We start from the raw sequence: 55,984 nt of genomic DNA, 5'->3' as shown, positions 1-55,984 counted from the left end.
GGCTCCTAGGCACGCCTAAGAAACTACTCCCAAGACTGTGCTCGTCAACATCGGTCTGGCACTTGACAAAAACATAGGGACACCCCCCAACACCACCCCCGCCCTTCGCGCTCACCGACGCAGCCGCCCACCGCGGTTCCGCTCCCCTCAGTGAGCGGCAAGGGCGGGATTGCGCTTTTCGGCCTCACTCCGCTGGGCCGCGTCTCCTCTCGCTCCCTCACACGCGTCCCTCGCGCTCACGGGAAGATGCTGGGACGTCGGAAAGCGTGTGCCGGTGAGCGGCAAGGGCGAAACCTCCCCTCGCGCTCACTGGGGAGACGAAAAGAACCACCCCACGCGCTTCCGGTGAGCGCGAAGGGCGGTGGAGGTGGCTGTGGCCGGCTGGGAGCTAGACGGCGCGGAGGCGATCCAAGCGGGCGCGGGCGGTGACCGTGAGCGTCGGGGGCAGCGCGGCCATGCGCTCGGCGAGTTCGCCGGCGCTGATGTGGCGCGCGGACGGGCTCATGCCCACCTGAGCGGCGACGGAGGCCTTATCAAGCTCAATGGGGAACGAGATATCGACCGGGTCGGCCGCCTGCTCGAGGAAGCCCTCGGCCTGCTCATACATGCGCTCGACCTTGCCTTCTTCCACGCCGAGGATGCCGAGCGGCTCGCGCAGCTCATCCAGGTGTCCAGCGCCGGGCGTCAAGACGATGACCTGGCCGCCCGGGGCGAGCACGCGTTGGAATTCGGCGGGATTGCGCGGGGCGAAGACTACGGAGATTGCGTCGACGGACTCATCCCGGATGGGCAGGCGCTCCCATACATCGGCCACGACGGCGCCGACGCGCGGGTGGCACTTGGCCAAGTGTTTCGCGGCGTGCGGGGAAATGTCGAGGCCGACGCCGCGGGCCTCCGCGATGGAGTCCAGAGTATGAGCCAGGTAGTAGCCGGTGCCGGCGCCCACCTCGAGGAGGGAGGCGGGCTTGGACTCAGCCAAGGAGGCGGAATCCAGTGCGTCTTGGACGGCCCCGGTTACCGTCTCAACGAAGGGCGCGAAGTGGCCCATGGCCAGATAGGCCTCACGGGCGTTGACCATATCCATGTCATCGCCCTTGTGCTTGAGCCCGGCGCCGGCGGCAAGGGTGACATAGCCCTGCTTGGCCACATCAAAAGAGTGGCCGGATTCCGAGACGAGTCGAGAGAAATCATCGGCACCAGAAAGCGCGGTGCCATCGTTGGGATCGGCCAAGATGTCGACGATATGAGAAAGCATGTACTTAGACTAGCTAGAAACCTCGGTCAACAGAGAACCGAGCTCGGCGGCTTCGTCCTTGCTCAGCTCGATGACGATGCGTCCGCCACCATCCGAGGGGATGCGCATCACAATTTTGCGGGACTCCTCTACTGCTTCCATTTCTCCGCCCGTGGTGCGCGGCTTCATTGCTGCCATAGTGAGTCTCCTTTAGTTAACTTCTTTTCCTTCCAGCTTAGACCTTTTCTGCGCGGAAGATAGTTGTTCCTCCAGTTGCGCGAGAAGATCGTCCACCTGATCCTGGCGGTATCCACGGGGAACAACCTCAAATTTTACCTGGTCAAGGCGGCCTTCGCGGAGGGCAGCGCGGTTATTTTCCCGCACCTTCTGCGGCTCGTCGAGCGGGTACATGACCTCGCCGCGGCCAAAAATGGAGCCCCAAACCCAGGTGCCGATGACGGTCAGGGCGATCAGGACGAGGAGGAGCATAATCCAAGACAGCATGGCTTAAACCTTACCTTTTAGCGGCGGGCGTTGAGCAACGGGCGTGAGGACCCCGGCGCGGGCGAGCAGCGTGCGCGCGACTACCTCGGCCATCGGCGCCAGCTCGTGCAGCGGCCGGTTGCGGTGTACCCGCGTGCCTAGGTCCACCTGTGCTACTGTGCCCCGCTTGCCGACGTCCACCATTAGCCCCGCTTCCACCCCATACCCCTCCACGAAGGGCAGTTCTAGGGCGGTGGCGCGGCGCAGGGCGTATTCGCCTCCGAGGGGCTGATCGATGTGGGCGAGATCGGGAAAGAACTGCTTGATGAGCGGCTTGGCAGTCAGTTCAGTCACGCGGCCGCCGCCGGTGGGCTGGCCGTTGAGGCTGCGGCGGTAGCGGGCTTTGACCATCTCCACCGCGGGGTCGGCGAAGGGCGCGGCCAAGGCCGAGACCATGCCGGGCGCGGCGGATTCGAGGTCGGCGTCGACAAAGACGACGATATCTCCCTTCGCCGCGGCAACCCCGCGCCAGAGGGATTCGCCCTTACCGGGTCGCGGTTTCTCTGGGAGGATATCGCGCCAATTGCGCACCTCCGCTCCGGCAGCGGCAGCGCGGGAGGCGGTGGCGTCGGTGGAGTCGGCGTCGATGACGAGCACCTCGAGCGGTTCATCGGCCAGGCAGGCGCGCACGACGTCTGCGACGGTGCCCTCCTCGTTGAGCGCTGGAATGATTACGGAGACGCTCATGCAAGGCCTCGCGTGGTTGCTAGCGGGGCCGCCTCGCCTTGGATGGCGGCGGTCATGCGGATGACATCGGCGGTCTCGGCCACCTCGTGCACGCGAAAGGCGGCCACGCCGCGGGCGGCGGACCACGCGGTGGCGGCCAGGGTGCCGGCCACGCGCTCGCCTACCCCGCGGTCGAGCGTCTCGCCCACGAAGTCCTTATTGGATAGCGCCATGAGTACCGGCCAGCCGGTGGCCACGACCTCGTCGATACGCCGCAGGAGCTCGAGCCCGTGAAAGGTGTTCTTGCCAAAGTCATGCGTCGGATCGATGAAGGTCAGTTCCTCCGGGCAGCCGAGGGAGGCGGCGCGCTCGGCCAATTGGGTGGTTTCCGCGATGACATCGGCCACCACGTCGTCGAAGTGGACGCGATGCGGCCTGGTGCGCGGGGTGATGCCGCCGGTGTGCGAACACACGTAGCCCACACGGTGGTGGCCGGCGACCTCGATGAGCTCGGGATCCCAACCGGCCCAGTTATCATTGACCAGGCCGGCGCCGGCGGCGATGGCGGCCTCTGCCACCTCGCTGCGCCAGGTATCGACGGAGATGAGCACATCCGGGTGGCGCTCGTGCACCTTCTCGATGATCGGCACCACGCGGTCGATTTCCTCCGCCGCGTCCACGGCCTTGCCGGGGCCAGCCTTCACGCCACCAATATCGACGATTGACGCACCGGCCGCAATCACCTCATCGCAGCGGCGCAGCGCTGGGTCAAGGTCAAAGGTTGCGCCCTTGTCATAGAAGGAATCCGGGGTGCGATTGACAATCGCCATCACACGCGCGAGGCTCAACGCGGCTCCCTGATGCGCTTATCGCTCATGACTTGGTGGCGCTGGATGATGTGGGAGAGGGCCTCATCGGGGTCGTCGGTAAGCAGGAAAAGCTCCCGGTCACCCTCGTTGATATAGCCACTGGCCGCGAGCGTGTTGTCCATCCATTCCAGCAGGCCGGACCAGTACTCGGTACCCATGAGCACGATGGGGTAATTGGTCACCTTGCCGGTCTGCACCATGCACATGACCTCGAAGAACTCATCCATCGTGCCCATGCCACCAGGTAGGCAAATGAAGGCCTGCGAGTACTTCAAGAACATCGTCTTGCGAGCAAAGAAGTAGCGGAAATTCAGGCCCAGATCCACATACTCGTTAAGCCCCTGCTCGTGGGGAAGCTCGATGCCCAAGCCCACGGAGAGCCCGCCGGCCTCATGGGCGCCGCGGTTGGCCGCCTCCATGATGCCGGGGCCGCCGCCGGTGATGACGGCATAGGAGTGCTCGGCCAGCTTGCGGCCGACCTCGACGCCCAGCTGGTAGCTCGCATCCTCGGGCGTGGTGCGCGCGGAGCCGAAGACGGTGACGGCCTTCGGCAGCTTGGAAAGCGCATCGAAGCCGGCGACGAACTCGCCTTGGATGCGCAGGACGCGCCACGGATCAGCATGCTGCCACTCATGGTCCGCGCCGGACTCCAAGAGCCGCTGATCAAAGGTGGAGGCCTGCTCGCCTTCGGTACGCAGCAACATCGGGCCGCGCAGGGTACGCATCTGCTCAGGGGTCATGGTCTATCCCTTCAGGTAGTTCAGGAGGGCGGTGGATACTTCGGTGATCTGCGCGGTGGGGACCTGTTCGTCCTTCTTATGCGCAAACCCAGGGTCACCAGCGCCGAAGTTTACTGCCGGGGTGCCCATTTCGGAGAAGCGGGCGACGTCGGTCCAGCCGTACTTGGCGCGGACGTTGCCCCCGACGGCGTCGATAAGAGCCTTGGCCGCTGGCTGGCCCAAACCGGGCTGGGCGGCCGGTGCGATGTCGTCGATCTCGATGGTGACGTCTTCTTCCTCACCGATGATGGACTTCATATACTCCAGCGCCTCGTCGCTCGTGCGGTCCGGCGCGAAGCGGAAGTTTACAAACATCCACGCCTCATCCGGCAGCGTATTGGTGGCCACGCCGGACTCGAGGTGGACGATGTTGAGGCCCTCGCGGTAGGTGCAGCCATCGATGGTGACATCGCGGGACTCATAGCCGGCGATACGGCTCATGATGGGCGCGAGCTTGTGCGCTGCGTTGGAACCGAGCCAGGCGCGGGCCGAGTGTGCGCGGGTGCCGTGGGCGGTAACGCGCAGGCGGATGGAGCCCTGGCAACCGGCCTCCACCATGGCGCCGGAGGGCTCGCCCAGCAGCGCGAAATCGCCCTCGAGCCACTCCGGGTGGTCCTTTTGCAGGTGGCCCAGGCCATTAAATTCAGTGGCTACTTCTTCGCCCTCATAAGCGATGACGGTGAGGTCATGCTTTAGCTCATCCGCTTCGTGCAGCTGGGCAAAGGCATTGAGGTAGACGGCCATGCCAGACTTCATATCCACGGTGCCGCAGCCCCACATAATCTCTACCCCGTCTTCAGAGGTTTCCATGTGATGCGGTACATTTTCTGCCAACGGAACGGTATCAATGTGGCCGGCGAGTACTACGCGGGAATCGAGCCCGCGATTCGTCCGGGCGCACACGGTATTGCCGTAGCGGGCAACCTCGACGTCCAATCCGCGCAGCGCTTCTTCGATGGCGTCTGCGATGGCCTCCTCATGGTGGGAGGGGCTCGGAATATCCACGAGCGCCTTGGTTAGTTCGATGGGGTCTGCATATAGATCTAAAGTCACAAATTGCCATGCTAGCGCTCCGCGCAGCTCACCGCATTGTGTAAAGTTCACTTCACTGCAAATAATTCGTCCTCCCTAAGGTGATAACAATGGCCGAAGCCACTCAATTGAAATCCCGTCATCTCACGATGATGGGCCTTGGCTCCGCCGTGGGCGCAGGCCTCTTCCTCGGCGTGGGCCTCGGCATCCAGATTTCCGGCACCTCCGTCCTCATCTCCTATGCCGTAGCCGGCGCGCTCATCGCACTGGTGATGTGGATGCTGGGTGAAATGGCAGCCGCCCGCCCCTCTTTGGGGTCATTTTCCACCTACGCCGGCCAGGCCTTCGGTCACTGGGCGCGCTTTACCATGGGGTGGATTTACTGGTTCATGCTGATCATGGTCATGGGCGCCGAAATCACCGGCGCGGCCGCCATCATTTCCAACTGGTTCGATATTGCCCCGTGGATTCCAGCGCTTATTGCCGTGGCCTTCTTCGCGGTGGTCAACTTCGCGGCCGTGGGCGGTTTTGGTGAGTTCGAGTTCTGGTTCGCCATCATCAAGGTCGGAGTCATCGTCGCCTTCCTAGTCATCGGCGCACTCATGGCGCTGGGCATCCTGCCGGGCATGGATGTCTCCTTGGCCGGTACCAATTTCACCGATAATTTCCTGCCTAATGGCATGCCGGGCTTCGCCGCCGGATTGCTGGCCGTCGCCTTTGCCTTCGGCGGCATCGAGCTGGTGACCATCGCGGCCGCCGAGTCCGAGGATCCGGCGCATAACGTCGCCACCGCGGTGCGCGCCATCATCGTGCGCATCATGATTTTCTACATCGGCTCTATCGTGGTGATCACCATGGCGCTGCCGTTTAGCTCCATCCAGGACGCCGATGTCGCGGCCGATTCCCCCTTCACCCTAGTGCTCGCGGCCGCCAAGATTCCCTTCGCGGCAGGCTTCATGGAGGCCATTATCGCCCTCGCCCTGCTCTCCGCCTTCAACGCGCAGATTTACGCCACCTCCCGCCTGGTCTTTGATATGGCCAAGGACCACTGCGCCCCGGGGTTTTTCCTCAAACAAAATCGCGCCGGCTCCCCCATCAACGCAGTCATCTTGTCCATGGTCTTCGCCTTCGCTTCGGTGGGTCTACAGTTCTGGAACCCGCCGGGACTCCTGGCATTCCTCTTCAACGCCGTTGGCGGGTGCCTGCTGGTCATCTGGTCCTTCATCGTGGCTTCCTTTATTAAGCTGCACCCCGTGCTGCGCAAGAACGGCGAGCTGACGGAAATCCACGTGCCCGGCTTCCCCTGGCTGCCCTGGATCACGGCCGCCGCCCTGGGCGGGCTAACCCTGCTGATGCTCTTTGATCCGGCCGCGCGCAACCAGGTCATCTCGGTTCTCATCCTGGCTGCGGTGCTCGTCATCTTGTCCTTTGTGCTTCCCACCGGCCAGCGCGCGGGGGCGCAGAAATAGTTGCTAAGCTAGCGGGCATGACTTCTGCATCCGCACGCGGCCTAGCAACCATTACCCATGACGGCACCGTCTTGGACGTATGGTTCCCGGCCGTCTACACCGATAAGAACGTAGAGACCACCGAAACCAAGCGCTTGGAGGAGGTCCCCCAGCAGTTCTCCGCGCTGGCAGGCCCGGACGAGGAGCGCGGCGTGGCCCGCGTTGCCGTTGAGACCTCCATCAAGGATCTGGATGACGCCCCCGTCGATACCTACGATGCTTACCTGCGCCTGCACCTCCTGTCCCACCGCGCGGTCAAGCCACACGGCCTGAATATGGATGGTATCTTCGGCCACCTCAATAACGTGGTCTGGACCAACTACGGTCCGTGCGCCGTGTCCGATTTCCAGATGGTGCGCGGCCGCCTAGCTTCCCGTGGCCCGGTCGTTGTTTACTCCGTGGATAAGTTCCCGCGCATGGTGGACTACGTTGTTCCTTCCGGCGTCCGCATTGGTGACGCAGACCGCGTACGCCTAGGCGCCCACTTGGCTGAGGGCACCACCGTCATGCACGAGGGCTTCGTCAACTTCAACGCCGGCACTTTGGGCGCCTCCATGGTGGAGGGCCGCATCTCCGCAGGCGTCGTCGTGGGCGATGGCTCCGATATCGGCGGCGGCGCGTCCATCATGGGCACCCTATCCGGCGGCGGCAAGGAGATCATCTCCATCGGCGAGCGCTGCCTCCTCGGCGCCAACTCCGGCATCGGCATTTCGCTTGGCGACGACGCCGTGGTCGAAGCCGGCCTCTACGTCACCGCCGGCACCAAGGTAACCGTCTTTGGCAAGGTCGCGGAAGCACTCGGCGTCGGCAATGGCGAGAACGTCAAGGGCTCCCAGCTCTCCGGCGCCTCCGGCATGCTGCTGCGCCGCAACTCCGTCTCCGGTGCGGTTGAGGCCGTGGAGTGGAAGTCCGAGGCCGTCGCGCTTAACGACGAGCTGCACAAGAATTAATACCCCCGATTCCTATAGACCAATCGGGCAAAATAAGATGGAGGGGTGACTGATAACTCCTCCACCCTCGGTTCTGGTCTGAAGGTCCGCCACCTGACGATGATGGGGCTAGGCTCCACCATCGGTGCCGGACTTTTCTTGGGCACCGGCGTCGGCATTTCCGCCGCCGGCCCCGCCGTGCTCCTCGCCTACGTCATCGCTGGCTTTCTGGCCATTTTGGTGATGCAGATGCTGGGCGAGATGGGCACCGTTATCCCCGCCTCCGGCTCCTTTTCCGAATACGCCGAACACGGCATCGGCCGCTGGGCGGGCTTTACCCAGGGCTGGATTTATTGGCTAGCCACCGTCGCCGTCCTTGGCGCCGAAATCACCGGCGCGGCCGGCTTCATTGGCTCTTGGTTCAACGTCTCGCCGTGGATCCCCGCCGCCGTCTGCGTGGTCCTCTTCGGCATCATCAATCTGCTGCGCGTGCGCAGCTTCGGCGAATTCGAGTATTGGTTCGCCCTCATCAAGGTCATCGTAATCGTGGCCTTTCTCATTATCGGCGCGCTGCTCATCCTAGGCCTCCTGCCCGGCCATTCCTTCATCGGCACCTCCGTCTTTCTAGAGGACGGCTTCATGCCCAATGGCCTCGGCGGCGTCGCGGCCGGCCTGCTCGCAGTAGCCTTCGCCTTCGGCGGCATCGAGGTGGTCGCCATCGCTTCTGCCGAATCCGAGGACCCAGAGAAGTCCCTGGTCAATGCCGTGCGCTCGACCATCCTGCGCATTTCTGTGTTCTACTTGGGCTCCGTCCTCGTCATCACGTTCCTCCTGCCCTATTCCATCCTGGGCGGTGCCTCCACGGCCGCGGAATCGCCCTTCACCATGGTTCTCGAACGTGCCGGCATCCCGGGCGCGGCCGGTATCATGGAAGTCGTCATCGTGCTCGCGCTACTCTCCGCCTTCAACTCGCAGATCTACGCCTCCTCCCGCATGATGCACTCCCTAGCCTCCCGCGGCGAGGCCCCGCGCATCTTCACCACCACCAATAAGGACGGCGTTCCCACCACCGCCATCGGCCTGTCCGTCCTCCTCTCGGCCGTCATGGTCGTGCTCAACTACGCCGATACCGGTTGGCTTCTTACCTTCATGCTCAACGCCGCCGGCGCCTCCCTGCTCATCGTCTGGGTCTTCATCGCTGTCAGCCAGCTGCGCCTGCGCCGCCAGCTCGAGGCCCTCCACCCGCTGCCCATCCGCATGTGGGCCTTCCCCTACCTCACTTGGTTCGCCCTCGCCGTCTTTGCGGCCATCGCGGTGCTCATGCTTACCGACGCCACCGCCCGCACCCAACTCCTCTCCGCCGCGGCCATGTTCGCGGTGCTCGCTCTCGCCGGCGTCATCAATTCCAAGGTTCGCGGCATCAACCCGACCTCGACGCTGCCTCTCACCTAGCCCCCTACCCCAGGGGGCTCACCTCGCCCCTTCCCTCCACCCTCGGCCACGCCCCGCCCTTGCACACCCCCGCCTTTGGCCACTCCCCGCCCTTCGCGCTCACCGGCACGAGGCGGGGTCTCTCTTTTTCATCACCTGGTGAGCGCCAAGGGCGAGCTCTGCCCACGACCCTCCCGCCGCGCTCACGGGGACCACAAATCGGGACCGCCCGGGGCCGCCGGTGAGCGCGAAGGGCAGTTATCCACAGCCGTCCAGACCACGCAGCGGAAGATTGCCCCCGAGCCCCGGGTTATCCACAGGATGCCGCGACGCGCATAGCTTCAGCCCAACACGACCGCTTAGGTTAAGCCCCATGGGGGAATGGACTACCGCGGAACTACGCGGGCAAGGTTTGAGCAAGGATGCGATTCGTCGCAAGGTACGCGAGGGGAAACTCTTTCGCGTGCATCGGGGGATTTATACCGATGAATGGACGCCCTGGGCGGTGGCGCGAGCGCTGGCGCATGGGCTCAGCCGCATCCATTTCACGGGAAAGACGGCGCAGGAGATTTACCTCGGCCGGCAGCTGACTTTTCCTCTGGAAGCGGAGGGACCGCGCACCTTGAAGGGCAAGAATTTTCGCGTTTCACACTCGCGACTTCAAGCCAGGCACAAGGTCAACGGCCTTCCGGTGGTGCAACCCTTGTGGGCCGCGCGTAGGATTTCGCGTGCGTGCAGGCCTCTTTTGGAAGAACATTACCGGGGAAAGCACGGACCCGGCCGTCTAGAAACGGACCGTCGGCGAATGCGACGCGTCCCGAATTCTCTAAAGGAGACGATTCGGCACGCTGCGATTGGAGCGGATAGCCCGCCGGAGCGCACTTTAAGCAGAAAGCTGCGCACTGTAGGAATTTTCCCAGAACACAATGCTCTCATTGCTGGGTACCGCTTTGATCTCAGGATTGGAAGGCTCCTGGTGGAGGTCGATGGCTGGGAATACCACAAACACAGCGTGGCCTTTCAAGCTGACCGCTCCAAACAAAACGCGGCCGTCGCCCACGGGTATACGGTCTTACGCTTTACTGCCGACGACATCAACTACCACCTCAGCGAAGCCATCCTGCTTATCAAAGCCACTCTTGACGTGCTAAAAGGGCGCAACCCTGAGCTTCCGTACTCAGCAACTCAGCCCTACTGGACATGGCACCTATGCGTACAACCCTTGCCGAATTGACAATTATTCTTTACACTTGGACATGCAAGAATGACATACAGTAAAGGAGACCAGATGGCCGACCATCCCAACATGGTCCGCAAGTGGCGCCGCTGGCTCGAATTATCACAAGCCGAACTCGCTGAAAAAGCCGGCGTCTCCCGCCAGACCATTGCCAATATCGAACGGGGCAATTACTCCCCTTCCGTGCACCTCGCGCTGGACATTTGCCACGAACTAGGTAAATCCGTCGAAGAAATCTTTGGAGCCGAACAACATGATTAACGCCATCGCCAACTACACCCAAACTGAAATTGAACGCGCCACTCGCGATGAATTCGAACGCGAGACGCTCTACAAAGCCAGCGCAATTGCCATCACTCTCATCCCATTCCTCGAGCTCGTCGTCGCCGCAATCCTCGCCTGGGTCCTCCCCGGCCGAATGAGCATGCTGTGCTTCCTCGCGCTCGTACCGTCCATCCTGGGCAACACGATCGGCACCGCGTGGATGCGTCAACGCGTCGCCACCCCACCGGTGGGCCGAAATTGGACCGCAATGGCCGTCTACTTCATCCCGCTCATCGCCATGTTCGTCGGCATTGCCTATAACGCCTACGCGCCTGCCGACGGCCACAACCCCGCCTCTTACCTCCTCGGCACTGCCGTCGGCGCCATCGCCGTGCTTATCCTCACCCCCTTCATCCGTCGCCGCCAGCACCGCCGCGACCAGGCTCGCCTGGATGCCGAGCTCGAAGACTAACCTCTCGGCCCTCACCCCGCCCTTCGCGCTCACCGCAGAGGGCGGGATTACTCGTTTTGTCTTCCCGGTGAGCGTCAAGGGCTAAGTCTTTCCCTTCGCGCCCACCGGGAACCAGATTTCTGCCTCCACCGCTTCTTCCAGTGAGCGGGAAGGGCGCTTTGCTTGCCGACGCCTCCCTTGCCGCTCACCGACTGCCAAAAATATCCCCGCCGCCTCACGCGGGTGAGCGCGAAGGGCGGCGGGGCTCGGGCCATGGAGCGCCGCGACCGCGTAGGCAGCAGCGCTAGGCGGGCTCTGCGTGGTCGACAACCTGCGGGGGCTTAGGCTTGGAGCGGAAGGTCCACAACTTGTTAATAACGAAGTTGATAGGCATCGCCACGATGATAGAAATCGCATTTGCCCAGTAATACATAGTGCGCAGGCCGCTGGAATCATCCAGAATATCGGCCGGCAGATGCAGCGGAGAGGTGGGATTCATTAAAAAGTGCTGGATAGCAATGGAAACGAGGAATGCCCCGAGTCCGGTAAGTAGGAACGGGAAGAAGCCGCGCAGCCAGGAAACCTTAGTTACGGATTTGAAAGTCCACATGCGGTTGAGTTGGTAGTTCCACGTATTCGCGACCAAGAAAGCGATAGTGGAATACAGCATGAACCAGCGCAGGTGAAATTGGGTTCCGAAGAGGTTGACCAGCGGGTCATTGGGCATCGCTTCGAAGAACGCCCAGCCGCATTTTTTGGCGATGACTGAGGCAACCAAGTTCACTAGGGTTCCCGAACCGCCAACGATGCCGAATTTGAGAAACTGCCCAAAATTGGACACAAAGCGCGCGACGCTGAGGTCTGCCATGGGCCGCCTTTCTAGCCAGTGATTAAATAACTACTCGATTGTAGTTCTTAAGGCCTGGGAACTGAAAAATTGACTCTCGGAATGTGATAGAGGATCTATAAAAGTTATAGCCTCGTGGAGCAGGGCGAGCGGGGTTCGGAAGTCATAGAGGTCAAGCTCACGCGGGGTGGGATAGGTATCATCGCCGAGCAGCGGGTGGCCGAGGTAATTGAGCAGCACTCGCAGTTGGTGGGTATGGCCGGTCCGCGGCCACATGGTCACCTCCCGGCCGGCGGCGCGCACAAACGTGGAGGTGGGCGTGCCGTCAGGGACGACGAGCACTTGGCGCGAGCCGCGGGGCTTGCGCATACGCAGGGCAATTTCCCGGTCCACATAAAGCGGCCGCTTGACGACGCCCCGATACCTCTTCACCGCACTCCCCTCCAGGAAGATGCGCTGGTAGGCGGCGCGGGTTTCGGGATTGCGGGAGCAGATGACGAGGCCAGCGGTCAGGCGATCCAGGCGGTGCAGAGGTACGATGCCGTCTTCGCCAAAATCTACGCGCAGGCGGGTTTGCAGCGTTTCGCGCTGGAGGCGGCCGTTGGTGGTCGTGGGCAGGAAGTGCGGCTTATCGGCCACGATGAAGTCGCGGTCGGCGTGGACCACGGAGTAGTCGAAAGGAATCGGGCGCTCCGGCGGCACCGCAGGGTGGTACCAGGCGGGCACGGGGTGCGGGAGTGCGGCGCCGGGCGGCAGCGCGGTGCCGGGCGAAAAGGGAGAGTCGCCGGCACGGGCGGCGAAGTACTCCCCTTCCTCTGGCACGCGGCCGCGCAGAACCGTTTTGCGCGGGGAAATGCCCGCGCGGGCGGGAGGCCTCCCGGAATTAGGCACCGGCGAGGCGGTCCACGGCGGCATCGATGCGCTCATCGGTGCCATTGAGGCCGATGCGCACATGCTTCTCGCCGGCCGGACCGTAGAAGTCACCGGGGGCCGCGAGGATGCCACGCTCTGCAAGCCAGTCGATGGTCTCGCGGCAGTTCTCGCCCCGGGTGGCCCACAGGTACAGGCCGGCATCGGAGTGGTCGATGGTAAAGCCGGCGTCGACAAGCGCGTGCATGAGCACCGCACGGCGGGAAGCGTAGCGGTTGCGCTGGAGGGCTTCGGTGTCGTCGTCGTTTAGCGCGGCGACCATGGCGGCCTGGATGGGACCTGGAACAATGAGGCCGGCGTGCTTGCGCAGTTGGAGCAGCTCAGCAATGAGGTCATTATCACCCGCGAAGAAGCCGGCGCGGTAAGAGGCCATATTCGCGGTCTTGGACAGCGAATGCATGGCGATAAGCCCGGTGTTATCGCCATCGGTCACGCGCGGATCAAGGATGGATACCGGCGGGTTATCGTCATTCCATCCCAAGCTCATATAGCACTCATCGGAGGCGATGATGGCGCCGGTCTCGCGCGCCCACGCCACGATGCGGCGCAGCTCCTCCACGCCGAGCACACGGCCGGTGGGATTGGACGGCGAATTCAAAAAGACCAGGGAGGCGTCTTGGAAATCGGAATCCGCGCGCAGCGGCGTGGCGCCGGCGAGCAGGGCGCCCACCTCGTAGGTGGGATAGGCCACCGAGGGGAAGGCGACGGTCTCGCCGCGCATTCCCAGAAGCGTGGGCAGCCAGGCGATGGCCTCTTTGGTGCCGACCACCGGCAGTACGCGGTCCACCTGCATGTTATAGCGGCGAGTGAGCGCGGCGGCGATAGCCTCGCGCAGTTCCGGGGTGCCGGCGGTCTGCGGGTAACCAGGGTCCTGCGCGGCTGCGGTCAACGCAAGCTGCACGCCCGGGGATACAGGGTCAACGGGGTTGCCCACCGAGAGGTCAACGATTCCACCCGGGTGGGCCTGGGCCTTCTTCTTGGCGCCGGCCAGCGAATCCCAGGGGAAGTCTGGAAGCGTCTTTCCTAGCGGTGTGCGTGCCATGTCTTACTCCTGATTCTGTGGCGGAAGCGCGGCAATCATCGGGACGTCAAAGTCCTGTGGCCCAAGGGCCGCCGCGCCGCCCGGGGAGCCTAGGTCATCGAAGAAGGCCGCGTTGGCGTCGTTGTAGTCCAGCCACTCATCGGGAACGTCATCCTCGTAGAAGATGGCCTCAACCGGGCAAGCCGGCTCGCAGGCACCGCAGTCCACGCACTCATCTGGGTGGATGTAGAGCATGCGCTTGCCCTCGTAGATGCAGTCAACAGGGCATTCCTCAACGCAGCCGCGGTCCATTATGTCAACGCAAGGCTGTGCGATCGTATAAGTCATGGAGATTCCTTGAAACTTCCTGATGTCACGGATTTGGGATGTTTAACAGTATGTCACTTCTGCTTGAAAAATGGCCAAACGCCCCCGCCTATCCCGGCCAAAAGCAGGAACAGGCTGAGAATATTATTGGCCAAGAGCATGTCTCCTGTCATCGGTACGAGGAGCATGAAGGCAAAAAAGCCCAGGCACCAGACGATGAGCGGGATGGCGCCGACCATCGGTGCGGGGCTCCATAGCCGGGCGGTGCGGGTGAGCACGGAGTTAAACCACCACGCAAGCAGGATGGTGATGGGAAAAGCCACGCTCGCGCCGTTAGATAGCGGAATGCGCGCAGTAAGGTAGATGACCTCGAGGAAGACCGAGAGTAAGGCGCCGATGGCCAGCCACACTAGGCCGGTGACCTGCTCGCCGCGGCTATAATCCGTGCGCATTACAGGCCACCCAGCAGGTCATCGGCCGGCTCGCCCTGGCCCAGCTGGAAGTACTCGGCGCGCAGCAACGGCATGACCAGCAGGTTGGATAGACCATAGGCCCCGGGCACGTGCTCGGGTTCATGGAGCGCGGCCACGGCGGCCTCGGGGTTGGTGCGGGTGGTGGAGCCATCGGCCACCCAGATTTGGGAGGCGTGGGCGCGCATGGCGCTGCGCTTGGCGTCAAGGGCGGCGTCGGAAAGAGCGACGGTGACATCCGCGCCCTCGTTGGTGAAATTGTCTAGGTACTCCTGGCTGGGCTTGGTCCACCCTGCCGGCGCATCGAGGGTGTCTAGGCCGGCATAGTTAGCGGCGCGTTCAAAAATGCCGTACCAAATGCGCGTGCTTGGCGACGCCGCCTTCATCACCGCCTTATGCACCGCAATGTGGTCGGGGTGCCCGTAGCCGCCATCGGGTCCGTAGGTCAAGATGGCGTGGGGGTGAATCGCCTCGAGCTCGTCGCTCAGGAAATCGGCCGCCTCCTGGATGCGATTGACCAGTGCACACGGGTTTTCGTGCGAGGGAGAGCCCGCCATACCGGAGTCGCGGAAATGCCCGAAAGCGCCCAATTGAACTCCCTTGACGCCTAGGGCATCGAGGGCATTGGCCAATTCGCGGGCGCGGAAACCACCGAGCTGATCATGATCGGCCAGACCCTGGTAAGGCTCACCAATGACCTCGCCGTCCTCGCCCAAAGTGAGCGTGATGACGGTGACTTCGGCGCCGCGTGCGGCTAGAGTTGCCAGGGTGCCACCCATAAAGAGGGTTTCATCATCCGGGTGGGCGTGCACTGCCACCACGCGATAGCCGGTTAAGTCCTTAGTCTTCATCTATCCTCCAGCGGGGCGCGGTGATAAGACCCTCGTCCCAATCATCAATGCTTTGGCCGGGGCCTACAATACCCTCCCCGAGCGCGTGGATACGCGTCTCATCCACCAAAGGCACGTAGAGGGCCTCCTTAGAGTTCACGTCGCGAATGCGGCCGAGGGCTGCCTTCGGGCTCATGGCGCCGGACAAAATCTCCTCGCGAATCTCATCCGCGTTCTCCGGGCAGATTCCGGACAGATCGCCGGCGAGCGGCTGCTTGTCATCACAGCTGAAGATATTTGCTGCGGCCACCGAGTTCAGGGAGATATCCTCCCAAGTCACCACGGCATCCACCTCCCCTTCTGGCAAGAGCTTGGAGGTGATGGTGGTCAGGCGCTCGGAGACCACTTCGGCGTCGATACCGTGGGCTTCGAGGATGTCGTAGAGCGTAGTGGCTGCGGCCAAGGCCGTGGGGCTGGTGGGGTCTACCGCAAAGCGAATCGGCTCTTTACTAGCGCGGGTGCGCAGCGCAGTGAGATCCGCGTCCTTACTTATAGGGTTATTCCCCGGCTCAAGGTTGGAAGCGCGGCCGGTGGCCAAACGCGCGACCTGGTCCGTGTCAATCAGCGAGGCCAATCCGCGGCGTGCTGCCCTTTCTTCTAGTGCTCCATCCGCGGTGGACATGTGCAGGCGCAGTTGGCGCGGGCGGGTCAGGGCTTTATCGGAAACATGCCCTAAAAGGCCCAGTGCCTCCTGGGAGGTTTGATCCGGGGTAAAGTCCGCGAAACCAATCTGCCCGGAGCGCAGCATATTGAGCGCCTGGGTGCTATCGCGCACTTCGCGCAGCTGAATGACGTCCACCTGCGCCGGATTAGCGCCCCAGAAGCGGTCGTTCCGGTTCAAGGTAATGACTCCGCGGCCGCGATCCACGCTATCGACGAGGAAGCGCCCGGCCGATGCTGGAATCTTATCGGCTAAGGCAGAGCCAAAGTTATCGTCCTGCAGCAGGTGGGAAGGCAGTAGGTTATGGAAAAGCAGGTGCCAATCTTTCACCTTCTGGGAAAAGTCCACGGTGACTACGCGGCCGCCATCGGAGGTATTGACGGCCGATATGGCGTGGTAGCCGGCGGGATCGCGCACACCGGCGGTAGTGGTCATCTGCTTCCACAGGTAGCTAAAGTCCGCGCCAGAAATGGGTGTGCCATCGGACCATTGTGCGGGCGAGGCAATGACGTAACGCACCCGTTGCGCCACGCCCTTTGGAGCGGTGACCTCAGAGGCGGATTCGAGGATATCGGCGTCCCTTTGCCCGTGGTGGAACGCCGAGGGCAGCACCAGTTCTGCAATCTGGTCGACCAGCTCGGAGTTATTGGCCACTAGGTGCGGGTTCAATCCCGCGCGAAGGGGGTCCACGCCCACCGAGATGGTGGGGCGCTTGGCGGAGTCGGCATCCTCCGGCTGCTCTTCTTCCGGGGTAGCCGTGGTGGTAGTCTGATCTTCTTGCAGCGCGGAGGCATTATCCTCCACCACCGGTGGTGGGCCGGGGTTGGCCGCGCAGGCGCTAAGGAAGGCAAGGCTGGCGGTGCTCAGTACCGCAGCGATTGCCGACGCCGCGCGCCTTGGTGAAGCCGGATTCTTTTTCATCGCGGACTACTTTAGTCCCTCTACCCCGCCGAAACGAAGATTATTGGCGCTAGACTCGGCCATAGACCGCTACTTTTGAGGAGGCCCCAATGCTCATCTGCCAAGAAATGTTCCTTCTACTGACCAAAGACAACGGCAAGAAGGAAGACTGGGTGTCCAATAATGAGGCCGCGCTGCGCGCCACCGTACTCGCAGACCTGCTGCTGGGCGGGCACGTAGAGCTCGGTGAGAAGAAAAGGGTGGAGACTACTCCACAGCGCCCGGAGCACCCCGTGTTGGCTTGGGCTTGGGAGGAGCTGCAGCAACACAAGGCCACCAGCATGCAGAGCCTCTTGGAGGCTTCGTGGTTTACCCCGCGGGAAATCATCGCTTTGGATTTCCACGCGAATGGACTGCTCGATGTGGAAAAGGCCAAGTGGTGGCAGATAAGCGGCGACCGCTACATCATGACGGACCTGGAGCTAGAAAAGGAACTGCGCGAGCGGTTGGTTGCAGTCCTGGAGGCGCAGCACCCAGCCACGGTCAATGACGTCATTATTCTCGATATTCTCCGCGAGGTCAGCGGTGCCTATACCCTGCTGAAAAACGATGCGGAGGGAATGAAGCGCCGGGAGATGCGGGCACGCATTCAGGAAATCAAAAAAGAGGTCGAGTATGACAAAACCGCCTCCTCTGCGGTCAAGGCCGTAGTTGAGGAGGCGGCAGCGGTTGCGGCGATGGTGGCCACGTCAGCGGCAATCACCACCACCTAGGGTGCGGCTTTTTACTTATTCATCTGCTTGGCGCGGGCGGCGGCACGCTTGCGGTCGGTAGCGGAAAGCTCTACCTTGCGCACGCGCAGGACGTCCGGGGCGACCTCGACGCACTCGTCGTTGCCACAGAATTCCAGTGCTTCTTCCAAAGAGAGGGTGTGTGCCTTGGCCAGGGTGACCGTGGCATCCGCAGTAGCGGAGCGCATATTGGTCAGCTTCTTTTCCTTGGTGATATTGATGTCAATATCCTCATCACGGTTATTGGCACCAACGACCATGCCCTCATAAGCCTCGGCGCCCGGCTCGACGAAGAAGTTGCCGCGGTCAGCCAGCTGCATCAGCGCGTACTGGGTGATCTGGCCGGTGCGGTCAGCCACCAGGGAACCGGTCGGGCGGGACTTGATCTCACCGGCCCAGACATCCAGGCCGTCAGAGATGGAGTTAGCGATACCGGCACCGCGGGTCTCGGTCATGAACTGGGTGCGGAAGCCGATGAGGCCGCGGGCAGGAACGCGGAAGACCATACGTACCCAGTCGCCCTCGCGCACGTCCATGGCCTGCATCTGGCCCTTGCGGGCGGCCAGCAGCTGGGTGATAGCACCCTGGTGCTCGGACGGGGAGTCAATGGTGAGGATCTCGTATGGCTCGTAGGTCTTGCCGTCGATCTCCTTGGTCACAACCTGCGGCTTACCAACCGTCAGCTCGAAGCCTTCGCGGCGCATGGACTCAATAAGCACGGACAGCGCCATCTCGCCACGGCCCTGGACCTCCCAAGCGTCGGGGCGCTCGGTGGGCAGCACGCGCAGGGAAACGTTGCCGATGAGCTCTTGCTCCAAGCGGGCCTTGACCATACGTGCGGTGAGCTTATCGCCGCCGCCCTGGCCTGCCATCGGGGAGGTGTTTACGCCAATGGTCATGGAGATGGCCGGCTCGTCTACGGTGATGCGTGGCAAAGCCTCAGGGTGCTCCGGATCGGCGATGGTGTCACCAATCATGACGTCAGAAATGCCGGAGATAGCCACGATGTCACCGGCGATGGCTTCCTCGGCCGGCTGACGCTCGAAGCCGACGGTACGCAGCAGCTCGGCGACCTTCACGGTCTTGGTGTGCTGGTTGCCATCCTCGTCGTAGTGGATCCAGGCCACCTGCTGGCCCTTCTTAATGCGGCCGGCGTAGATACGCAGCAGCGCGATACGGCCTAGGAAGTCGGAGGCGTCCAGGTTGGTCACGTGTGCCTGCAGTGGGGCGTCGACGGTAGCGGAAGGCTCTGGGAGGACGTTATAGATGACGTCGAAAAGCGGCTGCAGATCCTCGCCCGCAGGGACGTTGCCATCGCCTGGGTTCTCGGTGGAGGCAACGCCGGCGCGGCCGGAAGCGTAGAGAACCGGCAGATCCAGCAGCTCCTCGGCGGCGGCTGCAGCTTCCTCATCCTCCAGGCCGGCGGCGATTTCCAGCAGGAGGTCTTGGGATTCGGAGACAACCTCGTCGATGCGGGCATCCGGGCGGTCAGTCTTGTTCACGCAGATGATAACCGGCAGCTTGGCTTCCAGTGCCTTGGTGAGCACGAAGCGGGTCTGCGGCAGCGGCCCCTCGGAGGCATCGACGAGCAAGACGACGCCATCCACCATGGAAATACCGCGCTCGACCTCGCCGCCGAAGTCGGCGTGGCCTGGGGTGTCGATGACGTTAATAATCAGGTCCTGGCCGTCCTTGCCCAGGCCCTTGCGGTGAATCGCCGTGTTCTTGGCCAGAATGGTAATGCCGCGCTCGCGCTCCTGATCATTGGAGTCCATGACGCGGTCCGTGTGTTCACCGTGGTCACCAAAGGCGCCGGATTGCTCCAGCATGCCGTTGACCAGGGTGGTCTTGCCATGGTCAACGTGCGCGACGATGGCAACATTACGGAACTCGGTATTACTCACTAGTGGGGTTCTCCTTCGGAGGATCTACAGCGCTTGCGCGCGCGAAATTGATCTTGAACGAGCTCCCACGATACCCCCTTAAAGGGCCAAGTGCAGCATTGGGGATGGCTTTACCCCGTAACGCACCGTATAGGGAGAGCGAAAATTCTTATAGATTGCCAAAGTACTTGACACCGCCCTTGCCATCACTATCGTTACTGTAGGTAATATTGTTACAGATGTGACAACTGGGGTTTGACTCCCCCTTCCCGAGACCGCACCCAAGGAATTGATAACGTGAGCTACGCCCGCACCACCTGGCGCCTGTCCGGCCGTACCGGTTATATCGCCGCTGCCACGGCCGCGCTCATCGGCCTCGCTTCTCCGCTCGTCGCCCCTGCGCAGGCATCCGCACCGGATCTTTCTTCCTTAGTGCAGCAGGCATCCTCCCATAGCCCGCTGGACGAGCTCGGCCGCCCCAATCAGGAAACCCAGGACCGCATCCGCGCTTTTGCGGCACAACCTTGGATTCCCGAGGATGTTCGCAACGCTATCCTCTCGGGCCTCGCGTTCTTCGCCGGCGGCGGCGATAGCAAGGGCGGCGTAGCCATGCCGGAGGGCAATAACCCGAACTTCCGCCAGTTCTACTGGCCCACAGTCTCCGCACAGTGCATTGGCGGCACTAGCGATGCCATGGGCTCGGCCATCGCCGTTCCTGGCCCCACCGAAATGCCGGCACCGGGCGCAAAGTCCGGCGAAACCGTCTTCCTCTTCACCGCCCTCGGCACCCCACCGGCCGCACGCGAACAAGGCGGGATGAACGTGCAGTGGTTCAACCTTGACACCCTGCGCAGCGGCATCACCCCACTAAATAACAATGGCATCAATCAGGACGGACCTACCACCTTGTCCGGCACCGCCCAGACCGGCAAGGGCACCGTCATCGCGCTGCTTTCTGGCGGTGTGAACACCCAGGAATCCCGCTGCAATTTTGCCCCGACCGCCGCCTTCCTTGAGGTGAAGTAAATGCCGGTGGATCTCCATCCGGTCAAGCGCGAGACCTTTAATACCGCCGAGTACACCAATATCGACCCCAAGGGGTTCCGGCGAGAGGTCGATACGTACACCGAGACGGATTTCGGCCTCTACATGGCGCGCGGGGCCGATCATCCGCGCTTCGGGTACCTGGAATCGTGGCTGCTGCCCGATCTCAACCTGCGTGCGAATATCTTCCACTTCCGCCCCGGGGTGGACGTCCACCAGGACTTTTATATTGATGTGGCCGAAATCCAGCGCGATGGCGCGGTGTGGACCACCCGCGATCTTTATGTGGATCTTGTTGCCACCCGCAGCGAGCCCATTTCCGTGCTCGATATTGATGAGCTCTCTGCCGCGGCCTCCGCCGGCTTGATTTCTGCCGAGGACACAGAGAAAGCCATCGACACTACACTTGCCGCAGTCGAGGGCATTACTCGCAGCGGTGACGATGCGATGGCTTGGTTGGCGCATCAGGGAATACACTTAACGTGGTCCGATAACATCACCCTAACCCCAGAAGGATAATTTATGGCCGGTGGCCTTTTTGCTCTGCTTGACGACGTCGCCCTGATCGCCCGCTCCGCTGCCTCTAGCGTTGACGATGTGGCCGCCCTTGCAGGCAAGACCTCCGTGAAGGCCGCAGGTGTGGTAGTCGACGATGCTGCCGTAACCCCACAATACGTGGAGGGAATTAAGCCCCAGCGCGAGTTGCCGATGATCTGGCGCATTACCAAGGGCTCGCTCATCAATAAGCTCGTCATCATCTTGCCCATCGCCATGATCCTCTCTTGGATCGCGCCGTGGGCGCTCACGCCCATCTTGATGTGCGGCGGTACCTATCTATGCTTTGAAGGCGCGGAAAAAATCCTGCATCACCTTCTTCCCCACCGAGAGAAGGAAACTGAATCAGTCCAAGAAAAGGGCGCAGACGCCGAAGATAGCTTGGTCAAGTCCGCGATTACCACTGACCTCATCTTGTCATCTGAGATCATGGTTATCTCCTTAAACGAGGTCATCGACCAGCCATTCTGGATGCGCCTGGCAGCCCTCATTTTCGTCGGCATCTTGCTGACCCTGGGTGTCTACGGCGCCGTTGGCCTCTTGGTCAAGATGGACGATATTGGCATGGCCCTTAATAAGCGCCACAATGGCAAGTCCACGGTGGGCAACGCCTTGGTTAAGGGCATGCCGATCGTTCTCGATATCATCGGCGTCATCGGTACCGCCGCCATGCTGTGGGTAGGCGGCCACATCGTAGTCAAGGGCCTGCACGAATTCGGTATGGATCAGCCCCACGAGTTCATTGCGTCCGTGACCGACAAGATCTCCAATGGCGCCCTGGCGTGGCTGGCCGATACCGGCATGTCCATGGTCTGCGGCCTGGTGCTTGGCGTAGTGGTTGCCACCATCGTGATGGCGGTCAAGGCCTCCTTTGGCAAGACCTCGGCCACCTCCGCCCAGCCGGCGGAGGCTTAAAACGCCGTAGCCCGGCTGCATAGCCGGGCTACATAAATAGCATCAGCGAAACCGCCATCACGGCCATGCCGGCAATCAAGCCGTAGATAGCGTGATGGTGCTCGCCGGTCTCCTCAGCGGTGGGCAATAGCTCATCCAGCGAGATGAAGACCATAATGCCGGCGATGGCGGCGAAGCTAATGCCCATCGTCGCCGGCCCAATAACCGGCAAGAGAAGGCCGAAGCCGATGAGCGCGCCGAGCGGCTCGGCCAGGCCAGACAAGGTGGCCCACCAAAAGGCCTTCTTGCGGGAGCCAGTGGCCTCGCGCAGCGGAACAGCCACCGCAATGCCTTCCGGGATATTGTGAATGGCGATGGCCACCGCCACCGGCACCGCAACTTCCTTAGATTCCAGGCCGGATAGGAAGGTGGCAAACCCCTCGGGGAAATTGTGCAGGCCCAGCGCGCAGGCGGTAAATACGCCGGTTTTCATTAGCTTCTTGCGGCGGGTTTCTTCGGCCGTGGTGGCCGGCTCATGGGGGTTAATCTCCTCCGGCACGAGCCGGTCAATGATGGCGATGACGGCGATGCCAGCAAAGAACGCCCCGACGGCGGCCCAGGTGCCGGTGGTTTCCTCGCCGAGGGCGTCGGAAAGCTGCGCAATGCCTTCCGGCAGGATCTCCATAAAGGAGACATACAGCATCACGCCGGCCGAAAGCCCCAGTGCAGCGGCCATAAAAGCCGGCCCCGGCTCGCGCCTTCCCACCGCCAAAGCGCCGCCAATCGAGGTCGATAGGCCCGACAGCAGCACCAAGGCGAAGGCAAAGGCAAAGGTACTAAAAGTCATAGCTGGCACCCTACCTGCCAATGATTGTCAAGTATTAATTATCTTCCTTATCTTCCGGTACCGGAGAGATGAACTCGCCATTCATGATAGATGGGTCGTTGTCCACATACTCGCCTGCCTCGTAGTCATAGCCCACGGCGCGGCCCTCTTCGTCCGTGCGCGCGTACCAATCGGTCACCTCTGCTGCAGTGGAGTTAAAGTGCGCGCCCGTTGCGTAGTCGCCGTCTGTCGGCTCGATAGACAGGGCAAAGTTATCGCCATAATCGCGCACGCCCCGCACGATCGCATTAGAGACCGCTTCGTCCTCGTAGAAATGACGGATGGAGGCAGGATCATGGCGCAGCTCGCGCACCAACGCGATGCACATGAGCACGATGATGACCGCGAAAGGCAGGGCCGTCACCGTAATAAGGTTCTGCAGGCCCTGCAGCGCATTACGGCCACCGGCAAGCAAAATGACCACGGCAATGCCAGCCATACATACCACCCAAAAGACCGTTACTGCCGGGTTGGGCTTGGGGTTGCCGCGCTGGGTGAGCTGCGAGTTCACAATGGATGCGGAGTCAGCCGTGGTAATGAAGAAGACCACCAGCATGATGATGACGATGGGCGCCATCCACTCCGCTCCCGGGAAGTGGTCCAAGACCTTGAAAAAGATGTCTTCTGCCGCCGGCATGGAATCAATAGTGCCATCTGGGGCGATATCGCCATCGCGGCGCTGCAGCCAAATGGTGGTACCGCCCAGGATGGTAAAAGCGGCAACAATGATGGCGGAGGGAATAAGCAACACACCGAGCACGAACTGGCGGATGGTTCGCCCGCGCGAAATCTTGGCTACGAAGACGCCCACGAATGGCGACCAGGATACCCACCACGCCCAGTAGAAGGTGGTCCAAGAGGACAGGAAGGCCACCATGTCTTCGCCCTCGCCCATGTTGGCAGAGAGCATCTGCGGCATTTCATCGAGATATTCAATCACCACGGCCGGCAGCATATTGGCCAAGAAGGCGGTCGGCCCCACGACGAAGAAGAACAGGGCCAGTGCCATGGCCAGCACCAGGTTGATATTGGAGAGCCACCGAATGCCCTTGGCCAAGCCGGAGACGGCCGAGAAGATCGTTCCGATGGACAGTACCACGATGATTACCAGCGCCGCGGCATTGCCGGTGGTAGACCAGCCGCTAACCAATTCCACGCCGCGGCCGATCTGCAGCGCACCGATGCCCAGCGTGGCGGCGGTGCCGAAGAGAGTGGCAATAATGGCCAGGCCATCGATGATGCGCGCGGGCAGGGAGTCAGTGGAGCGATTGCCAAAGAGCGGCATCAGGATGGAGCTCATCAGCGGCACGCGGCCGCGGCGGAAGGAGACGTAGGCCACGCACAGGCCCACGATGGCGTAAATTGCCCAGGCGTTAAAGCCCCAGTGCATGGCTGCCTGCGCCATGGCGCCCAGCACCGCTTCATCGCTCGCAGCCTCATAGGCACCAGGGCGCGGCGAAAGGTAGTAGCTCAGTGGCTCGAAGGGGCCGAAGAAGATAATGCCGATGCCAATGCCGGCGCCAAAGAGCATCGCGGCCCAGCTCACCGTGGAAAATTCCGGCTTCTCCCCATCTAGTCCGAGAGGGATTTTGCCGTACTTTGAAAAGGCCAAGATGATGAGCAAAAACATCAGGAACGTCGCCAGGGCGGTAAAGATCCAGCCCAAGTTACGCATCACCCAATCGAGCGCTGTCGAAGAAGCATCGAAGACCTGCTCGGGCGCAATCACACCCCAGATTACGAAGGCGACGACCAGTCCGCCGACCACAAAGAGGATCGGCTTGTCTACTCCATACTTGACCTTCTGGTCCTCAATGGAAACGCCCGGCACCAGCGCGGGGTGGATATTATGCGGGTACATAATGTCCTTTAAGATGCGCTTGGCGTTGCGGGTGCGCTTTTTGCTTTCCTCCGAATTATTCACCCCACGCACAGGGCGGGATGAGGAAGACGGTGAAGAAGAGATGGTTCTACTCCTATTTTGTTTTCCGGGTTTCACTTTTAAGAGAGCTGTCTACACATTAATAGAAACTCGCCGGATATAAAGCTGGCGCCAGCCCTATCCCTCATATGCGTAAAATGAGCTACGCATTGTTTACCGGCCTTTAACCTTGGGAGTGACTTTCTATGGCGCTATACCCGCTCGCGACTAGTTACTTCGGTGTGGAGCATGTTGCGGTCCTCGAGCACCCAGTGCTGGGCACCGCATTGAGTATCCCCGGCGTGGCGAAGCACGCTGCGCTTGTCAACGTCTCCCTAGAACCCGATACCTACACCAACGGCTGGCGCGTTCGCTCGGACTTCGGCTTCTTAGGGTTTCTGGACGAGGTCGAGGCGGCGGAGTATCCCGCCTTGGAGCGATTGAAGGCCTCCTCTGCACAGCCGCAGACGATCGCCACCGTGGAGGTAGTTGACGGCCAAGTCGAGGTTGCCGTGTCACTGGGCCTGTGGCCGTGGATGGTGCCGGTCAATGACCAACCGCAAGGAACCGCGCTGCTCTCCGGCGGACGAGGCGTGCTGATCGATGCCGCCGCCGGCGACCTATCGCCCGCCCAGCTTGAGCAGATGGGCACACAGCAATTTTTCGTCACACTGGACGACCTTGCCGGCACCGCGGTGGCGACCTGCGACGATACGGTTCTCGGTCCCCTCAGCGACAGTGCCGCGCTCCCTGGACTGCGCGCCGCATTCGCTGCGGCAAACGGTTCTGGGGCGGGGCTTTCTGCCCGCGCCTACGCGAGCCACGGCATGCTTGCCGTCGATATCCCCGCCGATGAGGCCACCACCGCAGAACTCTTCTCCCCCGCTGTTCCACCGCTGCGCGTGCCCGCGCCACAACCTGCGATTCCCGCCGCTGCGCGCGCAACCACGCCGGCTCAGCCCGAGGTCTGGGAGCACACGCTCTCCTGCGAGGCCGCCGTGACGGCGCTGCCCACCGGTTCGCGCCGCCCGAAAGGGCCACAGGCCCAGCTGGCTGCACCCGCTAAGCCAGATGCGCCAGCTCAGCAGCACAATGAGCAAGCACAACAGCCGCAGGCCAGCGCCAAGCTGGCGGAGTTGGTCTCCTCCATCCCGGGAGAGCAGAGTTTCAGCTGGCGTGCGCTGCCGGTAGCCGAAGAACCGGGCCGCTTTTCCTCCGAATCCGCGCGCGTGCGAGCCCGGCGCGTAGCGCGCGACACGTCCCACCACCGCGGGGGCAATCACCGCAAATAGGTGCGATGCTCAACCACAGAGGCCACGCTAGCGCAATGTGCGTTGGCCCCCGTCGCCGCGGCGAGTAATCCGCTGGGCGTCGAGGTATTCCAGCAGCGGGATGGCTACCCGTCGCGTGGTGCCCAGCGCTTTACGGGCTGCCGAAAGCGTAAAGGGCTGCTCCAGTTCGCTAAGGCGCCGGCGCGCTTCCTCCGGTGCCGAGGGCAAGAGCACGATTCCCTGCTTGAGGCGCAGGAGGCGCCCGGCGCGCTCGGCGGCGGCAAGTTCCTTTGGGCCCAGGCCCAGCTCCGTTAGGTCATCTACTTCGGGGGCCGCAAAGGGTTCTACCTTAAGCCTTTCCTCGATGGCAGCGACCCCGCGCTCCGCCGGGCCAAGGTCCGCCCGCTGCCCGGGAAGGCGCAACACTCCCTCACTGCTTTCCGCCTTCGCAGCGGCGATGGCTAGGCCCAGCAAGCCTTCTTCTTGCAGGCCAAGGGCGTCCATGGCCGCCTTGCGCGGCAGTCCCGGCGCTAGGGGATGTGCGGCGGTGTGGGCTTGCAGGACGTCGGTAAGCGCGTGCTTCCACCGAGTTACCTGGGAGGCCGTAATCCACCAGTCGCGGAAGGCGATAATGCCTTGCGACGGCGCTGTAGTTGCAAAACCATCGCGATCAAGGTCCTCCACACGGGCAAAACCGACGCGACGCAGATAGCAGGCAGGATCCCTAAATGACTCTTGGGCACTGAGCTCTTCTGCGCGGCGGCGGGCGGCACCGCGCCGGTTAAGCTCCGGCGGCCGCAGATCTACTGCCTCTACCCCAGCGACGACGTGCCGGCCGCCAGGACTGCGCACTACGAAACGATCAAGGAGCCGCAGCGGCAGCGGGTGTGCCAGGCTGATGCGCGCGAAATCGGCAGACAAGGGACGCAGGTGGGCCTCCACCCCGGCGGTACCGGTGTGCACGACGAGGTTATCGGGCAGCCCGTCGAGCTCCGCGCCAAAGGTGCGGCGGACATCGAGGTGGTCCACCAGGCGCCACGCACCCGGGGTAAGCAGCACGTCGCCGCGGTGGATATCGGCGGCATCCACCCCGCGCAGGTTGACGGCCGCACGAGTGACGGGGCCGAGTGAATCCTCCGCGCGATTTTCGCTGTGCAGGCCACGGATCTCCACGGCCCTTTCCCCACCAGCCGTGGCCACCTTAAGGCTATCGCCCACGCGCAGGGTGCCCGCGGCAAGCGTTCCGGTAACCACGGTGCCCGCGCCCTTCACGCTAAAGGCGCGGTCCACCCACAGGCACACGGGTGCCTGCGCATCGGGAGCGGGCACAGCGGCAAGGACCTCATCGAGCGCCTGCCGCAGCGCCGCAATGCCGTCGCCGGTAGGGGCGGATACGGGGATAATGGGGGCGTCGGCAAGCGGGGTGCCGGCCAGCTGCGTTCGGATTTCTGCGGTGCGGTCCACAGTGGCGCGGTCGCTGCGAGTTAGCGCAATAATGCCGTGCTCTACGCCCAGCGCGCGCAAGGCATCGCGGTGGTCGGTGGACTGGGCCTGCCATCCCTCATCGGCCGCCACAACAAAGAGGACGACCGGGGCCGGGCCCACGCCAGCGAGCATATTGCCTAGGAATTTTTCATGCCCGGGCACATCTACGAAAGCCACATCCGCGCCAGAAGGCAGCGTGGTCCAGGCAAACCCCAGATCAATGGTAAGGCCGCGGCGCTTTTCTTCCTCCCACCGGTCCGGGTCCATCTCCGTAAGAGCCCGCACCAGGGTGGACTTGCCGTGGTCCACATGACCGGCAGTAGCGACGACGTACACCTAGCCCACCGCCTTAATAGCGGAAATAACCGCGGCGTCGTGGTCGGCAGGAACGCAGCGAATATCCACCAAGCAGCGGCCCTGATGCACGCGACCTACTACGGACGGGTCCTGGCGGCGCAGCGCGTCCGCATAGGGCTCGGGCAGGCTCACCGCGAAGCCCGGCAGCGGGTACTCCGGCGCCCCGCCACCGCCCACGCGGCCATCGTGAGGTACCACTTCTGCCCCGACTGCCTGCGCGATGGCTTCCGTGCGCTGGCGGTGGGTCTGGGGATCAAGGTGGAGGGCATCCTGCACCGCATTCGAGGGCGTCGAAATGGCCGCCTCCAGCGCGTTGAGGCGCAGCTTATCTATGCGCACCGCACGCGCCAGCGGGTGCTTCTTCACCGCGGCAATCGCGTCCTTGGTGCCGAGCAAGATTCCTGCCTGCGGACCGCCAAGCAGCTTATCGCCGGAGGCTATGACGATATCGGCGCCGGCGCGCAGCTGGGCCTGGATATTTGGTTCTTCTGGCAGCGCCGGGTCATGGGTGAGCAGGCCGGAGCCCAAGTCCACGATGAGTCGCGTATCGTGCTCCACCGCTAGGCGGTGCAGTTCCTCTACCCCGACTGCGGAGGTAAACCCCTCGATGCGGAAATTGGAAGGATGCACCTTCAAGATGGCGCCGGTGTTAACTCCCAGAGCGCGTTCATAATCGGCCAGGTGCGTGCGGTTAGTCGCCCCTATTTCTTTGAGGCGCGTAGCCGTGGACTCGATGAGCTCGGGCAGGCGAAAGCCAGCTCCGATCTCAATGAGCTCGCCGCGCGAGATGATGACCTCTTTGCCGGGGGCGAGTGCAGCGGTGGCCAGGAGCAAGGCGCTGGCGCCGTTGTTGACCACGAGGGCATCTTCTGCACCGGGGCAGGCTGCGAGCAGCGCGGCCTTGGCTCCGGCGCCGCGATTTCTGGATCGCTTGCCCGAGCCCAAGTCCATTTCCACATCTGTATAGGAGGCAGCGGCGTGCAGGGCCTCTACCGCGGCGCTGGGAAGCGGGGCACGCCCTAAGTTCGTATGAATGATGACGCCGGTGGCGTTAATGACTGGGTGCAGGGAATGCGTATTCTTTTGTTCTAGGCGCTGCGCAATTTCTGCGGGTATATCGCTAACCGGCAACTGACCGCGGCGCGCTCGGGCGACTGCGCCCTGGATTATCGCGCGGATGGTGTGCTCGGCTAGGCGCTGTCGCGCGGATTCTACTTCCGGCAGCTGGAGCAGCTCGTCCATGCGGGGAATATTCCTGCGGGGGTCCGGGCTGACAGCAGGCGTGGGCGTGGGCACTGTGGCATTCCTCCTTGCGCGCGGGTGGCGGAGACGGACAGGAATCGAACCTGCCAGACCGAGATACTCGGCCTCACCGGTTTTGAAGACCGGGGCGCCCACCAGGACACGTACGCCTCCGTGTGATCACCTTACACGGGCATTCCCCGGTGCCGGCACACCTGTCACGCAATACATCCACCATGCCGCTCCGAGGTGGAAACCTCGGCGCCCTATGTCCTATCGCCACACACAGGTCCCCTACCTTGCTGTGCAGCCAAATAGTTCCTCGGGATGAGTAAAATGGCGCTATGACCGAAGATATTAAACTCACCTCTTTCGCCGCAGGCGGCGGTTGTGCCTGCAAGATTCCCGCTGGCCAACTTGAGTCTGCCGTCGAGGGCCTGATAGGCAAGGCCGACCCCAACGTGCTGGTCGGCTTGGACGATGGCGACGACGCCGCGGCCGTGAAGATTCAAGATGGCCTGGCAGTCATCTCCACCGCGGATTTTTTCACCCCCATGCTCAATGACCCCTACGATTGGGGGCGAGTGGCTGCCGCCAATGCGCTGTCTGATGTCTATGCCATGGGTGGCACCCCGGTTACCGCCATTAACCTGGTGGGCTGGCCCAATGAAAAGCTGGGCCTGGATGTGCTGCGTGAGGTCCTGCGCGGCGGCATGGATATAGCCACCGAGGCCGGCATCTCCGTCACAGGTGGGCACTCCATCACCGCGCCCGAGCCACTGTACGGCATGGCCGCCACCGGTATCGTCGCCCCCGACAAGCTCATGCGTAACGACGCCGCCGAACCTGGCCTGCCCATCACCCTAACCAAGCCCATTGGCGTAGGCATCCTCAACAACAAGCACAAGGCCACCGGCGAGGTCTCCCAGGCCGCGGTCGATTCCATGACCACCTTGAACCGTGAGGCCGCCCGCACCGCGGTGGAGGCGGGCGTGCGTGCCGCCACGGACGTCACCGGCTTCGGGTTGCTCGGCCACCTGTACAAGATGTGCCGGGCCTCCGGCATCGCCGCGGAGCTCGACTTTTCCGCCGTGCCCACCGTCGAAGGCGCAAAGGAGGCGCTGGCGGAGGGCTTCATCCCCGGCGGCTCTCGCCGCAATCTCGACTGGGTGCGCCCACACCTCGATACCTCCTTGAACGAGGAAGAGCTGGTGCTGCTTGCCGACGCCCAAACTTCCGGCGGCCTCCTCCTCATCGGCGAGGTCCCCGGCTACCCCGTCATCGGCCATACCACCGAGCGCACCGGCGATGCCTATATCAAGGTCTAAGATGCAGCGACAGGTCCCTTTTCTCCTCGCCCTTTCCTCCACCACCCTTGCTGCGGCGGGGCTGGTGGGGTGCTCGTCCGAGGAGGCATCGCCAAGCGAATGCTCCCCTGTTGATAGTGCCGCGGTGCGCGAGGCCCTGCCAGATTCGCTCGGCAAGTCGAAGCTCGACCCACACTCCACCGACGAGGATGAACATTCCTTCTCAGTGCTCTACCGTGCACAGGATGACGAGCAAGTCAGCCTGCTGGGGACGAAATATGAGGCCGAGGGCTCACCCGTCTGCCCCGATGACCCCAATGAGGCAGCGCAGCGCTACTTAGAGCTGCTGCACGACGACCTCGATGCCCAAAACGCCGACCAGCAGCGCCCCGCCAATGAGTACTCCCCCTTCGAGTTCACCGCCGCTGACAGGCGGTTTTATTGCTCCGCCTGGCCGGTCGAAGAGTCAGTGTCTACCACCTGCGTCACCACCGTGGGCGATGTGGCGCTGAACTACTACCTCCACCGTGATGGTCGCGACTCCGCAGCCGAGCAACAACGCATGGAAGACATCGGCTCGGAGCTCGCCCCCGCCCTGCAGGACCTGGACTAGTCCGGGCTCACCACATCGTGGTCGAGGCCCTGCTCGCGCCGGCGCCTTTCCGCCCGGCGCTTCTGCGGCCCGATGGTGGTCTCCGGATTCTTCACCGCTTCCAGCCCGGCATTGAGCACGCCAAAGCGCGTGCACGCCGAGCCTGCCAAGAGCGATAGCCCCGCAACCACCGAGACTGCCCGCGACTTCGTCACCGCAGCCACTGCACTACCGACACCGCCAGCCGCGATGAAGTATTCCGAGGCCTTCATCAACGCGCCCGGCCTGCCCTCGTGCAGCGCCTCGCGCGGCTCCGGCTCCATGCCTTCCTCCAGCACCTTGGTCGCCACCAGATCGCTGGCTGCCGCGGCCATACCCAACACACGGGCCGGTCCCGCGTGCTCGACCGGAGTGGTCACCATAGCCAGGCCGGACGACGCCGCACCCGCCGAGGAAACGAAAACATACGGCAGGTGCTTTTTCATGTCATTCCACACCGGGTTCGCGGTATTGGACAGCAATACCGCGGTATAGCCCGCGAGCGGACCACCGAGCACGCCCGCGACCGCGCCCGCCGGCCCGGCCGACTTCTTCAGCGCCGTACGCACAAACTTCGGCAGCGGCAGCTTGTGGCCGGTCGCCGCATCCACTTCCGCGGCGGCAGGCAGCGCGGCCGCGCTGGCAAAGCCCGACAAAATCCACGAGCCCATGGACATTGGCGAGGTCACCTTGAAGACACGGAACATGTTCAGGGCGCGCTCCGGGCGACCCAAATCCAGAATCAAAAAGACCGATCCCACGGCCGCCGCGCCAAAGGCAGAGATCCGGGTGGTGCGCCGCAGCGGCGCATTGCCCGCGGCCTGTGCACCAGCAGCCAAGAGCCCCGAGCCACCGCTCACGCCACCCAAGAAGAAGTAGGCGCCGATGGGCCATTCCCACGGCGGAGCCTTCACCACAGGTCGGCCATAGTAAGACGAGAACTCGAAGTCCTGCGCCATGCGCTCCTCTTTGGAGCCGTCCTGCGCGCCCGCGCCTGGACGCTTCCGCTTCTTCTTCGGCTTCGTACCGTCGAACTTCCGGTAGCGATTGCGGCGCTCCGGCTGCGGTGGACGGTATTCATCAAAGTTGCTCATTTACGTCCCCCAATCAGGAAGGAACCAGCCACGGCCAACGCCATGCCGCCGATAGCCTTGGCTGCGGTCTTATACATCTGCGGCAAATCGGCCGTCGGCACGCGCGGGTCCGGCGGCAAACCGTAGACCTCAGGTGAATCCAAAAGCAGGAAGATGGAGCCGGTTCCGCCCACGCCATCGTCCTGGTTGGCACCGTAAAGGCGGGCCTCAGTAAGGCCTTGCTCGTGCAATACGCGCACGCGTTCCTTGGCTGCGGCCACCATCTCCTCGTACGGCCCGAACTGAATGGAATCAGTAGGACAGGTCTTAGAACATGCTGGCTGTTCGCCCTGCTTCAGGCGGTCGTAGCACATGGTGCACTTCTGGGCCACGCCCAAGTTCTTGATCGGCATCGCCTCGCCCGGCGTATGGTCCGGGCCCTGCGGGGCAAGTTGCTTGAGTTTTTTCAACACGTTGACACCGGCATGGGAATTATCCACGTAATCCACCGTGGCCGTCTTGTCATACTTCAGCGCCACACCGCCGTCATCGCGGCGCTCGATGACGCCAAACGGGCAGCCGGCCACGCAAGTGCCGCAGCCATTGCACACATCATCCTGGACCACAACGGTGCCAAACTCGGTGCGGAACAGCGCGCCAGTAGGACACACGTCCAAGCAGCCTGCATGCGTGCAGTGCTTACACACGTCCGAGGACATGAGCCACCGGAACGTATCCGTATCCGGCGGGGTGGTATCAACCTCTGGGGCCTGCGCGCCTACCGAAGGCATACCCAGGGAAATGAGATTCTTTCCCTCCTCCCGGGCTTGCTCGATGCGGTCATTGTTTTGCTCCACAAAGGCCACGTGCCGCCAGCTATTTGCACCCAGTGCGCCAGTGTTGTCATAGGAATCACCCGTGACGTCATAGCCTTCTACCGGGTTGCGGTTCCACTCCTTGCACGCCACCTCGCAGGCCTTACACCCGATACACACGGAAGTGTCGGTGAAAAAGGCCATGCGGCGGTACTTGTCGTAGCCGTGCCGGTTCGCGTTTTCGGTCAGAAGATTTGTCATTTACTTACCTTCTTCGCTTTCCTCGCCCTTCTCGCCGTGCTCATCCGCGTCCGCGGGCTGCTGCGGCTCTGGGTTATAGGTGAAGGAATCATCCACGGTGAGCAGATCATTACCGGAATCCAGGTTCAGGTGCGCGCGCTTCTGATACTCCTTGAGCATCTCTACACGGGCTTCACCGCGCGGGCGACGCCCCGGCTGGATATCGCAAGCGCCGATCTTGGAATTCTGGATGAATACGTTCGGCTCCAATGTAAGGCCCAGCAGATCATTGGCGCCATCGCCTGCAACGGCCGTGGAATCGGACTCGCCATAGTGATACGGCAAGCCGATCTGGTGGAACTCCTCACCATTGATCTTCATCATCTGCATGCGGTCAGTGACCAAGACCTGCGCCTCAATGACGCCGCGGGGCGAGATGATCGTGGCCCACTTGCCGTTTTCCAAGCCACGCTTTTCTGCCAAGGCCTTATCGACCTCGCAGAATAGGCCCGGCTGCAACTCCGCCAGGTACGGCAGGCGGCGCGACATCGCACCCGAGGTATACATCTCGGTGAGACGATAGGTGGAAAAGACAAACGGGAACACCTCCGAACCCGGCTCACCAGGTTCTGGGCGCGACAGGTTGTCTGGGCGCTTGATGGTCAGGCGCGTCGGCGATTGCTGTTGCTTGTACAGCACGTTGTGCACCGGGGACTCGTGCGGCTCATAGTGGGTGGGCAATGGGCCGTCGGAAAGCCCGGTCGGCGCAAAGAGCCAACCGCGGCCATCCGCCTGCATGATGAAGGCATCGGTGCCGTCGAGGGCATCCGGGCCCACGGCGTCGATCGGAGCCTTGTAGTCCGGGGACTTGGTAGCCGGGAAGTCCGGCACGTCATCGCCAACCCATTTACCCTGGTCGGCGTCCCACCACACATACTTCTTGCGCTCCGACCACGGAGTGCCGTCCGGCTTCGCCGAAGCACGGTTGTAGAGCAAGCGGCGGTTGGCCGGCCATACCCAACCCCACTCGGGAGCTACCTCGTTTTGTTCCGAACCCGGAACCTTGCGCGCGGAATGATTAATGCCGTCCTTAAACACGCCGGTGTAGATCCAGCAACCACCGGAGGTACTGCCATCGTTCTTCATCTCCACGAAGGCAGGCAAAAGCTCGCCCTTTTTCGGGCCCTCTAGGTAGTAGCCGTTGATCTCCTTGAGGATATCCTCAGAATTCGGCTCGCCTTCCTCGGTTTCCACATAGTCCCACGTGACTTTCTGCAGAGGAATATCTCGCGGATCCGTGGAATCGCGCAGGCGCTCCTTGATCTTCCTGCCCAGTTGGTAGAAGAACCACAGGTCACTTTTCGCATCGCCTGGCGGCGGTGCTGCCTGGAAACGCCATTGCAGCATGCGCTGCGTCTGGGTAAAGGTTCCCGCCTTTTCCACGTGGGTGGCCGCCGGCATCAAGAAGACCTCAGTGCCGATGTCTTCGGTCTTAAGCTCGCCGTTTTTAATCTCCGGCGAATCCTTCCAGAAGGAGGCGGTCTCAATCTCCTGGAAATCGCGTACGACCAGCCACTTCAGCGCCGCCAAGCCGCGGCGCTGCATACCGCCGTTGGACTGCGCCACGGCCGGGTTCTGGCCAAAGACAAAGTAGCCTTCCACCTGCTCATCCAGCATGGCCATGAGCGTTTCATAGGTCGAATGCGCACCAGAAATGCGCGGCATGAGGTCATAGCCCCATCCGTTGTCCTTGGTGGCTGCATCGCCCCAGTAGGACTTCATCAGCGAGACCGCATAGTTCTCACCGATCTGCCAAAAGCCCTTCTGCGACTCATTACGGATTCCATCAACGAACTCTGGCCAGCTTTGCTTGTCGACGCTCGGCATCGGCAAATATCCCGGCAAGGAGTGGAACAGAGTCGGGATATCGGTAGAACCCTGAATTGAGGCGTGGCCGCGCAGCGCCATAATGCCCGAACCTGGGCGCCCCACATTGCCGGTGAGCAGCTGCAAGATGGCCGCGGTACGAATAAACTGCGCACCCAGAGTGTGCTGGGTAAAGCCCAACGCATAAGCAAAGCAGGTGGTGCGATCCGGCGTGGAATTCCGCGCGATCGACTCCGCTAGGTAATAGAAGTCCTCCTGCGCAATACCGCAGGTCTCCTCCACTACCTCAGGCGTATAGCGCGCGTAGTGCCGCTTGAGAATCTGGAAGACCGAATTCGGATGCTCTAGCGTCTCATCGCGTTCCACATTCCACGACGCACCCTCCGGCTTCTGCACGTATTGCCACGAATCCGTGACGTACTTACCGGTCTCTGGATCATAACCAGAGAACAGACCGTCCAGATCTTCGGTGTCCTGGTAGTCCTCCGAAATGATCATCGGCGCATTGGTATACGCCACCACGTAGTCATGGAAATACAGGTCATTGTCCAGCAGGTAGTTAATGACTGCGCCCAAAAGCACCACATCCGTACCGCCGCGAATGCCAATGTGGCGATTCGCAAAGGCAGACGTGCGCGTATAACGCGGATCCACGTGAATGATGCGGGCACCACGCTTCTTGGCTTCCACCACCCACTGGAACCCCACGGGATGGCACTCGGCCATATTAGAACCCTCAATGACGATGCAGTCCGCATTCGCCATATCCTGCAGCGGTTGGGTTGCGCCGCCGCGGCCAAACGAAGTTCCTAGACTAGGAACAGTGGCGGAGTGTCATATACGCGCCTGGTTCTCGAGCTGAATCGCACCAGCGGCGGTAAAAAGCTTCTTGATGAGGTAATTTTCCTCATTATCTAAGGTCGCACCGCCCAAACCGGCAATGCCCATCGTGCGGTTGAGCGTGCGACCTTCATCGTCCACATCCTGCCAACCGTTCCGGCGGGCTTCCAAGAAACGATCCGCAATCATCTCCATCGCGGTATCTTCATCAAGATCCTGCCACTCCGTCGAGTACGGCGCACGATACTTAATCTTGGTAAGGCGCGTAGCGGAGTTAATCAACTGCTCCGACGCAGATCCCTTCGGGCACAGGCGTCCACGAGAAATGGGCGAATCCGGATCGCCCTCCACCTGAATGACGCGGTCATCTTTGACATATACGCGCTGCGAGCAACCAACCGCGCAGTACGGGCACACCGACTGCACTACGCGGTCCGCTTCCACGGTGCGCCCATGCTTATCTTTACTCTTTTGAGACTGCGTATTGACGTCCCTTCCGAAGGGATCGCCACTGCGCAGCTGGCGCACAACCGGCCAGTTGAGAGGGCTAAAGCGAGACATGTCCTTTAATCTATATTTCACCGATTAAAAAAGCCACAAAGGCTACCCTAACTAGCTTGCACCGCCCAGAGTGCCCGCTTAATCCCCCCAACGATGTCCGCCAGCTCCATCATGGGCTTATCCGTTTTCTCCTGCTCTGTAATGAACGGGACGTGGACAAATCCTGCGCGCACCTTCGCCCCTGCGAAGTGATGCAAGAGACCATAGAGCAGCTGGTTACACACGAAAGTCCCGGCCGTATTCGACAACCGCGCCGGAATATCCTCCATTGCCGCAACCATTTCCTTTACCGGCAGCGTAGAGAAATATGCCGCCGGGCCGCCTTCCACAACCGGTACATTCACCGGCTGATAACCCGCATTATCAGGAATATCGGCATCCATAACGTTAATCGCGACCCGCTCTGGGGTGATATGCGCCCGCCCACCGGCCTGGCCCAAACATACAATTGCATCGACCGCCGAACCCTCCGCGGCCTCAATCGCCCGACGCAGCGATTCCCCGAACTTCGTCGGGATCACCAGCTTGATGAGCTCCGCGTCTCCAATGCGATCCGGTAGTTGCTGAAGAGTTCGTTCCGTGGGGTTTATGCTCTCTCCGCCGAAGGCGTCGAATGCGGTTACGAGGATTTTCATGCTGCCAGTATTCCAGATCCCCGGGCCCTCCCACCCTTCGCGCTCACCAGCAACACCTGAATGGCGCTTCCCCCTAGTCTTGGTGAGCGGCAAGGGTGTAGGCCAGATTCTCCCCCCTTCCCTCACGCTCACCGGGAATGGTGGTCCAAGTACTCGGGAGCCTGCCCGTGAGCGCGAAGGACGAGGGTACCTAACCGATCTGTTGCTTGGTAGTGCAGTCGATCTTCGCGTATGAACGTCCATTCTTATCTACTGACGTCATGGCATAGTTTCCACCATAAGCGCGGCACCCAGTGTAGTTATCGACCACCGACGCCGGCTGAGGTGCGGGCTGCTGCTCGGGGGCTTTATAGTCAGCCACCTCGTCATGCGTTGGCTGCTCCGCTACCTCTACTTCCGGCGCGTCGCGTTCCTGCTGGCGAATCTCTTCTTGCCGCTGCTCTACACGGCGGCGTTCTTCTTCCTGGCGCTCCTTTTCACGCCTCTCTTCCTCTCGCTCTTTCTCCTCCAATTTCTCGAGCTCTTCGCGGGTTTGTTTCTCCTTCCCCTCAAGCTCGCGTTCCTTCTTCGCGGCAATCTCCTTGGGAGCATCCGGATACGCTGCTTTCTGGAAGGTGCTTCGATCATCTTTGTGGCGAGTCAGAACCGCTAATCCGGCCTTCGCAGCTACTGACTTGTCCAATACATCCTCGTACCCTGCAATATCAGCTTCCCCGAAAGCTGCAAATGCTGCCGCCGCAGCTTCAGCGCCGCTAAGCGCTTCGGCCATGTCCTCATCGCTGGAAACCTTGCACTCGTCCGAGACCCCAAAGATCCCTTCGCCGGCGTCTTTAGGGCCGCGTTCGGCATTGTGCACTTCGTCGTAAAACTTGTCGTTTTCGCCAAATACAACCGCCGTGGCCAGCCCTTCGGCCGCGACATCCGCGTTAATGAAGTCATCGTCAATAAAGACACCGGCAAGAGTGCGGCCATACTTGTCAGTCCGCTCGGAGTCATATTCCAACCGAACCCCCGTCCCCTTTGGCAGCCGTCCTTCCAAGTACTGCTTCGCTTCCTCCGCGAGACACTCACTCGGTTCGCCATTATGGCCGATTTCCGGCGTATCAATATTAAGTAGCCGAACGCGGGTATTTTCGCCGTCTATGTCGACGTCAATGGTGTCACCATCGATCACTCGATTGACCACCACGGTATCTTCATCACCGCCGCCTAAAGCAACGGAAGCCACTGCGCCAACTGCGAAAATGCCAACGAGAGGTTTAACCCAGCCCATGAATGTTCCTCCTGAGAAAGATAAAGAGAGTAGCTACTTAAAGTTAGCAATGGGACACGCGTGGCAGCTCAAGCTCCCCTCCCTTCGCGCTCACCAGCACCATAAAGCCAGCGCAAATCCACCTTTCCGTGAGCGCGAAAGGTGAGGTTGCGGCCACGGCAAAGCACTCGCACTTTGTACCTACAGACGTAGAAGGAATAAGCTGAGCGATGTTGAAGTTGAACAGGACAGTATCTGGAAAATAGTCCGATCTGTCCATTTTTATTTTCAAAGGAATCTTTATGTCCCAACAAGAATCTTCGCACTCCAAGCTTCCCGGCTGGGCCACGGGATTCGGTGCTCAGGTCATCGCGGGCCTCATCATCGGCCTTATCCTGGGCTTCATTGCCTCCGGCATGGATACCGACCCAGATAACCCGGGCTGGTTAACCACCCTGCTCACGGGCGTCGGCAGCGCCTACGTCCAGCTGCTCAAGGTGATGATCCCGCCACTGATCTTCGCCGCTGTTGTTACCTCCGTCGCTAATCTGCGCAAGGTTGCCAACGCCGCGTCCCTGGCAATTTCCACGCTTGTATGGTTTGCCATCACCGCATTCTTCTCCGTCTTGACGGGCATCATCGTCGCCGTCGTGATGAAGCCGGGCATCGGCACGAGCATCGATGCTGCCACCGCGCAAGACCCTTCCCACGTCGGCTCGTGGACCGCGTTCTTTGAGCAGCTTCTGCCCCAGAACTTCATGGGCCTTACCGCCTCGCTTTCCGACGGCGAAGTATCCCTCAGCTTTGGTGCCCTCCAGCTCCTCGTTATCTCGCTGACCATTGGTATCGCCGCCGTCAAGACCGGCAAGTCTGCTGAGCCTTTCCTGCGCTTTACCGAGTCCTTTCTGAAGGTCATTCAGGTCATCCTGTGGTGGATTATCCGCCTTGCCCCGATTGGCACCGCGGCCCTCATCGGTAAGGCCGTAGCTACCTACGGCTGGGATGCACTGGGCTCGCTGGGCAAGTTCGTCTTGGCCATGTACGTCGGCATGGGCCTGGTATTTGCCGTGGTCTACCCGGCAGTACTGAAATACAACAAGATCCCGGTCATCGGCTTCTTCAAGCGCGTGTGGCCCGTGACCTCCCTGGGCTTTGTCACCCGTTCTTCGATGGGCGTCATGCCAGCTACCGAGCGATTCAGTGAAAAGGCTATGGGCGTTCCATCCGAGTACGCTTCCTTTGCTATTCCGCTGGGCGCAACTACCAAGATGGATGGCTGCGCTTCCGTATACCCAGCTATCGCTGCCATCTTCGTCTCCCAGTTCTATGGCATCGACCTTGACTTCACCCAGTACCTGCTCATCATCTTCGTGTCCGTTATCGGTTCCGCCGCTACCGCAGGCACCACCGGCGCAACGGTAATGCTCACCCTGACGCTTTCTACGCTCGGCCTGCCACTGGCCGGTGTTGGTCTCCTGCTTGCCATCGAGCCAATCATTGACATGGGCCGTACCGCACTCAACGTCACCGGACAGGTGCTGTGCGCCACCATCGTGGCTAAGCGCGCCGGCATCCAGGACAAGGCAACCTGGGATGCTGCCGAGAACGGCGTCAAGCACATTATGGATTCTGACTCGGCCGAGACCATCGGAGTCAAGGCTTAAACCAGTCTCCTAAAAGGCAAAAGAAACGCCCGCAAGGTAATCCTTGCGGGCGTTTAGCTATGCGCTTTTACTTCTTGAGGCCGTCAACACCATCGGTGTCGATCTGCTCCTTGCGCAGCTCCTCAGTGTGAGTCTCGGTGTCGCGAACGGTGTCCTTCTTCAGGTTGATCTTCTCAACCGGAACGGTTTCCTTGTTCACGTTTACGCGCTCCTCGTGCAGGGTGACGGAAGCTTCCTCGGAGTCACCGGAGATAGCGCCGTTGTAGTTCTTGGCATCCTCAGCGTTGATCGGAGTGCGCTCGACGCGAACCTCTTCGCGCTCGACCGGAACCTCGACGCTCTCGGTGTCAGTCACAACGTACTTGCGCAGGCGAGCCTCACCGGTAGCCACGCGCTCCTTGTTGACGTTGAGCTGCTCCTCGGAACGGATGAGCTCGCCATCGTTGTTGGTGCGTGCAGCTGCAGCGTCATCAGCTACGCCAGCCTTGCGCTCGGTAGCAGCAGCGTCGGTGGTGTGGGTGTCTGCCTTCTTCTCGTCAGCATGTGCACCAGCAACGCCTGCACCAGCAGCGCCAGCACCAGCAGCGCCAGCACCTGCGGTCAGGTTGTGATCCTTGTCAGCGCCAGCCTGAACGTCGCGCTTGGAGTCAAGGTTGGAATCCTTGTAGTCGGTAACGTCGCGTGCGTTATCCAGACCGTAGTGCTTGAAGATATCGGACTGTGCCTCAGGGGTCAGCGGCTTATCAGAGTCGAAGTCCGGAGCATCCTTGATACGGTCCTTGGAGAAGCCCAGCTTCAGGTCATCGCCGGAGAAGTCGTGTCCACGCAGCGGAACCAGGCTGGAGTTCATGCCGAACAGGCCGTGGTTAACCTCAACGAAGGTAGGCTGGCCGGACTGGTCATCAACGAAAACCTCGTTAACGTCGCCCAGCTTCTCGCCGTTCTTGTCGTATGCGGTTGCGTTAAAGAGGTCCTTAATGTTCTTACCCATTGTCAGTAAATCCTTTCTGCTATTGGTATAGCTATCTTCAAGCAAACAAAAGGACATTTTCTAACCCCAACACGTGGAGTGTGGGGGTGAAAATCTCCAATTGATTGCTGTGACAACCACCATACGGAGAAATCAAAATTTTTCGACCGCTAGCGGAGATTTTTCTCGAGTTTGTTCACCAAAGCCAAGCTTCATGCAGCTCAGAAAGGTTGGTAACAGTTCTATAACATCGGAAAATCTGCACCATAAGCACCCGAACCGAGGAAACCGGATGTCGATTCCCTCGCCCGCAGCGCCCTAGCCGCACCCCTTCACGATCTCCAAATCGTCCACTGTTCACCACACCCCCGAAATGTGGTGACAGCTACCCCACAGAGTTCTTTAACGAGGGTGTACTTTTCTCCCAATATCCACAGGCGGTATACAGGCCCGTACACCCGAACAGGCCTACACACATATTGGTCTAGTGCGCATTCACCTCAGCTGTCGGCAGAAAGCTGAGAAGATTAAGTCTTAGCGGAATAGGTACGGACGCCGATTTTCCAGGCCGGCTGGTTCCACATGAATGAACGCACTGCAGCCTGGGTAAAGCTCGTCGAGGGCAATTTCCACTGCGTCTGCAACCTCGTGAGAGTGCATGACGCTCCACTCCCCTGGCACCTCCATGGTCAGGTACACCAACCGCTGGCGGCCAGAGGCCACGGTGCGACGATCTGTGAAGTTTACCGAGTGTTCCTGCTCCAGCCGAACTAGGAGCTGCCTAATGTTCTGACGCTCGTCGTCGGGAAGCGCCTCAGAAAGCAGGCTACTCACCGAATCGCGCAGGAGGCTATAGCCCGTCCATAAGATATTGATGCCCACTGCGAGCGCCACTACAGGATCCAGCCACCACCAGCCAGTAAGGAATACGGCGGCGATGCCGACAAGGACGCCGACGGAAGTCCAGACGTCGGTAAGCAAATGGTGCCCATCCGCCTCCAAGGTGGCGGAACGGTAGCGCTTACCTGCATGTATGAGCGCGATACCCACCGCGCCGTTGAGCACGGACGAAAGCGTTGACAACGCCAAGCCCCAGCCCGGCTCTTCAATCGGCTGCGGAACAAAGAAGCGTTGGATCGCCGTGTACACGATCATGCCGGCCGCAATAAAAATCATTGCGCCCTCTACCAAGGCGGAGACATACTCGGCTTTGCCGTGGCCAAACTGGTGATTATCGTCGGCCGGCTTAGAGGCAATCCGGAGGGCATAAAAGCCGGCGACGGCCGCGACGAGATTCACGAGGGATTCGAAGGCATCAGAGAGGAAGCCCACCGAGCCGGTAAACCACGCGGCCAAGGCCTTGAGGATGATGGTAGCCACAGCGGCGGCGATGGATAGCTGCATGAAGCGCTCAAGAATGCGCTGCTCTGAGCCTATGGAGGACATAGTCACTTCTCCCTTCGGTTCGGTTGCGGACCGAAGGTCTCGTTCACGGCCGCGGGCACTGCGGGCGCTGGCTGGCCGGGCTAAACGCCAGTATGTCGACCAGTCATCTCGGAATTAACCGAGGGAACTACTCCCCTTCTGGAAATCCTAACTTTATAGGGCATGTGACACCGGCGCAAGATCGAAAAAAGGGGTTAAGTAGCAAAAAGTGTGTCTGAGTTACAGCGATCTTGCTGCTCAGGCTGGGTAAATCGGGCGGATATAAGGTCTTTATGCTTATATCCGCCCGTTTCGTGTTCAATCCATCGGAATGGCACCCGCATGTGCTAGCCGGGGGTTGGTGTGCTTTCCGGGTGAGTAAAAACAGACCACGATGCCCGGTATGTGCTGGGCAAATGAAGAAAAACGGAACCACATCCAAAGGCACAACCAGGTGGCGGTGCAAAGACCCGAACTGCGGCAGCTCCACGACACGAACTCGCACCGATCTCACGCAGGCCCGCAACTTTAAAGCCTTCGTCTCTTATGTCACCTCCACAGCGACGTTGTCTGAACTCGCCGGGCAACAAAGGGTGAGTCGTTGGACACTTGATCGCCGATTCGAACCGTTTTGGCTCATCGACGTCCCCAACGACGGTGCCCCGCAGCGCGTCTACGATCAGATCTTCATCGACGGCACCTACACCGCGGCTGGCTGCCTACTTGTGGCAGCCAGCCGCGACCACGTCATTGCGTGGCACTGGACCAAACACGAAACAGCCCACGCATACACGCAGCTACTTCGCAAAATCGCCGAGCCACTCTGCGTCGTCCTCGACGGCGGACAAGGCGCACTCACCGCGATTAAAGCCTGCTGGCCAAACGTGATGATTCAGCGTTGTCTCGTCCACGCACAACGCGTCATCCGCCGCTACACCACCTCACGGCCGCGCACCGACGCTGGCAAAACCATCTACGCACTGGCGCTGAAACTAACCCGTGTCACCACGCTCGACCAGGCACGGGAGTGGACGCTACGCCTGCACGACTTCGGTCAGGTATTCAAAGCATTCCTCAACGAGAAAACACCCGTGCCAAAAGAACGCCGAACACCCAATAACCAGTGGGAATGGACTCATCTACGGGTACGCAAAGCCTACAACTCACTGCTGCACCTCTCGCGCAACAATTGGCTGTTTACCTACCTTAAGCCACCACCGAATGCGCTTGATCCTAACCGCTGGGCTTCAACGACAAACAGTCTTGAAGGCGGCATAAACGCCCAGCTCAAACGCATCGCCGATGCGCACCGAGGCAGGTCTGGGGAACGTCAACGAAAAATGCTTGAGTGGTACCTCCACACCAAAAAGCAACTGCCTGACGATCCGCTAAATATCGCCAGGCAGTGCAATTATGGCCAAGATCAACTCGCCAAAGTCAACGATCTTGCCGAAGAAGACCACAACAAAGCCGACCAAGAAACAGGCCGACCAGCCTTCTACGACAACGCTATCCCAACCGAGTACGAACACTCGATAGGAATCAGAAAAGGCCCCATGAAGTAACTAACCGTGTACCCGCCCCGCAACACGCCGAACGGACACACATTCTGCTACTTAACCCGAAAAAAGCCACGGGAAACTCCCGTGGCTTAAACTCGTGAAGCTTTAGTGCTGGCCCTCTGCAAACTCTTCTACCAGCTTGGCGTTAAAGGCTGGCAAGTCATCTGGAGTGCGGGACGAGACCAAGCCCTGGTCGCAGTGGACTTCCTCATCTACCCAGGTGGCACCTGCATTGCGCAGGTCGGTCTGCAGGGACGGGAAGGACGTCAGGGTGCGGCCCTTGAGGGCTTCAGCATCAGCCAGGATCCATGCGCCGTGGCAGATGGCGCCGAGCGGCAGATCCTTGCTCATGTGGTTGCGCACGATTTCCACCGCAGCCTTATCCAAGCGGATGAGGTCGGCGTTATCGGTGCCGCCAGGCAGAATAATGCCGTCGAAAGACTCGCCAGTGGAGTCAGCGGTAGCGGCGTCAACGGAAATCTCCGTACCCTTCTTGCCGGTAATGGTGCCGGCCTTTGGGGCGAGGACACGCACGGTAGCGCCAGCGTTCTTCACGGCCTCTAGCGGGGAGGTCAACTCGGAGTCTTCGAAGCCATCGGTAGCGATGATGGCAATGGTCTTATTATCTAGTTCAGCCATGTTGCAGCCTCCTTTGTTCGGGTACGCCGCCCACAGTAACGCGGAAGTTTCGTCTTCGCTACCTTCTTTTCGCTTCTGCGGACAAGCCCCTCGCCCACCGCCAACACCAAGCTCAGACCGGCTGGAATTAGCCGCCGATCTTAAAGTCGCATACATCGCCGTCCTGCATGATGTAGTCCTTACCTTCTTGGCGGACCTTGCCATGCGCACGAGCCTCAGCCATGGAGCCGGCCTCTACAAGGTCATCGAAGGAAACGATCTCGGCCTTAATGAACTTCTTTTCAAAGTCAGTGTGGATGACTCCGGCTGCCTGCGGTGCGGCAGAGCCCTGCTTAATGGTCCACGCGCGCGCCTCCTTCTCCCCGGCGGTGAGGTAGGTCTGCAGCCCCAGGGTGGCAAAACCTGCCTTAGCCAGGGTGGCTAGGCCCGGCTCATCTTGGCCTACGGCCTCGAGCAGTTCGCGGGCTTCGTCTTCTTCTAGCTCGAGCAACTCGGTTTCGGTCTGCGCATCGAGGAATACGGCCTCAGCCGGGGCGACGAGCTGGCGGAGTTCTTCCTTCTTAGCGTCGTCGGTAAGCACTGCTTCATCCGAATTGAAGACATAGAGGAAGGGCTTAGCCGTCATCAGGTGCAGATCGCGCACGAGGGCGAGGTCAATCTCGCCCTCCTTCGCCGCGGCGAAGAGGGTGCGATCATCTTCCAGAATCTCCTGGGCCTTCTTGGTTGCTTCCACCTCGGCGGCCAAATCCTTATTCTTGCGCGCATCCTTTTCCAGGCGCGGCAGGGCCTTTTCGATGGTCTGGAGATCCGCAAGAATGAGCTCGGTATTAATAACGGAGATATCGTTGCGCGGGTCCACCTTGCCATCGACGTGAATGACATTGTCATCAGAGAAGGCGCGCACTACCTGGCAAATGGCGTCTGCCTCGCGGATATTGGCTAGGAACGCGTTGCCCATACCTTCACCCTGCGAAGCGCCGGAGACGATGCCGGCGATGTCCACGAAGGACACGGTGGCAGGAAGGATGCGCTCAGAGTTAAACATCTCCGCCAGTTGGGTCAAGCGGGAATCCGGCAGCTCCACCAGGCCCACATTGGGCTCGATGGTGGCAAACGGGTAGTTCGCCGCCAGGATCTCGGAACGGGTCAGGGCATTAAACAAAGTGGACTTGCCCACATTGGGCAAGCCGACGATTCCTAGTGTAAGACTCACGGGGCCAATCCTAACGCACCCGCCTTCTTTTAAGGCAAGATGGTGGGGTGAATTCTGATAACCAACCGCTGCCCGATGACCCCCAAGCGGGCTTGGGCGATAAGTTTGATGAAAGCTTCGACACTAGCAAGCTGGAGGATGTATCCCCACATCCACCAGGTGATCAGGTAGACCGCTCCGTCATCGCCGGCGAGGTGGTTAAGTCCGCCTCCCTATGGGCCGTTCGGCTGCTCATCATCTGCGTTTTCCTCTACGCCCTCTACCGTTTGCTAGGTAACTTCTGGCAGGGGCTTTTGCCGGTGCTTTTGGCCCTTATTATCTGCACCGTTCTGGCGCCGGTGGCGAAGAAGCTGCGAAACATTGGCCTTCCCGCCGCGTTGGCGGCCGCCGTCACCATTTTGGTTTCTTTCACGGCTGTTGGCGGCCTCATTGCGTTTGTTGCCCCTGATTTCATGCGGCAATCCCGGTCACTTTATTTGCAGACGGTCTCCGGCATCCAAAGCCTGCAGCTCTGGGCCCAGGGCCCACCGCTTAACCTCGATAGCGATGACATGAGTAGCTACATCGACGAGGCGGCGTCCTGGCTGCAGCAACGTGCCGGCGCCATCGCAGGCTCGGTCTTTACCGGCATCGGCACCGCCACGTCCATCTTGGTCACGCTCTTCATCGTGCTGGTGCTGACCTTCTTCTTCTTGAAGGACGGCGCCAAGTTCCTTCCTTGGCTGCGCGATGCCACGGGCAAGCGCGCCGGCTGGCACCTTACTGAGCTGCTTACTCGCGCCTGGAATACGCTGGGCGGCTTCATTCGCGCGCAAGCGGTTGTCTCGCTTGTCGACGCCGTCTTTATCGGCGTCGGCCTCGCCCTTATCGGCGTTCCGCTGGCCATGGCTTTGGCGATCATCACCTTTATCGCGGGCTTCATTCCTTTCGTCGGCGCGATTGTGGCCGGCGCCCTCTCCGTCACCATCGCGTTGGTCTCCCTTGGCGTCACCAAGGCTCTGCTCGTCCTCGGCCTAGTGTTGCTGGTCCAGCAGTTGGAAGGCAATGTTCTCTCGCCCTGGCTGCAGTCCAAGGCCATGGACCTGCACCCAGTCATCGTCCTAGTTTCCGTAACGGTGGGCTCGGCCCTCTTTGGCCTGATAGGTGGCTTCCTCGCGGTTCCGGCGGCCGCGATGTTTGCGGTGGCCTACCGCTACGGCCAAGACATGATGAAGCTGCAGTCGGGCGAAAAGACCGCCGCGGATCTGGACTTTTCTACAGTGGCTGGTTATCTCATCGGCCGCTACACCGAAGACCAAGGGCGTTATAAGCGCGAGGCATGGCTCAAGATGCCGGACTATGCAGCCCCAGAAGGCGCGTTTGCCGACGTCTCCGCGGACGGCGATTCCACTTCCCTCGACGCCGCCCTCAATGTGGAATCCACCCCCAAGGAGCATGAAAAGCCCGGCATGCGCGCAAACCTGCGCCGCGCCCGCGATGCCTTCGAAGGCCTGTTGAACGGAGATTCGAAAAAATAGTGAGTCGTGTCGGCGGCGCGTGCCATGCTGGAAGCCATGACTTCCACTTTGCCCGTGCTGCTACTTTTTATCGGCCTCATCCTCGGCGCGGTAATGGGCTGGTTAGCCCATTCTTACTCCGCTACGCGCTCCGCGCCGAGCGCCGAGCACCGCGCGCTGCAAGACTCGCAGCGCCGCCAAGCCGAACTCCAACCGCTAGAAAAGGCCATGGACCGCTTGGGATTTCAGCTCCAAGAAATTGAGGAAGACCGCACCGCGCTGCTCGCCTCCCTCTCCAGCCAGGTGCAGGCGGTGACCCGCACCTCCTCCCGCCTGACCGAACGCACCGACAAACTAGTGACCGCTTTGCGCTCACCCAATGTGCGTGGCCGTTGGGGCGAGGTGCAATTGGAGCGCGTGGTTGAGCTCGGCGGTATGACCAAACACGTGGACTTTGATTGCCAGGTCTCCGCCCCATTGGGCGGGCGCGTCGTCCGCCCTGACATGCTCATCAATTTGGCCGGTGGCCGCCACATCATCGTCGATGCCAAGGTTCCTTTTACCTCTTACCTTGACGCCCTAGAAACCGATGCCCCGGAAGAGCACGCCGGCTTCCTCCGCCGCCACGCGCATTTAATGCGCGGCCACGTCCAAGCACTATCGCAGAAGGACTATATTGAGGCCTTTCAACCAACGCCCGAGTTTGTCATCCTCTTCGTTCCCGCAGACCCCTTCCTTGATGCTGCATTATCGGTGGACCCAGAACTTATCGAGTACGCCTTTGAACGCAATGTAGTGATCGCCACCCCCAGCTCGCTTTTTGCGCTCTTGCGCACGGTGGCCATGGGGTGGCACCAGGAAGATATTTCCGCCAAGGCAAAGGAGGTCCAGCGCTTGGGGCGCGAACTGTATACGCGCCTGAATACGCTTTCTGATCACTACGGAAAGGTGGGCCATAACCTGGAAAAGGCAGTCGAAGCTTATAACGCCACGCTTTCCTCGCTCGATTCCCGCGTGGGCGTCACCGCCCGCAAATTGCATGAGATGGATATCCCGGGCCGCACGGATCGCACCCCGCGGGAGCCCTTGCCAATTGATACGTGGCCACGCGGAAATTCGGCACTATAAATCCGCCGCTTTCGTGCGTGGAAATAGCCATAGGCCGGCGGCAACCGGTAGGATCTTCCGACGTGTCACAAGCCAAGCAAAGAAAGTCCTCCGCCGCCCAAAGCTCCGGTCTCCCCAGCATCGCGCTGGGCAAGGGCCTTGGGCTGCTCGCGGCACTCTTGCTCACCGGCGCGTTTATTTCCATTCTGATGGGTTCCATCGGGTGGGCTTACCTCGCGTTCCTTGTCATCGGCTCACTGCTGGTGGCGCTCATCGTAGAAGAGCGGGGTCTTTTCCTCACCGTGGCTTCTATCCCCATTGTGTATGCCATAACGGTGGTCGTGGCCGGTTTCTTTATCACCAAGGCCAACTTGCCAGAGGGCGCATCGGCGTTTTCCAAGACGGCGATCGTCACCGCGGCTTTCCCCCTTGTCCAGAAGTTCCTGTGGCTCCTTATTGCCTTGGTGGGCGCGGCACTCATCGCCTGTCTGCGCTGGGCGCGCTTCCGCAAGACGGCCAAGCGCACCGCCGAAATGGAAACCGCTTCCCGCCGTACCAACGCCGAACAAGACCGACGCAACCGCGAGGAACGCCTATCGGTTGCAGATTTGATGGCTCGCGATAAACCGGCAAAGAACTCCAAGCGGTCTCAAGCCGCTCCGCAGCGCGCCCGCGCCTCGCACACGCTGAAGAAGTCACGCCCCGCGCCCAAGGATCGCCTACGCGGTCGCGACCGTGAAGAGCGCCGCCGAATGCAACAAGAGGAACGCGACAATCCACTGCGCCCTGATCCAGCCCGGCGCGCTGGCGATTCCGTTCCGGCGTCTCAGCAGGAGAAGGAACAGCCCAAGCAAGGTTGGGACGATAACCTCTACGACGAGGATTAAAGCAAAAAGAAAGGCCCGTTTGCGGGCCTTTCTTCCGTTTTAACTGCCGTATAGGCAAACGCTACTTAGGTGCGTGCTGGGCGCAGGTCGCGCGGTAGGGCGAAGGTAATCGTCTCGGTAGAGGTCGTTACTTGTTCTACGTCGCTGTAACCGCGCTCGTCCAGGAACTCCAGTACTTCGCGTACCAGCAACTCAGGTACCGAAGCACCGCAGGTTACGCCGACCGTCTGGACGCCTTCCAACCAAAATTCGTCGATTTCCTTGGCAAAATCCACGAGGTGGGAAGTCTTGGCGCCTGCCTCAAGCGCCACCTCAACCAAACGCACCGAGTTAGAAGAGTTCTCAGAGCCCACCACAATCATCAGGTCGCACTGTGGGGCGATGGCCTTGACGGATTCTTGGCGGTTTTGGGTGGCGTAGCAAATATCGTCTGAAGGCGGGTTCTCCAAGTGCGGGAAGCGCTCGCGCAGCTTATTGACGGTGGTGATGGTCTCATCCACCGATAGCGTGGTCTGGGACAGCCAGATAAGCTTCTCATCCTGCAGGAACTCTGGCAGCTTGGCGACGTCCCCGACGCCATCCACGAGGTGGGTGACCTCAGGTGCCTCGCCGGCGGTGCCTTCTACTTCTTCGTGGCCTTCGTGGCCAACCAGAAGGATGTGGTAGCCATCGCGCTGGAAGCGCTGGGCTTCCTTGTGCACCTTGGTAACCAATGGGCAGGTGGCGTCCAAAGTAAGCTGCTTGCGCTGCGTTGCTTCTGCGCGCACGGCAGGCGAAATACCGTGGGCGGAGAAGACTAGGTGGGCGCCTTCTGGTGCCTCAGAGGCCTCGTCGACGAAGATGACGCCGCGGTCTGCCAGAGATTCTACGACGTAACGGTTGTGCACGATTTGTTTTCGTACATAAATGGGCGCGCCGTACTTTTCCAGCGCCTTTTCTACGGTCTCGACCGCGCGGTCCACGCCTGCGCAGTATCCGCGCGGGGCCGCGAGGAGAACATTTTTACCATCAGTCATGGCTCCCAGAGTATCGAAACACTACGCAAAACAATAGTGGGGCCTAACGTCACCTTTCTGGCTACCCCGAGCGGGGCAATAGACCGCGCTGGCCCCTAAACTAGACGGAAGAACACGGCAGACTGAAGAAAGGGAGGCTGTGTGAATCAACCGGCAAATACTCCGGATACTCCCTGGCCCGTTGGCAAGGTCAATGACCAAGTCAAGGGCTGGATCGAGCGCCTGGGTTACCTGTGGGTAGAGGGTCAGTTGACCCAAATTAACTTCAAGCCCACCTGGAAGCTGTCCTACCTCACTCTGCGTGACGTACAGCAGGAAAAGTCCGTGCAATTGACTTGCCCATCATCGATGTTGCAGTCATTGTCAGCACCGCTGAAAGACGGCGACCGCGTCATTGTCCACGGTAAGCCCGCCTTTTACGCTGGACGCGGATCCTTTTCACTGTGGACCACCGAAATTCGTCATGTGGGCATTGGCGATCTGCTTGCTCGCATTGAAAAGCTGCGCCAACAGCTAGCTGCTGAAGGCCTTTTCGATCCCGCACGCAAGCGACCTCTCCCCTACCTGCCGCACAAAATTGGGCTGATTACCGGCCGTGGTTCTGCTGCAGAGCGGGATGTGATGGCGGTAGCCCATGACCGCTGGCCGGCGGTGCAATTCCGCGTCCTCAATACCGCGGTTCAGGGTGCGAATACCGTACCCGAGGTTATTGATGCGCTCCAGCAGCTTGATGCGGATCCTGAGGTGGACGTCATCATCATCGCCCGTGGCGGCGGCTCCGTGGAAGATCTGCTGCCCTTCTCGGAAGAAGCACTGCAGCGCGCAGTGGCGGCGGCCGGCACCCCGGTAGTCTCTGCCATTGGCCACGAGCCGGATAGCCCAGTGCTCGATAACGTCGCCGACCTGCGCGCCGCCACGCCTACCGACGCCGCAAAACGCGTCGTGCCCTCTGTGGCCGAGGAACGCGCCATCGTCGCAGAGGCTCGCTCTCGCATGGCGGCCGCGCTGCGCGGCTGGGTGGAAAGGGAACGTCGCGGCCTCGACAATATTCGTTCCCGGCCTGTCATGGCAGACCCGATGACCCCTATCCGTGCGCGCCGCGAGGAGGTGGAGCGAACCCGCGCTACCATGCGGCGAGAAATTGAAGTCATGGTGGAGCGGGAAACCCGCCACGTGGAATCGCTGCGCGCCCGCGTATCGGCGTTGGGACCGTCGGCGACTCTCGCCCGCGGATACTCCATTGTCCAGGTAGTGCCCAAGGACGGTTCCGGGCCCGAGGTTGTCACCTCTTATAAGCAATCCCCGCCTGGCGCTCAACTGCGCATTCGCGTGGGCGACGGATCTATTACCGCAGTTTCTATGGCCTCCCAGGCCGCCGATTAATCACCAACCGAGGAGAAAATCATGTCCGATGACACCATTGGTACCGGCCAGCCAGGCCAGGATGCTTTTACCCCAGTAGAAGAATTGAGCTATGAGCAAGCCCGCGATGAGCTTATTGAGACCGTGAAGATTCTCGAGCTTGGGCAGATGGGCTTGGATGAGTCGCTAAAGTATTGGGAGCGCGGCGAGGCCCTTGCGCGTGCGTGCGAGGCGCACCTCGACGGCGCGGCGAAGCGTGTGGAAGACGCGCTCGATAAGGCCGAGGACGCAGACGCTGAAGGAGACGAGTAGTGCAGATCTATGGTTATCCAGGCGAGCGCGTGGATTTTGTGTCGAAATCCGCGGCCGCCGGTTCCATCATGGCGGGCGATTCCCGAGATTTCGTAGAAGAATTCTTCGGTCCTGCACACACCCGCGACGATAATGAGGTGAGCTACTTCTCCCGATCCGTGGTGCTGCGCTTTACGGACGACAAAGTACGCGAGATTGCTATTTATCCGCAGCGCTCGCAGCGTGAGCGCATCGATGTCTTTGCCGGAAAGACACGCCTCAGCGGCCTGGATGCGGAGGCTTTGGCGAAGGTTATTGCCCAGGCCGGCGACGGTCTTAGCGCTACCGCCGCGAAAGAAGGCTTGGGCGAGGTTATTTTTCGGCTATAGGTGCGGCGTCGATAAACGCAGCGGTAGCAGCCTCAAAGTCACTGTCGTCCGCAGCGCCGGAAATGATGAGGCGGGCATCGCCCAAATCCGTAACCCACAGGCGGCGCACGGAATCATCGTCGCTTTCTAGCACCCGCACTTGGTGCCCCTTGACCTCGCGGGCGGATTCAATGCCGCGGTAGTTGGCGTCGTACGTCTCGCCTGCCTTATCGGCCGCGACCTGCGTTTGCGTAGACTCCACAAACCCTTGGTCAGCGGTCACCCAACTGACCACGGTGGCGTTCTCGCCGCCCATATCTACACGGCGGGCAGCATTGGCCTCCCAACCCTCTGGCATTTTGGGATTGCGAATTGCACCGACCCCTGCGCGGGCTTGGGTGTCTAGGAAGGTTTGTTCATCCACTTCCTGCACCGCGCCCTGCTGGGTTTCGGAGTTAATTGAGCACAGGCCGGTCGCTCCCACGGCGAGCAGCATCATAATCACCACGACTGCGAGGGACAGGGAGATGTCCTTCGCGCCTTCAAAAATCTTTGGTCTTTCTTCTGCAGCCACGCGCCTTAGTATCGCACGGCCTGCTTTCAAAAAGCCACACGGCCCCTTTTGCCCCGAAAGATCTGCCAATCCCCCACAAATGGGGCGCAAAATCGAACCCATTAGAGCAAAAAAGTGCGAGAATGGAAAGGTAGAGCATCAAGGGGAACACCCCTCGATGAGAAAACTATGGAAGGCAACCACTACACATGTCCGAAAATACGTCTTATCTTCCTGACCGCAACCTGGCAATGGAACTGGTTCGTGTCACCGAGGCAGCAGCACTCGCTTCCGGCCGTTGGGTAGGCCGCGGCCAGAAGAATGAGGGCGATGGCGCGGCGGTCGACGCCATGCGCAAGCTCATCAATTCCGTAGCGATGAACGGCGTCGTTGTCATTGGTGAGGGCGAAAAGGATGAGGCCCCCATGCTCTTTAACGGCGAAGAGGTAGGCACCGGCGAGGGTGCCGCCATGGATATCGCCGTAGACCCGGTCGACGGTACCCGTTTGATGGCAGAAGGCCGCCCCAACGCCATCTCCGTCATTGCGGCTGCCGAACGCGGGACCATGTATGACCCTTCCGCAGTCTTCTACATGGAAAAGATCGCCGTTGGCCCCGAGGCAGTTGGCGCTATCGACATCAACGAGTCCGTGGAATGGAATATCCAGTCCGTGGCGAAGGCGAAGAATATTCGCCCCTCCGATCTGACCGTGGTGGTTCTTGACCGCCCACGCCACGAGCAGCTCATCTCTGAAATTCGCGCCGCAGGCGCCAAGGTGCGTCTCATTATGGATGGCGACGTAGCCGGCGCCATCGCCACCTGCCAGGATTCCAACTCCATCGACATAATGATGGGCATCGGCGGTACCCCGGAGGGCATCATCACCGCCTGCGCTATGCGCTGCATGGGCGGCGAAATCCAGGGCAAGCTGTGGCCGAAGGATGAAGAGGAAGCAGAAAAGGCCCGCGCCGCCGGCCACGATTTGGACCGCGTCCTCAAGACCAATGATCTGGTCTCCTCTGAGAACTGCTACTTCGCTGCCACCGGCGTGACCAATGGTGACATGCTGCGCGGCGTTTCCTACCGCAATTCCGGCGCTACTACCCGCTCGTTGGTTATGCGCTCCAAGTCCGGCACCATCCGCTACATCGACTCCATCCACAAGCTGTCCAAGCTGCAGGAGTATTCCGTCGTGGACTACGACACGCCAACCAAGAAGTAGGGTTCACCCCCGAAGGCGGCCCTTCTTTTGGTTCTCCGCCATACTGGAAAGCACACACTACCCAATTAACTGAGGTGATCTTCACATGACTGAATACCGCATTGAACATGACACCATGGGCGAAGTTAAGGTTCCTGCAGATGCCCTGTGGCGTGCACAGACCCAGCGCGCAGTGGACAACTTCCCGATTTCCGGCCGTGGCCTGGAAAATGCACAGATTCGCGCCCTTGGCCTGCTTAAGGCAGCCTGCGCTCAGGTAAATAAGGATTCCGGCAAGCTGGATGCGGATAAGGCCGATGCCATCATTGCTGCCGCCACCGAAATCGCCGAGGGCAAGCATAACGACGCCTTCCCCATCGACGTATTCCAGACCGGCTCCGGTACCTCGTCCAATATGAACACCAATGAGGTCATCGCCTCCTTGGCGCATAACAATGGCGTGGAAATTCACCCGAATGACCACGTAAACATGGGCCAGTCTTCCAATGACACCTTCCCCACCGCTACGCACGTGGCTGCTACGGAAGCTGCCGTTAATGACCTCATCCCGGGCCTGAAAGTCCTCCACGAGTCCTTGACCAAGAAGGCCAAGGAATTCGCTGATGTGGTCAAGGCCGGCCGCACCCACCTGATGGATGCCACCCCGGTTACCCTGGGCCAGGAATTCGGCGGCTACGCCCGCCAGATCGAGTTGGGTATCGAACGCATCGAGGCCACCCTGCCGCGTCTGGGCGAGCTGGCCATCGGCGGTACCGCCACCGGCACCGGCTTGAATACCTCCGCCGACTTCGGCGCCAAGGTCACCGAGGAGCTGAAGAAGCTCACCGGCGTGAAGGAACTGAAGGAAGCGGAAAACCACTTTGAGGCCCAGGCTGCCCGCGATGGCTTGGTGGAATTCTCCGGCGCCATGCGCTCGATTGCCGTATCCCTCAATAAGATTGCCAATGACCTGCGCATGATGGGATCCGGCCCCCTGACCGGCCTGGCCGAGATTCACCTGAAGGACCTGCAACCGGGTTCCTCCATCATGCCGGGTAAGGTCAACCCGGTTATCCCAGAGGCTGTCACCATGGTGGCCGGCCAGGTGGTAGGCAACGACGCAGCCGTAGCCTTCGGCGGCGCCCAGGGCCACTTTGAGCTCAACGTCTTCATCCCGATGATGGCGCGCAACGTACTCGAGTCCGCTCGCCTGCTTGCTAATGCTTCCCGCGTCTTCGCCGATAAGTGCATCGATCACATCGAGGCCAACGAGGAGCGCATGAAGCACTTTGCGGAGTCGTCCACCTCCATCGTGACCCCGCTCAACTCTGCCATCGGCTACGAGAACGCAGCCAAGGCGGCAAAGCACGCCCTGCACGAGAAGATCACCGTCCGCCAGGCCGTTATTGACCTGGGCTTCGTCGACGGCGAAAACCTCACCGAGGAGGAGCTGGATAAGCGCCTCAACGTGTTGAGCATGACTAACCGCGACCGCGATAACTTCTAAGTAGTCGCTGCACCGCCACCCCGCCCGGGCAGGACTCGGGCGGGGTTTCGCATGCCTGGGGTAAGGCTTGATTTCTAGTGGTCGTGGAAACACCTGACATGGGTTAGGTGATTGTGTGGAGTCGAAATGGGTTCCGGATTCTGCTGTTGTGGCGCGGTTTGCG

At 61.0% G+C, this 55,984-nt stretch carries 53 protein-coding genes and 1 tRNA gene; 23 read left to right on the top strand and 31 right to left on the bottom strand.

Annotated elements, in window-relative coordinates:
* Nucleotides 1–388: 388 nt before the first annotated feature.
* Genes BKN05_RS05950 through dapE form a run of 7 tightly spaced genes read right to left on the bottom strand, consistent with a single transcriptional unit; the run spans nt 389 to nt 5,144 of the window.
* Nucleotides 389–1,255, bottom strand: coding sequence for a methyltransferase domain-containing protein (locus BKN05_RS05950; RefSeq protein ID WP_286688203.1), 867 nt, complete (start codon nt 1,253–1,255; stop codon nt 389–391).
* 9 nt (nt 1,256–1,264) lie between these two features.
* Entirely contained in the window at nt 1,265–1,432 is a 168-nt protein-coding gene (locus tag BKN05_RS05945; RefSeq protein WP_005323535.1) for a DUF3117 domain-containing protein, read from the bottom strand.
* A 12-nt stretch (nt 1,433–1,444) separates the two neighbouring features.
* Complete coding sequence (locus BKN05_RS05940) at nt 1,445–1,738, bottom strand: DivIVA domain-containing protein (RefSeq protein WP_198492840.1); 294 nt, start codon at nt 1,736–1,738, stop codon at nt 1,445–1,447.
* Nucleotides 1,739–1,741: 3 nt separating this feature from the next.
* Nucleotides 1,742–2,464 carry a glucosyl-3-phosphoglycerate synthase gene (locus BKN05_RS05935; protein ID WP_198492839.1) on the bottom strand — a complete coding sequence of 241 codons (723 nt, stop codon included), beginning with the start codon at nt 2,462–2,464 and terminating at the stop codon, nt 1,742–1,744.
* Complete coding sequence (gene folP / locus BKN05_RS05930; protein WP_286688204.1) at nt 2,461–3,273, bottom strand: dihydropteroate synthase; 813 nt, start codon at nt 3,271–3,273, stop codon at nt 2,461–2,463. The genes BKN05_RS05935 and folP overlap by 4 nt, the downstream gene beginning before the upstream one ends.
* A 14-nt stretch (nt 3,274–3,287) precedes the next feature.
* Nucleotides 3,288–4,052 (bottom strand): LOG family protein, encoded by a 765-nt coding sequence (locus tag BKN05_RS05925; RefSeq protein ID WP_198492838.1) that lies wholly within the window; start codon nt 4,050–4,052, stop codon nt 3,288–3,290.
* Between the two features lie 3 nt (nt 4,053–4,055).
* Entirely contained in the window at nt 4,056–5,144 is a 1,089-nt protein-coding gene (gene dapE / locus BKN05_RS05920; protein WP_198492837.1) for a succinyl-diaminopimelate desuccinylase, read from the bottom strand.
* Nucleotides 5,145–5,233: 89 nt separating this feature from the next.
* On the opposite strand from dapE, the gene BKN05_RS05915 reads away from it, so the two are divergent.
* The 6 genes from BKN05_RS05915 to BKN05_RS05890 all read left to right on the top strand — a co-directional run bounded on the left by BKN05_RS05915 (nt 5,234) and on the right by BKN05_RS05890 (nt 10,964).
* Nucleotides 5,234–6,592 carry an amino acid permease gene (locus tag BKN05_RS05915; protein WP_198492836.1) on the top strand — a complete coding sequence of 453 codons (1,359 nt, stop codon included), beginning with the start codon at nt 5,234–5,236 and terminating at the stop codon, nt 6,590–6,592.
* Nucleotides 6,593–6,609: 17 nt separating this feature from the next.
* A complete protein-coding gene (dapD, locus tag BKN05_RS05910) occupies nt 6,610–7,581 on the top strand; it encodes a 2,3,4,5-tetrahydropyridine-2,6-dicarboxylate N-succinyltransferase (protein WP_198492835.1) in 972 nt (323 codons plus the stop codon).
* Between the two features lie 99 nt (nt 7,582–7,680).
* Nucleotides 7,681–9,012: an amino acid permease gene (locus BKN05_RS05905; protein ID WP_232619544.1), complete on the top strand. Its 1,332-nt coding sequence runs from the start codon at nt 7,681–7,683 to the stop codon at nt 9,010–9,012.
* A 352-nt stretch (nt 9,013–9,364) separates the two neighbouring features.
* Nucleotides 9,365–10,225 carry a type IV toxin-antitoxin system AbiEi family antitoxin domain-containing protein gene (locus BKN05_RS05900; protein ID WP_286688202.1) on the top strand — a complete coding sequence of 287 codons (861 nt, stop codon included), beginning with the start codon at nt 9,365–9,367 and terminating at the stop codon, nt 10,223–10,225.
* A gap of 54 nt (nt 10,226–10,279) precedes the next feature.
* Complete coding sequence (locus BKN05_RS05895) at nt 10,280–10,489, top strand: helix-turn-helix transcriptional regulator (protein WP_049377975.1); 210 nt, start codon at nt 10,280–10,282, stop codon at nt 10,487–10,489.
* On the top strand, nt 10,482–10,964 hold the full coding sequence (locus BKN05_RS05890; RefSeq protein WP_198492832.1) for a transcriptional regulator: 483 nt from the start codon (nt 10,482–10,484) through the stop codon (nt 10,962–10,964). The genes BKN05_RS05895 and BKN05_RS05890 overlap by 8 nt, the downstream gene beginning before the upstream one ends.
* 283 nt (nt 10,965–11,247) lie before the next feature.
* Here the strand turns inward: BKN05_RS05890 and BKN05_RS05885 are convergent, their stop codons facing one another.
* Genes BKN05_RS05885 through BKN05_RS05855 form a run of 7 tightly spaced genes read right to left on the bottom strand, consistent with a single transcriptional unit; the run spans nt 11,248 to nt 17,010 of the window.
* Nucleotides 11,248–11,811 (bottom strand): GtrA family protein, encoded by a 564-nt coding sequence (locus BKN05_RS05885; protein ID WP_198492831.1) that lies wholly within the window; start codon nt 11,809–11,811, stop codon nt 11,248–11,250.
* Nucleotides 11,812–11,841: 30 nt separating this feature from the next.
* Nucleotides 11,842–12,717, bottom strand: coding sequence for a pseudouridine synthase (locus BKN05_RS05880; RefSeq protein ID WP_286688201.1), 876 nt, complete (start codon nt 12,715–12,717; stop codon nt 11,842–11,844).
* Nucleotides 12,674–13,762, bottom strand: a complete 1,089-nt coding sequence (gene dapC, locus BKN05_RS05875; RefSeq protein ID WP_286688200.1) for a succinyldiaminopimelate transaminase — start codon at nt 13,760–13,762, stop codon at nt 12,674–12,676. Before dapC ends, BKN05_RS05880 begins: the two co-directional genes overlap by 44 nt.
* Before the next feature lie 3 nt (nt 13,763–13,765).
* The gene (gene fdxA, locus BKN05_RS05870; protein ID WP_286688199.1) at nt 13,766–14,089 is read right to left on the bottom strand and encodes a ferredoxin; all 324 of its coding nucleotides are present in this window, start codon (nt 14,087–14,089) and stop codon (nt 13,766–13,768) included.
* A 53-nt stretch (nt 14,090–14,142) separates the two neighbouring features.
* Nucleotides 14,143–14,520 (bottom strand): hypothetical protein, encoded by a 378-nt coding sequence (locus BKN05_RS05865; RefSeq protein ID WP_284838991.1) that lies wholly within the window; start codon nt 14,518–14,520, stop codon nt 14,143–14,145.
* Nucleotides 14,520–15,389 carry a PIG-L family deacetylase gene (locus tag BKN05_RS05860; protein WP_286688198.1) on the bottom strand — a complete coding sequence of 290 codons (870 nt, stop codon included), beginning with the start codon at nt 15,387–15,389 and terminating at the stop codon, nt 14,520–14,522. Before BKN05_RS05860 ends, BKN05_RS05865 begins: the two co-directional genes overlap by 1 nt.
* Nucleotides 15,379–17,010: an ABC transporter family substrate-binding protein gene (locus tag BKN05_RS05855; protein WP_286688197.1), complete on the bottom strand. Its 1,632-nt coding sequence runs from the start codon at nt 17,008–17,010 to the stop codon at nt 15,379–15,381. Before BKN05_RS05855 ends, BKN05_RS05860 begins: the two co-directional genes overlap by 11 nt.
* A gap of 89 nt (nt 17,011–17,099) precedes the next feature.
* Here BKN05_RS05855 and BKN05_RS05850 point away from each other — a divergent pair, with 89 nt between their 5' ends.
* Nucleotides 17,100–17,762, top strand: a complete 663-nt coding sequence (locus BKN05_RS05850; protein WP_286688196.1) for a GOLPH3/VPS74 family protein — start codon at nt 17,100–17,102, stop codon at nt 17,760–17,762.
* 11 nt (nt 17,763–17,773) lie between these two features.
* Here the strand turns inward: BKN05_RS05850 and typA are convergent, their stop codons facing one another.
* Entirely contained in the window at nt 17,774–19,684 is a 1,911-nt protein-coding gene (typA, locus tag BKN05_RS05845) for a translational GTPase TypA (protein ID WP_198492824.1), read from the bottom strand.
* A 276-nt stretch (nt 19,685–19,960) separates the two neighbouring features.
* Here typA and BKN05_RS05840 point away from each other — a divergent pair, with 276 nt between their 5' ends.
* The 3 genes from BKN05_RS05840 to BKN05_RS05830 are packed head-to-tail and all read left to right on the top strand — an operon-like array spanning nt 19,961 to nt 22,177.
* Complete coding sequence (locus BKN05_RS05840) at nt 19,961–20,689, top strand: Rv1157c family protein (protein ID WP_286688195.1); 729 nt, start codon at nt 19,961–19,963, stop codon at nt 20,687–20,689.
* On the top strand, nt 20,690–21,226 hold the full coding sequence (locus BKN05_RS05835) for a ribonuclease FAU-1 family protein (protein WP_225747166.1): 537 nt from the start codon (nt 20,690–20,692) through the stop codon (nt 21,224–21,226).
* Between the two features lie 3 nt (nt 21,227–21,229).
* Nucleotides 21,230–22,177, top strand: coding sequence for a DUF808 domain-containing protein (locus tag BKN05_RS05830; RefSeq protein ID WP_049361468.1), 948 nt, complete (start codon nt 21,230–21,232; stop codon nt 22,175–22,177).
* A 28-nt stretch (nt 22,178–22,205) separates the two neighbouring features.
* On the opposite strand, the gene zupT is transcribed toward BKN05_RS05830, so the two are convergent.
* The gene (gene zupT / locus BKN05_RS05825) at nt 22,206–23,003 is read right to left on the bottom strand and encodes a zinc transporter ZupT (RefSeq protein ID WP_198492821.1); all 798 of its coding nucleotides are present in this window, start codon (nt 23,001–23,003) and stop codon (nt 22,206–22,208) included.
* 34 nt (nt 23,004–23,037) lie between these two features.
* The gene (locus tag BKN05_RS05820) at nt 23,038–24,903 is read right to left on the bottom strand and encodes a BCCT family transporter (protein ID WP_286688194.1); all 1,866 of its coding nucleotides are present in this window, start codon (nt 24,901–24,903) and stop codon (nt 23,038–23,040) included.
* A gap of 266 nt (nt 24,904–25,169) precedes the next feature.
* Here BKN05_RS05820 and BKN05_RS05815 point away from each other — a divergent pair, with 266 nt between their 5' ends.
* Nucleotides 25,170–26,255 carry a hypothetical protein gene (locus BKN05_RS05815; RefSeq protein WP_286688193.1) on the top strand — a complete coding sequence of 362 codons (1,086 nt, stop codon included), beginning with the start codon at nt 25,170–25,172 and terminating at the stop codon, nt 26,253–26,255.
* Between the two features lie 27 nt (nt 26,256–26,282).
* Here the strand turns inward: BKN05_RS05815 and selB are convergent, their stop codons facing one another.
* From selB to BKN05_RS05800, 3 genes are all read right to left on the bottom strand, one after another.
* A complete protein-coding gene (gene selB, locus BKN05_RS05810; RefSeq protein WP_286688192.1) occupies nt 26,283–28,055 on the bottom strand; it encodes a selenocysteine-specific translation elongation factor in 1,773 nt (590 codons plus the stop codon).
* Nucleotides 28,056–29,372, bottom strand: coding sequence for an L-seryl-tRNA(Sec) selenium transferase (gene selA, locus BKN05_RS05805; RefSeq protein WP_286688191.1), 1,317 nt, complete (start codon nt 29,370–29,372; stop codon nt 28,056–28,058).
* A gap of 25 nt (nt 29,373–29,397) precedes the next feature.
* Nucleotides 29,398–29,492 (bottom strand) — tRNA-Sec (locus tag BKN05_RS05800).
* Nucleotides 29,493–29,662: 170 nt separating this feature from the next.
* On the opposite strand from BKN05_RS05800, the gene selD reads away from it, so the two are divergent.
* Together selD and BKN05_RS05790 are read left to right on the top strand one after the other, a co-directional pair.
* Nucleotides 29,663–30,646: a selenide, water dikinase SelD gene (gene selD / locus BKN05_RS05795; RefSeq protein WP_049377958.1), complete on the top strand. Its 984-nt coding sequence runs from the start codon at nt 29,663–29,665 to the stop codon at nt 30,644–30,646.
* A 1-nt stretch (nt 30,647) separates the two neighbouring features.
* A complete protein-coding gene (locus BKN05_RS05790) occupies nt 30,648–31,238 on the top strand; it encodes a hypothetical protein (protein ID WP_286688190.1) in 591 nt (196 codons plus the stop codon).
* Here the strand turns inward: BKN05_RS05790 and nrfD are convergent.
* The 5 genes from nrfD to BKN05_RS05765 form a co-directional block, all read right to left on the bottom strand.
* The gene (gene nrfD / locus BKN05_RS05785) at nt 31,235–32,350 is read right to left on the bottom strand and encodes an NrfD/PsrC family molybdoenzyme membrane anchor subunit (protein WP_286688189.1); all 1,116 of its coding nucleotides are present in this window, start codon (nt 32,348–32,350) and stop codon (nt 31,235–31,237) included. The two genes, BKN05_RS05790 and nrfD, sit on opposite strands and share 4 nt — an antisense overlap.
* Nucleotides 32,347–33,405 carry a 4Fe-4S dicluster domain-containing protein gene (locus BKN05_RS05780; RefSeq protein ID WP_286688188.1) on the bottom strand — a complete coding sequence of 353 codons (1,059 nt, stop codon included), beginning with the start codon at nt 33,403–33,405 and terminating at the stop codon, nt 32,347–32,349. Before BKN05_RS05780 ends, nrfD begins: the two co-directional genes overlap by 4 nt.
* Entirely contained in the window at nt 33,406–36,672 is a 3,267-nt protein-coding gene (fdnG, locus tag BKN05_RS05775) for a formate dehydrogenase-N subunit alpha (RefSeq protein ID WP_286688187.1), read from the bottom strand. It lies immediately after the preceding gene.
* 47 nt (nt 36,673–36,719) lie between these two features.
* Nucleotides 36,720–37,307, bottom strand: coding sequence for a pyroglutamyl-peptidase I (gene pcp, locus BKN05_RS05770; RefSeq protein ID WP_238801628.1), 588 nt, complete (start codon nt 37,305–37,307; stop codon nt 36,720–36,722).
* 190 nt (nt 37,308–37,497) lie between these two features.
* Nucleotides 37,498–38,580: a thermonuclease family protein gene (locus tag BKN05_RS05765; RefSeq protein WP_286688186.1), complete on the bottom strand. Its 1,083-nt coding sequence runs from the start codon at nt 38,578–38,580 to the stop codon at nt 37,498–37,500.
* 281 nt (nt 38,581–38,861) lie between these two features.
* Here BKN05_RS05765 and BKN05_RS05760 point away from each other — a divergent pair, with 281 nt between their 5' ends.
* Nucleotides 38,862–40,223 carry a dicarboxylate/amino acid:cation symporter gene (locus BKN05_RS05760; RefSeq protein ID WP_286688185.1) on the top strand — a complete coding sequence of 454 codons (1,362 nt, stop codon included), beginning with the start codon at nt 38,862–38,864 and terminating at the stop codon, nt 40,221–40,223.
* Between the two features lie 67 nt (nt 40,224–40,290).
* Here BKN05_RS05760 and BKN05_RS05755 read toward each other — a convergent pair whose 3' ends face one another.
* On the bottom strand, nt 40,291–41,214 hold the full coding sequence (locus tag BKN05_RS05755; protein WP_049378474.1) for a PRC and DUF2382 domain-containing protein: 924 nt from the start codon (nt 41,212–41,214) through the stop codon (nt 40,291–40,293).
* A 513-nt stretch (nt 41,215–41,727) separates the two neighbouring features.
* On the bottom strand, nt 41,728–42,639 hold the full coding sequence (locus tag BKN05_RS05750) for a cation diffusion facilitator family transporter (RefSeq protein WP_049378473.1): 912 nt from the start codon (nt 42,637–42,639) through the stop codon (nt 41,728–41,730).
* 353 nt (nt 42,640–42,992) lie between these two features.
* Here BKN05_RS05750 and BKN05_RS05745 point away from each other — a divergent pair, with 353 nt between their 5' ends.
* Nucleotides 42,993–44,183, top strand: a complete 1,191-nt coding sequence (locus BKN05_RS05745) for an IS1249 family transposase (protein WP_165764378.1) — start codon at nt 42,993–42,995, stop codon at nt 44,181–44,183.
* 102 nt (nt 44,184–44,285) lie between these two features.
* Here the strand turns inward: BKN05_RS05745 and BKN05_RS05740 are convergent, their stop codons facing one another.
* A complete protein-coding gene (locus tag BKN05_RS05740) occupies nt 44,286–44,819 on the bottom strand; it encodes a type 1 glutamine amidotransferase domain-containing protein (protein ID WP_284821680.1) in 534 nt (177 codons plus the stop codon).
* A 127-nt stretch (nt 44,820–44,946) separates the two neighbouring features.
* Complete coding sequence (gene ychF / locus BKN05_RS05735) at nt 44,947–46,032, bottom strand: redox-regulated ATPase YchF (RefSeq protein WP_239228025.1); 1,086 nt, start codon at nt 46,030–46,032, stop codon at nt 44,947–44,949.
* Between the two features lie 47 nt (nt 46,033–46,079).
* On the opposite strand from ychF, the gene BKN05_RS05730 reads away from it, so the two are divergent.
* From BKN05_RS05730 to BKN05_RS05720, 3 genes are all read left to right on the top strand, one after another.
* Complete coding sequence (locus BKN05_RS05730; RefSeq protein WP_286688184.1) at nt 46,080–47,549, top strand: AI-2E family transporter; 1,470 nt, start codon at nt 46,080–46,082, stop codon at nt 47,547–47,549.
* A gap of 36 nt (nt 47,550–47,585) precedes the next feature.
* A complete protein-coding gene (locus BKN05_RS05725; protein ID WP_198493243.1) occupies nt 47,586–48,656 on the top strand; it encodes a DNA recombination protein RmuC in 1,071 nt (356 codons plus the stop codon).
* 62 nt (nt 48,657–48,718) lie between these two features.
* The gene (locus BKN05_RS05720; protein ID WP_286688183.1) at nt 48,719–49,522 is read left to right on the top strand and encodes a DUF6542 domain-containing protein; all 804 of its coding nucleotides are present in this window, start codon (nt 48,719–48,721) and stop codon (nt 49,520–49,522) included.
* Between the two features lie 65 nt (nt 49,523–49,587).
* On the opposite strand, the gene BKN05_RS05715 is transcribed toward BKN05_RS05720, so the two are convergent.
* Nucleotides 49,588–50,538, bottom strand: coding sequence for a 4-hydroxy-3-methylbut-2-enyl diphosphate reductase (locus tag BKN05_RS05715; protein WP_286688182.1), 951 nt, complete (start codon nt 50,536–50,538; stop codon nt 49,588–49,590).
* Nucleotides 50,539–50,679: 141 nt separating this feature from the next.
* Between BKN05_RS05715 and xseA the strand changes: the two genes are divergently transcribed.
* From xseA to BKN05_RS05700, 3 genes are read left to right on the top strand one after another with little or no spacing between them, the layout of a single operon-like run.
* On the top strand, nt 50,680–51,921 hold the full coding sequence (gene xseA, locus BKN05_RS05710; RefSeq protein ID WP_238801620.1) for an exodeoxyribonuclease VII large subunit: 1,242 nt from the start codon (nt 50,680–50,682) through the stop codon (nt 51,919–51,921).
* 21 nt (nt 51,922–51,942) lie between these two features.
* Nucleotides 51,943–52,212 carry an exodeoxyribonuclease VII small subunit gene (locus BKN05_RS05705; protein WP_005327444.1) on the top strand — a complete coding sequence of 90 codons (270 nt, stop codon included), beginning with the start codon at nt 51,943–51,945 and terminating at the stop codon, nt 52,210–52,212.
* Complete coding sequence (locus BKN05_RS05700; RefSeq protein ID WP_225747186.1) at nt 52,212–52,580, top strand: hypothetical protein; 369 nt, start codon at nt 52,212–52,214, stop codon at nt 52,578–52,580. The genes BKN05_RS05705 and BKN05_RS05700 overlap by 1 nt, the downstream gene beginning before the upstream one ends.
* Here the strand turns inward: BKN05_RS05700 and BKN05_RS05695 are convergent.
* Entirely contained in the window at nt 52,564–53,133 is a 570-nt protein-coding gene (locus tag BKN05_RS05695; protein WP_286688181.1) for a DUF4245 domain-containing protein, read from the bottom strand. The genes BKN05_RS05700 and BKN05_RS05695 overlap by 17 nt on opposite strands.
* A gap of 188 nt (nt 53,134–53,321) precedes the next feature.
* Between BKN05_RS05695 and glpX the strand changes: the two genes are divergently transcribed.
* Nucleotides 53,322–54,335, top strand: coding sequence for a class II fructose-bisphosphatase (glpX, locus tag BKN05_RS05690; protein WP_286688180.1), 1,014 nt, complete (start codon nt 53,322–53,324; stop codon nt 54,333–54,335).
* Nucleotides 54,336–54,420: 85 nt separating this feature from the next.
* Nucleotides 54,421–55,821, top strand: coding sequence for a class II fumarate hydratase (locus BKN05_RS05685; protein WP_239228018.1), 1,401 nt, complete (start codon nt 54,421–54,423; stop codon nt 55,819–55,821).
* The last annotated feature ends 163 nt before the right edge of the window (nt 55,822–55,984 follow it).

Origin of the sequence: Corynebacterium sp. S5S1, assembly GCF_001913985.1 — a bacterium.
Lineage (GTDB): Bacteria > Actinomycetota > Actinomycetes > Mycobacteriales > Mycobacteriaceae > Corynebacterium > Corynebacterium marquesiae.
The sequence above is the reverse complement of the archived record's forward strand: the minus strand, read 5'-3'. Positions and strand labels throughout refer to the sequence as shown.

Coding starts and splice junctions, on each gene's coding strand:
- glpX (WP_286688180.1), top strand. CDS start 53,322: ATGTCCGAAAATACGTCTTATCTTCCTGACCGCAACCTGGCAATGGAA.
- BKN05_RS05820 (WP_286688194.1), bottom strand. CDS start 24,903: ATGTACCCGCATAATATCCACCCCGCGCTGGTGCCGGGCGTTTCCATT.
- BKN05_RS05705 (WP_005327444.1), top strand. CDS start 51,943: ATGTCCGATGACACCATTGGTACCGGCCAGCCAGGCCAGGATGCTTTT.
- BKN05_RS05945 (WP_005323535.1), bottom strand. CDS start 1,432: ATGGCAGCAATGAAGCCGCGCACCACGGGCGGAGAAATGGAAGCAGTA.
- BKN05_RS05890 (WP_198492832.1), top strand. CDS start 10,482: ATGATTAACGCCATCGCCAACTACACCCAAACTGAAATTGAACGCGCC.
- BKN05_RS05940 (WP_198492840.1), bottom strand. CDS start 1,738: ATGCTGTCTTGGATTATGCTCCTCCTCGTCCTGATCGCCCTGACCGTC.
- BKN05_RS05715 (WP_286688182.1), bottom strand. CDS start 50,538: ATGACTGATGGTAAAAATGTTCTCCTCGCGGCCCCGCGCGGATACTGC.
- pcp (WP_238801628.1), bottom strand. CDS start 37,307: ATGAAAATCCTCGTAACCGCATTCGACGCCTTCGGCGGAGAGAGCATA.
- BKN05_RS05925 (WP_198492838.1), bottom strand. CDS start 4,052: ATGACCCCTGAGCAGATGCGTACCCTGCGCGGCCCGATGTTGCTGCGT.
- BKN05_RS05900 (WP_286688202.1), top strand. CDS start 9,365: ATGGGGGAATGGACTACCGCGGAACTACGCGGGCAAGGTTTGAGCAAG.
- dapC (WP_286688200.1), bottom strand. CDS start 13,762: ATGGCACGCACACCGCTAGGAAAGACGCTTCCAGACTTCCCCTGGGAT.
- BKN05_RS05865 (WP_284838991.1), bottom strand. CDS start 14,520: ATGCGCACGGATTATAGCCGCGGCGAGCAGGTCACCGGCCTAGTGTGG.
- BKN05_RS05685 (WP_239228018.1), top strand. CDS start 54,421: ATGACTGAATACCGCATTGAACATGACACCATGGGCGAAGTTAAGGTT.
- BKN05_RS05855 (WP_286688197.1), bottom strand. CDS start 17,010: ATGAAAAAGAATCCGGCTTCACCAAGGCGCGCGGCGTCGGCAATCGCT.
- BKN05_RS05935 (WP_198492839.1), bottom strand. CDS start 2,464: ATGAGCGTCTCCGTAATCATTCCAGCGCTCAACGAGGAGGGCACCGTC.
- BKN05_RS05740 (WP_284821680.1), bottom strand. CDS start 44,819: ATGGCTGAACTAGATAATAAGACCATTGCCATCATCGCTACCGATGGC.
- BKN05_RS05755 (WP_049378474.1), bottom strand. CDS start 41,214: ATGGGTAAGAACATTAAGGACCTCTTTAACGCAACCGCATACGACAAG.
- dapD (WP_198492835.1), top strand. CDS start 6,610: ATGACTTCTGCATCCGCACGCGGCCTAGCAACCATTACCCATGACGGC.
- BKN05_RS05725 (WP_198493243.1), top strand. CDS start 47,586: ATGACTTCCACTTTGCCCGTGCTGCTACTTTTTATCGGCCTCATCCTC.
- fdxA (WP_286688199.1), bottom strand. CDS start 14,089: ATGACTTATACGATCGCACAGCCTTGCGTTGACATAATGGACCGCGGC.
- BKN05_RS05950 (WP_286688203.1), bottom strand. CDS start 1,255: ATGCTTTCTCATATCGTCGACATCTTGGCCGATCCCAACGATGGCACC.
- BKN05_RS05880 (WP_286688201.1), bottom strand. CDS start 12,717: ATGAGCGCATCGATGCCGCCGTGGACCGCCTCGCCGGTGCCTAATTCC.
- BKN05_RS05760 (WP_286688185.1), top strand. CDS start 38,862: ATGTCCCAACAAGAATCTTCGCACTCCAAGCTTCCCGGCTGGGCCACG.
- BKN05_RS05850 (WP_286688196.1), top strand. CDS start 17,100: ATGCTCATCTGCCAAGAAATGTTCCTTCTACTGACCAAAGACAACGGC.
- BKN05_RS05915 (WP_198492836.1), top strand. CDS start 5,234: ATGGCCGAAGCCACTCAATTGAAATCCCGTCATCTCACGATGATGGGC.
- nrfD (WP_286688189.1), bottom strand. CDS start 32,350: ATGAGCAACTTTGATGAATACCGTCCACCGCAGCCGGAGCGCCGCAAT.
- BKN05_RS05815 (WP_286688193.1), top strand. CDS start 25,170: ATGGCGCTATACCCGCTCGCGACTAGTTACTTCGGTGTGGAGCATGTT.
- BKN05_RS05860 (WP_286688198.1), bottom strand. CDS start 15,389: ATGAAGACTAAGGACTTAACCGGCTATCGCGTGGTGGCAGTGCACGCC.
- BKN05_RS05905 (WP_232619544.1), top strand. CDS start 7,681: ATGATGGGGCTAGGCTCCACCATCGGTGCCGGACTTTTCTTGGGCACC.
- BKN05_RS05750 (WP_049378473.1), bottom strand. CDS start 42,639: ATGTCCTCCATAGGCTCAGAGCAGCGCATTCTTGAGCGCTTCATGCAG.
- BKN05_RS05765 (WP_286688186.1), bottom strand. CDS start 38,580: ATGGGCTGGGTTAAACCTCTCGTTGGCATTTTCGCAGTTGGCGCAGTG.
- BKN05_RS05790 (WP_286688190.1), top strand. CDS start 30,648: ATGCAGCGACAGGTCCCTTTTCTCCTCGCCCTTTCCTCCACCACCCTT.
- BKN05_RS05780 (WP_286688188.1), bottom strand. CDS start 33,405: ATGACAAATCTTCTGACCGAAAACGCGAACCGGCACGGCTACGACAAG.
- folP (WP_286688204.1), bottom strand. CDS start 3,273: ATGGCGATTGTCAATCGCACCCCGGATTCCTTCTATGACAAGGGCGCA.
- BKN05_RS05835 (WP_225747166.1), top strand. CDS start 20,690: ATGCCGGTGGATCTCCATCCGGTCAAGCGCGAGACCTTTAATACCGCC.
- zupT (WP_198492821.1), bottom strand. CDS start 23,003: ATGACTTTTAGTACCTTTGCCTTTGCCTTCGCCTTGGTGCTGCTGTCG.
- BKN05_RS05895 (WP_049377975.1), top strand. CDS start 10,280: ATGGCCGACCATCCCAACATGGTCCGCAAGTGGCGCCGCTGGCTCGAA.
- BKN05_RS05830 (WP_049361468.1), top strand. CDS start 21,230: ATGGCCGGTGGCCTTTTTGCTCTGCTTGACGACGTCGCCCTGATCGCC.
- BKN05_RS05885 (WP_198492831.1), bottom strand. CDS start 11,811: ATGGCAGACCTCAGCGTCGCGCGCTTTGTGTCCAATTTTGGGCAGTTT.
- selD (WP_049377958.1), top strand. CDS start 29,663: ATGACCGAAGATATTAAACTCACCTCTTTCGCCGCAGGCGGCGGTTGT.